The organism is Bacterioplanes sp. CLAM21 (genome assembly GCF_059641015.1).
This window is the reverse complement of the sequence record NZ_CM184929.1, coordinates 4,177,501-4,235,171: the sequence shown is the minus strand read 5'-3', so window position 1 is coordinate 4,235,171 and position 57,671 is coordinate 4,177,501. Positions and strand designations below refer to the sequence as shown.

General features: G+C 50.2%; 48 protein-coding genes and 2 rRNA genes (2 of these 50 only partly in view). 22 read left to right on the top strand and 28 right to left on the bottom strand.

Features of this window, described 5'->3' with window-relative positions:
* The 5 genes from AC55FS_RS19490 to AC55FS_RS19470 form a co-directional block, all read right to left on the bottom strand.
* Window positions 1–9, bottom strand: partial view of a M48 family metallopeptidase gene (locus AC55FS_RS19490; protein WP_496933961.1) — the 5' portion only. It extends 1,032 nt beyond the left edge of the window; the window shows 9 of its 1,041 coding nt (coding positions 1–9); it begins with the start codon at window positions 7–9; the stop codon falls past the left edge of the window.
* A 7-nt stretch (window positions 10–16) separates the two neighbouring features.
* The gene (locus tag AC55FS_RS19485) at window positions 17–1,075 is read right to left on the bottom strand and encodes a YjgN family protein (protein WP_496933960.1); all 1,059 of its coding nucleotides are present in this window, start codon (window positions 1,073–1,075) and stop codon (window positions 17–19) included.
* Between the two features lie 640 nt (window positions 1,076–1,715).
* Window positions 1,716–2,195, bottom strand: coding sequence for a phosphatidylglycerophosphatase A family protein (locus AC55FS_RS19480; RefSeq protein WP_496933959.1), 480 nt, complete (start codon window positions 2,193–2,195; stop codon window positions 1,716–1,718).
* A gap of 198 nt (window positions 2,196–2,393) precedes the next feature.
* Window positions 2,394–3,197, bottom strand: a complete 804-nt coding sequence (locus tag AC55FS_RS19475) for a CZB domain-containing protein (RefSeq protein WP_496933958.1) — start codon at window positions 3,195–3,197, stop codon at window positions 2,394–2,396.
* 62 nt (window positions 3,198–3,259) lie between these two features.
* A complete protein-coding gene (locus AC55FS_RS19470; RefSeq protein WP_496933957.1) occupies window positions 3,260–5,455 on the bottom strand; it encodes a primosomal protein N' in 2,196 nt (731 codons plus the stop codon).
* Window positions 5,456–5,594: 139 nt separating this feature from the next.
* Between AC55FS_RS19470 and rpmE the strand changes: the two genes are divergently transcribed.
* Window positions 5,595–5,804 (top strand): 50S ribosomal protein L31, encoded by a 210-nt coding sequence (gene rpmE / locus AC55FS_RS19465; protein WP_496933956.1) that lies wholly within the window; start codon window positions 5,595–5,597, stop codon window positions 5,802–5,804.
* A gap of 282 nt (window positions 5,805–6,086) precedes the next feature.
* Complete coding sequence (locus tag AC55FS_RS19460; RefSeq protein WP_496933955.1) at window positions 6,087–6,608, top strand: hypothetical protein; 522 nt, start codon at window positions 6,087–6,089, stop codon at window positions 6,606–6,608.
* Between the two features lie 131 nt (window positions 6,609–6,739).
* Here AC55FS_RS19460 and AC55FS_RS19455 read toward each other — a convergent pair whose 3' ends face one another.
* From AC55FS_RS19455 to AC55FS_RS19440, 4 genes are all read right to left on the bottom strand, one after another.
* Entirely contained in the window at window positions 6,740–7,381 is a 642-nt protein-coding gene (locus AC55FS_RS19455; protein WP_496935994.1) for an MBL fold metallo-hydrolase, read from the bottom strand.
* A 74-nt stretch (window positions 7,382–7,455) separates the two neighbouring features.
* Window positions 7,456–8,880: a hypothetical protein gene (locus AC55FS_RS19450; protein WP_496933954.1), complete on the bottom strand. Its 1,425-nt coding sequence runs from the start codon at window positions 8,878–8,880 to the stop codon at window positions 7,456–7,458.
* Window positions 8,881–8,938: 58 nt separating this feature from the next.
* Complete coding sequence (locus AC55FS_RS19445) at window positions 8,939–9,514, bottom strand: LPP20 family lipoprotein (RefSeq protein WP_496933953.1); 576 nt, start codon at window positions 9,512–9,514, stop codon at window positions 8,939–8,941.
* A gap of 168 nt (window positions 9,515–9,682) precedes the next feature.
* Window positions 9,683–10,165 carry an FKBP-type peptidyl-prolyl cis-trans isomerase gene (locus AC55FS_RS19440; RefSeq protein ID WP_496933952.1) on the bottom strand — a complete coding sequence of 161 codons (483 nt, stop codon included), beginning with the start codon at window positions 10,163–10,165 and terminating at the stop codon, window positions 9,683–9,685.
* Window positions 10,166–10,282: 117 nt separating this feature from the next.
* Between AC55FS_RS19440 and hslV the strand changes: the two genes are divergently transcribed.
* Together hslV and hslU are read left to right on the top strand one after the other, a co-directional pair.
* Window positions 10,283–10,834, top strand: a complete 552-nt coding sequence (gene hslV, locus AC55FS_RS19435; protein WP_496933951.1) for an ATP-dependent protease subunit HslV — start codon at window positions 10,283–10,285, stop codon at window positions 10,832–10,834.
* Window positions 10,831–12,171 carry an ATP-dependent protease ATPase subunit HslU gene (gene hslU, locus AC55FS_RS19430; RefSeq protein ID WP_496933950.1) on the top strand — a complete coding sequence of 447 codons (1,341 nt, stop codon included), beginning with the start codon at window positions 10,831–10,833 and terminating at the stop codon, window positions 12,169–12,171. The genes hslV and hslU overlap by 4 nt, the downstream gene beginning before the upstream one ends.
* Window positions 12,172–12,224: 53 nt before the next feature.
* On the opposite strand, the gene AC55FS_RS19425 is transcribed toward hslU, so the two are convergent.
* On the bottom strand, window positions 12,225–13,859 hold the full coding sequence (locus AC55FS_RS19425; RefSeq protein ID WP_496933949.1) for a methyl-accepting chemotaxis protein: 1,635 nt from the start codon (window positions 13,857–13,859) through the stop codon (window positions 12,225–12,227).
* A 114-nt stretch (window positions 13,860–13,973) separates the two neighbouring features.
* Between AC55FS_RS19425 and AC55FS_RS19420 the strand changes: the two genes are divergently transcribed.
* The 3 genes from AC55FS_RS19420 to rlmB are packed head-to-tail and all read left to right on the top strand — an operon-like array spanning window position 13,974 to window position 17,623.
* Window positions 13,974–14,345: a gamma-butyrobetaine hydroxylase family protein gene (locus tag AC55FS_RS19420; protein WP_496933948.1), complete on the top strand. Its 372-nt coding sequence runs from the start codon at window positions 13,974–13,976 to the stop codon at window positions 14,343–14,345.
* A 23-nt stretch (window positions 14,346–14,368) separates the two neighbouring features.
* Window positions 14,369–16,873, top strand: coding sequence for a ribonuclease R (rnr, locus tag AC55FS_RS19415; protein WP_496933947.1), 2,505 nt, complete (start codon window positions 14,369–14,371; stop codon window positions 16,871–16,873).
* A gap of 12 nt (window positions 16,874–16,885) precedes the next feature.
* On the top strand, window positions 16,886–17,623 hold the full coding sequence (gene rlmB / locus AC55FS_RS19410) for a 23S rRNA (guanosine(2251)-2'-O)-methyltransferase RlmB (RefSeq protein WP_496933946.1): 738 nt from the start codon (window positions 16,886–16,888) through the stop codon (window positions 17,621–17,623).
* A gap of 46 nt (window positions 17,624–17,669) precedes the next feature.
* Here the strand turns inward: rlmB and AC55FS_RS19405 are convergent, their stop codons facing one another.
* Complete coding sequence (locus AC55FS_RS19405; protein WP_496933945.1) at window positions 17,670–18,983, bottom strand: acetyl-CoA hydrolase/transferase family protein; 1,314 nt, start codon at window positions 18,981–18,983, stop codon at window positions 17,670–17,672.
* Window positions 18,984–19,217: 234 nt separating this feature from the next.
* Here AC55FS_RS19405 and AC55FS_RS19400 point away from each other — a divergent pair, with 234 nt between their 5' ends.
* Window positions 19,218–20,330: a mechanosensitive ion channel family protein gene (locus tag AC55FS_RS19400; protein WP_496933944.1), complete on the top strand. Its 1,113-nt coding sequence runs from the start codon at window positions 19,218–19,220 to the stop codon at window positions 20,328–20,330.
* Here AC55FS_RS19400 and AC55FS_RS19395 read toward each other — a convergent pair.
* A complete protein-coding gene (locus tag AC55FS_RS19395) occupies window positions 20,257–21,213 on the bottom strand; it encodes a LysR family transcriptional regulator (RefSeq protein ID WP_496933943.1) in 957 nt (318 codons plus the stop codon). The two genes, AC55FS_RS19400 and AC55FS_RS19395, sit on opposite strands and share 74 nt — an antisense overlap.
* 121 nt (window positions 21,214–21,334) lie before the next feature.
* Between AC55FS_RS19395 and AC55FS_RS19390 the strand changes: the two genes are divergently transcribed.
* The 3 genes from AC55FS_RS19390 (at window position 21,335) to AC55FS_RS19380 (ending at window position 25,481) form a co-directional block, all read left to right on the top strand.
* Window positions 21,335–22,756 carry an acetyl-CoA carboxylase biotin carboxylase subunit gene (locus AC55FS_RS19390; protein ID WP_496933942.1) on the top strand — a complete coding sequence of 474 codons (1,422 nt, stop codon included), beginning with the start codon at window positions 21,335–21,337 and terminating at the stop codon, window positions 22,754–22,756.
* Window positions 22,757–22,767: 11 nt separating this feature from the next.
* Window positions 22,768–24,576 (top strand): sodium-extruding oxaloacetate decarboxylase subunit alpha, encoded by a 1,809-nt coding sequence (gene oadA, locus AC55FS_RS19385; RefSeq protein WP_496933941.1) that lies wholly within the window; start codon window positions 22,768–22,770, stop codon window positions 24,574–24,576.
* 224 nt (window positions 24,577–24,800) lie between these two features.
* Window positions 24,801–25,481 (top strand): carbonic anhydrase, encoded by a 681-nt coding sequence (locus AC55FS_RS19380; protein ID WP_496933940.1) that lies wholly within the window; start codon window positions 24,801–24,803, stop codon window positions 25,479–25,481.
* A 2-nt stretch (window positions 25,482–25,483) separates the two neighbouring features.
* Here AC55FS_RS19380 and AC55FS_RS19375 read toward each other — a convergent pair whose 3' ends face one another.
* From AC55FS_RS19375 to AC55FS_RS19365, 3 genes are all read right to left on the bottom strand, one after another.
* Entirely contained in the window at window positions 25,484–25,957 is a 474-nt protein-coding gene (locus AC55FS_RS19375) for a GNAT family N-acetyltransferase (RefSeq protein ID WP_496933939.1), read from the bottom strand.
* A 1,768-nt stretch (window positions 25,958–27,725) separates the two neighbouring features.
* The gene (locus tag AC55FS_RS19370) at window positions 27,726–28,898 is read right to left on the bottom strand and encodes a kynureninase (protein WP_496933938.1); all 1,173 of its coding nucleotides are present in this window, start codon (window positions 28,896–28,898) and stop codon (window positions 27,726–27,728) included.
* A 41-nt stretch (window positions 28,899–28,939) separates the two neighbouring features.
* Window positions 28,940–29,716 carry a tryptophan 2,3-dioxygenase gene (locus AC55FS_RS19365; protein WP_496933937.1) on the bottom strand — a complete coding sequence of 259 codons (777 nt, stop codon included), beginning with the start codon at window positions 29,714–29,716 and terminating at the stop codon, window positions 28,940–28,942.
* 271 nt (window positions 29,717–29,987) lie between these two features.
* On the opposite strand from AC55FS_RS19365, the gene AC55FS_RS19360 reads away from it, so the two are divergent.
* Both AC55FS_RS19360 and AC55FS_RS19355 read left to right on the top strand, forming a co-directional pair.
* Window positions 29,988–30,422, top strand: a complete 435-nt coding sequence (locus AC55FS_RS19360) for a GNAT family N-acetyltransferase (protein WP_496933936.1) — start codon at window positions 29,988–29,990, stop codon at window positions 30,420–30,422.
* Window positions 30,423–30,909: 487 nt separating this feature from the next.
* On the top strand, window positions 30,910–31,482 hold the full coding sequence (locus tag AC55FS_RS19355) for a VOC family protein (RefSeq protein WP_496933935.1): 573 nt from the start codon (window positions 30,910–30,912) through the stop codon (window positions 31,480–31,482).
* A gap of 158 nt (window positions 31,483–31,640) precedes the next feature.
* Here the strand turns inward: AC55FS_RS19355 and AC55FS_RS19350 are convergent, their stop codons facing one another.
* Window positions 31,641–32,573 carry a hypothetical protein gene (locus AC55FS_RS19350; protein WP_496933934.1) on the bottom strand — a complete coding sequence of 311 codons (933 nt, stop codon included), beginning with the start codon at window positions 32,571–32,573 and terminating at the stop codon, window positions 31,641–31,643.
* Window positions 32,574–32,770: 197 nt separating this feature from the next.
* Window positions 32,771–34,375 (bottom strand): RNA repair transcriptional activator RtcR, encoded by a 1,605-nt coding sequence (gene rtcR, locus AC55FS_RS19345; RefSeq protein WP_496933933.1) that lies wholly within the window; start codon window positions 34,373–34,375, stop codon window positions 32,771–32,773.
* Window positions 34,376–35,014: 639 nt separating this feature from the next.
* On the opposite strand from rtcR, the gene AC55FS_RS19340 reads away from it, so the two are divergent.
* The gene (locus AC55FS_RS19340; RefSeq protein WP_496933932.1) at window positions 35,015–35,713 is read left to right on the top strand and encodes a helix-turn-helix transcriptional regulator; all 699 of its coding nucleotides are present in this window, start codon (window positions 35,015–35,017) and stop codon (window positions 35,711–35,713) included.
* A gap of 112 nt (window positions 35,714–35,825) precedes the next feature.
* Here AC55FS_RS19340 and AC55FS_RS19335 read toward each other — a convergent pair whose 3' ends face one another.
* Window positions 35,826–36,404 (bottom strand): DM9 repeat-containing protein, encoded by a 579-nt coding sequence (locus AC55FS_RS19335; protein WP_496933931.1) that lies wholly within the window; start codon window positions 36,402–36,404, stop codon window positions 35,826–35,828.
* A 273-nt stretch (window positions 36,405–36,677) separates the two neighbouring features.
* On the opposite strand from AC55FS_RS19335, the gene AC55FS_RS19330 reads away from it, so the two are divergent.
* The gene (locus AC55FS_RS19330) at window positions 36,678–38,714 is read left to right on the top strand and encodes a hypothetical protein (protein WP_496933930.1); all 2,037 of its coding nucleotides are present in this window, start codon (window positions 36,678–36,680) and stop codon (window positions 38,712–38,714) included.
* A gap of 36 nt (window positions 38,715–38,750) precedes the next feature.
* Here the strand turns inward: AC55FS_RS19330 and AC55FS_RS19325 are convergent, their stop codons facing one another.
* The 7 genes from AC55FS_RS19325 to AC55FS_RS19295 form a co-directional block, all read right to left on the bottom strand.
* On the bottom strand, window positions 38,751–39,098 hold the full coding sequence (locus AC55FS_RS19325) for a hypothetical protein (protein ID WP_496933929.1): 348 nt from the start codon (window positions 39,096–39,098) through the stop codon (window positions 38,751–38,753).
* A gap of 111 nt (window positions 39,099–39,209) precedes the next feature.
* Complete coding sequence (locus AC55FS_RS19320; protein ID WP_496933928.1) at window positions 39,210–39,467, bottom strand: hypothetical protein; 258 nt, start codon at window positions 39,465–39,467, stop codon at window positions 39,210–39,212.
* A 13-nt stretch (window positions 39,468–39,480) separates the two neighbouring features.
* Window positions 39,481–39,987: a L,D-transpeptidase family protein gene (locus AC55FS_RS19315; protein ID WP_496933927.1), complete on the bottom strand. Its 507-nt coding sequence runs from the start codon at window positions 39,985–39,987 to the stop codon at window positions 39,481–39,483.
* Between the two features lie 192 nt (window positions 39,988–40,179).
* Window positions 40,180–40,566: a tautomerase family protein gene (locus AC55FS_RS19310; protein ID WP_496933926.1), complete on the bottom strand. Its 387-nt coding sequence runs from the start codon at window positions 40,564–40,566 to the stop codon at window positions 40,180–40,182.
* A complete protein-coding gene (locus AC55FS_RS19305; protein WP_496933925.1) occupies window positions 40,563–41,126 on the bottom strand; it encodes a cysteine hydrolase family protein in 564 nt (187 codons plus the stop codon). The genes AC55FS_RS19310 and AC55FS_RS19305 overlap by 4 nt, the downstream gene beginning before the upstream one ends.
* A 49-nt stretch (window positions 41,127–41,175) precedes the next feature.
* Window positions 41,176–41,805: a trimeric intracellular cation channel family protein gene (locus tag AC55FS_RS19300; RefSeq protein ID WP_496933924.1), complete on the bottom strand. Its 630-nt coding sequence runs from the start codon at window positions 41,803–41,805 to the stop codon at window positions 41,176–41,178.
* Between the two features lie 2 nt (window positions 41,806–41,807).
* Entirely contained in the window at window positions 41,808–43,172 is a 1,365-nt protein-coding gene (locus AC55FS_RS19295; protein WP_496933923.1) for a leucyl aminopeptidase family protein, read from the bottom strand.
* Between the two features lie 157 nt (window positions 43,173–43,329).
* Here AC55FS_RS19295 and AC55FS_RS19290 point away from each other — a divergent pair, with 157 nt between their 5' ends.
* Window positions 43,330–44,955: an alkaline phosphatase D family protein gene (locus tag AC55FS_RS19290; RefSeq protein ID WP_496933922.1), complete on the top strand. Its 1,626-nt coding sequence runs from the start codon at window positions 43,330–43,332 to the stop codon at window positions 44,953–44,955.
* 69 nt (window positions 44,956–45,024) lie between these two features.
* On the opposite strand, the gene AC55FS_RS19285 is transcribed toward AC55FS_RS19290, so the two are convergent.
* The 3 genes from AC55FS_RS19285 to ilvC all read right to left on the bottom strand — a co-directional run bounded on the left by AC55FS_RS19285 (window position 45,025) and on the right by ilvC (window position 49,503).
* A complete protein-coding gene (locus AC55FS_RS19285) occupies window positions 45,025–46,830 on the bottom strand; it encodes an acyl-CoA dehydrogenase C-terminal domain-containing protein (RefSeq protein ID WP_496933921.1) in 1,806 nt (601 codons plus the stop codon).
* Between the two features lie 233 nt (window positions 46,831–47,063).
* On the bottom strand, window positions 47,064–47,840 hold the full coding sequence (locus tag AC55FS_RS19280) for a substrate-binding periplasmic protein (RefSeq protein WP_496933920.1): 777 nt from the start codon (window positions 47,838–47,840) through the stop codon (window positions 47,064–47,066).
* A gap of 178 nt (window positions 47,841–48,018) precedes the next feature.
* Entirely contained in the window at window positions 48,019–49,503 is a 1,485-nt protein-coding gene (gene ilvC / locus AC55FS_RS19275) for a ketol-acid reductoisomerase (protein WP_496933919.1), read from the bottom strand.
* 172 nt (window positions 49,504–49,675) lie between these two features.
* Here ilvC and ilvY point away from each other — a divergent pair, with 172 nt between their 5' ends.
* The 6 genes from ilvY to AC55FS_RS19245 all read left to right on the top strand — a co-directional run.
* Window positions 49,676–50,551 (top strand): HTH-type transcriptional activator IlvY, encoded by an 876-nt coding sequence (gene ilvY / locus AC55FS_RS19270; RefSeq protein ID WP_496933918.1) that lies wholly within the window; start codon window positions 49,676–49,678, stop codon window positions 50,549–50,551.
* A gap of 41 nt (window positions 50,552–50,592) precedes the next feature.
* Complete coding sequence (gene pssA, locus AC55FS_RS19265; protein ID WP_496933917.1) at window positions 50,593–51,402, top strand: CDP-diacylglycerol--serine O-phosphatidyltransferase; 810 nt, start codon at window positions 50,593–50,595, stop codon at window positions 51,400–51,402.
* Between the two features lie 53 nt (window positions 51,403–51,455).
* Window positions 51,456–52,454 carry a protein-methionine-sulfoxide reductase catalytic subunit MsrP gene (msrP, locus tag AC55FS_RS19260; RefSeq protein WP_496933916.1) on the top strand — a complete coding sequence of 333 codons (999 nt, stop codon included), beginning with the start codon at window positions 51,456–51,458 and terminating at the stop codon, window positions 52,452–52,454.
* Window positions 52,454–53,071 (top strand): protein-methionine-sulfoxide reductase heme-binding subunit MsrQ, encoded by a 618-nt coding sequence (gene msrQ / locus AC55FS_RS19255; protein WP_496933915.1) that lies wholly within the window; start codon window positions 52,454–52,456, stop codon window positions 53,069–53,071. Before msrP ends, msrQ begins: the two co-directional genes overlap by 1 nt.
* 608 nt (window positions 53,072–53,679) lie before the next feature.
* A 16S ribosomal RNA gene (locus AC55FS_RS19250) occupies window positions 53,680–55,218 on the top strand.
* Between the two features lie 234 nt (window positions 55,219–55,452).
* A 23S ribosomal RNA gene (locus AC55FS_RS19245) occupies window positions 55,453–57,671 on the top strand; it runs 669 nt beyond the window's last position.
* The 16S and 23S rRNA genes sit together here, the layout of an rRNA operon.

Here is a 57,671-nt window from a genome sequence, read left to right as displayed (position 1 = left end):
TGGCACCATATTTGGGTTATCCGACGATCGACAAGTCACTATCAAACAAACCTGCGGCTTCTTCACCAAAGGCTGAGTATTCGTCCGCTACTGTATTCTGCAGAGTGTCTATTGCGGGTGTGAATAAAACGCGGGTATGGGCACACAAGTAGCGGAATTTCCGTATCCGTGTGATGGGAAACGCAAGGCCTAAGGTAATGATTAATAGCAACAGGTTGCTGGCCAGCAGCCATGAGTAACTCACGACCTCAATGTTAGAACGGAACTTAGCCAGGTCGTTAATGCGCAAGTTGTCCATCAAATGGTTACGTACAATCGCGGCATAAACACCGGCGACAAAGGCCATACCTAAATAGGCAAATGGGATAATCAATGCAGCCCCACTTTTAATAAAGTCTGGCATATCTTGTTCCAGAGCGCCTATGCCAACTGCTGCTGCGGACAGCACGGAGATGGCAAGTATGAGTATTAACGCACTACCTATGGTGCAAAAAGCAGCGAAATAAAAACGGCCAGTACTTAGGTCGACCTTCATAGGCTTACCACCATAAGTGATATTTTTATGTATGAATTCGCTAATCAGTTTGTGAATCCATGGTGCTGTTAAATACAAAGTAAACATGGCAACCATGGGCAAGAGTATGAAGTGAATAAACAGGTCGCCATAGCCGCCGGTAAAGGAGAAGCGTACGTTGCGATAGGAAGTCATGCGCAAGGTGAACTTCATGCCTTGGCCGATGGCCCAGGGCAAAACAAAGATATAGCCAATAAAGAACAGGGCCAACAGCGGCGGGAAGAAGCTGGCAATAAGGTACAAGCCACCAAACACGACGATGGCCAAAATTCGTCCGCGTAAAATCTGCAGCGGTTTAGCTAAATAGCTCAAACGATGACCATCGATTTGGGTATGCCCATACAAGTACTGGTTGTTCCGTACCTTAGCCCAGGCGCTATAGATGCCTAAGGTGACGATGCTTAATAACAGGTTTACAAACCACAGTTTGAAATAGCCTGCTTTGCTGCCTGTAAACTCAACAGCACAGTCTTTGTACGTTGCTTCTGCGAGGTCGGTCATATCGACGTCCTTGTGAAAGGGAAGGCCGGCGTTTATAGCGAAGTTGCTTTGTACCTGCAAACCTTGGGGCTGAATAAAAAAGCGACATTCTGTCAGCAAGCGAGTAAATAGCGGCAAAAGGTCGGCTTATCGTCAGCCTATCAACAATGATATCCACAGAATCTGTGGGTATCTCATTATTTCATCCCCAGCCAGATTGGCCTGAAGGTGAGTATTATTTTCCTGCTGAGTGCTTGACAACTTATCTCAATGTTCTTTTGCTCTTTTTGAGTCCTCATCTGCTGAAGCTTGATATCAAAGGGTTTTTTAACAATTTTTTATGCTGAGCGAAAAGTGTGCAAAGGTCGCAACATCCCTATCAATCATGCTCTCGATGACATGTGCTCAAAATACTAACAGAAATATCCACAGCATCTGGGTATAACCTGCTATTGACAGCTGTTGTTATTCACAAGTGTGAAATAAGTCTGTAAGTCAGTTGCCCACGTTCGGTGACTTGGCTGAAAGCGGCAATAAAGAGACGCAAAAGAGGTTGGCAAGTAGAGAGGGGGCTAACAACAGAGGCGGCAAGTAGAGGGGCTGTAAGAGACGGCCTTTATGAGAGGGCGCGACACGGGCGATTCCATGCCGGCGCTATGATTCAGACAATCCAAGCGGTGATTTGTACTACGGCCAATGCCATCAGGCCGGCAACAATGTCATCGATCATAATGCCAAAGCCACCATGCACTTGTTTGTCGAGCCAACGAATGGGCCAGGGTTTGATGATGTCGAACAAACGAAATAGGGCTACTCCATAGACTAACCAGCCGATGCCAGCAGGCAGCCACAGCAGGGTTAACCACAGACCAATCCATTCATCCCAGACGATGCCACCATGGTCATGCACCCCAAGATCGCGCGATGTTTGCTCACACAACACTACCCCTAAGGCAAATCCGGCGAGCAATACGCCAATATAGGGCAAGGTAGGAACACCTTGTAAAAGCATCCACCACACAGGCACTGCGGCCAGGGTACCAAAGGTGCCCGGTGCTTTGGGCGCCAGCCCCGAGCCGAGGCCAAATGCCAGGCAGTGAATGGGGTTGCGCATATTGGGTTTTGGGGCAGAGGTGTTCATAAACAATCCACAAACAGAGCGAGTGGATCATACGTGTGGTCCTCAAATGCGGCAATGGCAGGCACCCTAGGGCCTATGAATGCGAGTGATGGCTGTGCCGCTACATAAGCACCTAATAATGCTGCTCAGGTAAAACGGGTCCGAGTCCCTTGGGTTGTGGCTGAATATTTGCGCTTTTCTAGAGCAATGTTCAGGTCGTCACTGCGTGGTTAATACCGTATTGACCGATCCTAGCAAGCGTTGTGGCGCTAATAGCAATACGTTACGGGCCTGACCATCCAGCTCAATGTTATTTAGCCAACCGTCCGAATAGCTAGGCAGCCAGTCACACTGCAGATCAGCAGCCATATCGGTGGCAAATACTTCACCTATGTTATCAACCTGCAAACCCATCACGCTGTTGTTATGAGCTTGCAGCAGCACAATACTGGGGCGACTGCTCTCCAGTATGGTTTGGCGGGCATCGCTAAATAAGGCACGCAACCGCACCAGCGTAGTTTGGCGGTGATTTTCCAGAGACTGTAATGCCAGCTGCTTTTGTCCCTGGTCGGCTTGTTTCAATAACTCATCGGCCAATGCATGAATGCGTTGGTGCGGCCCATCAAACTTCTCCATCACGTGATTGAGATCGTCATTATCCGACTCAAACTGGTCGTACCACTGACCAAAAGCACACTGATGAGGATCACGCGCTTTGGTAAAAGCGACACCTGTAGTCAGGCTATGTTCCAGTGCTTGCAGCCAGTCGATATGATCTTGCTCACGCTGCTCCAGCAGTTCATACAGCTGCTGATATTCGCGCTGCAATGACGGCTGCTGCAACAACTCAGAAAGGCTGAGCAGAGGGCACGACTGCTGTTCGTATTCCACCACTTCCCGCAACTGGCCATCACCACTGGCCACTCGGGTCACCTGAATGCTATTGACCGCGGCAATAAATCGCACTGTGGTTAACGGCACGGCAAAATGCTGATCGCTGTAGCTAAAGCTGAGGTAATCCATGCCAAGCTCCATGGCGGCTGAGTTACGGTCTGTGCAGTATAGGAGCCAGTCGGGTGAGTTGCTTACAGGGTGTCGATCGGGTCGATGTCGAGATGCCAGCGCACACTGCGCGGCAAACGTTGTTGCTGTAAAAAATATTGCAGTTGATGCAGCACCTGGTGCAAGGCTTGGCGATCGCCTGCATGCAATTGCAGCTGTTGGCGAAAGCGTCCGGCACGGCGTTCCATAATGGCGGCAAAGGGGCCCACTAAGCTAACACGCACCTCACTGTGCTGCGCCTGCCAGCGTTGAATATGCTGCCTGGCGCTAGTTAATAACTGTTCAGCTTGCTGTTTATGCTCGCTTTCTGCGCGCAGCAGCGCCAGATGAGAATAGGGTGGAAGCTGGCGTTGCTGGCGTTCCTGCAGTAGTGATAAGGCCAGTGCGTGGTAGCCGTGGTCGAGCAGCAAGTTTAATTGTGGATGATCGGCATACAGGGTTTGAATCCAGACTTCGCCCGGCATTTCGGCTCGTCCGGCTCGGCCCGCGACTTGCAATATCAACTGTGCACTGTGTTCCATGCCACGAAAATCGGCGCTAAACAAACCGGCATCGGCGTCTAACACCACCACTAGCGTGACATCGGGAAAGTGATGGCCCTTGGCCAGCATTTGGGTGCCGACCAATATGCACGGGCCGTCGTCGTGAATTTGATCGTATAAGGCGTCAAAGGCCTGTTTGCCCCTGATGGTATCGCGGTCGACCCGGCGCACCGGCCAATGGGGAAATATTTGCAACAGTTGTTGCTCAACCTTCTCGGTGCCTTGTCCAAGTGCTTCTAGCTGCGAATACTGGCAGTTTGGACAATGTTCCGGCACCGCTTGCTGGTGATCGCAATGATGACAGTGCAGGTGGCGCGGCCAATGATGTAAGGTCAGTCGCGCATCACAGCGGCGGCATTCTGCCATCCAGCCACACTGCCGGCACGCCAGTAATGGCGCGTAACCGCGGCGGTTGAGAAAAACCAACACTTGCTGTCCTGCACTGAGAGTTTCTTGCATGCGTTGCAGCACTGGCTCGGCGAAACCTGCGCTGAGGGGTTGGTGCAATATGCTATGCAGCTTCATGCCCGGAGCTTTAGCATTGCCGGCGCGCTGGCTTAATTTCAGGTGCTGGTATTTAGCCGTTAAGGCATTGTGTAGGCTTTCCAGCGACGGTGTGGCTGAGCCGAGTAACACCGGAATATTACGCTTGTGAGCACGTACGATGGCAAAGTCTCTGGCTGAATAGCGCAGTCCATCTTGCTGCTTAAACGAGGCATCATGCTCTTCATCAATAATAATGGCGCCTAAATCCGGCAACGGTGAAAAAACGGCTGAGCGAGTGCCAATCACAATCCGCGCCGCGCCCTCTTTGGCGGCGCGCCAGCCCTGCAGTCGCTCTCGATCGTTTAGGCCAGAGTGCATGGCCACCACAGGGACATCAAAGCGCTGGCGAAAGCGTTTTAGGGTTTGTGGTGTTAAGCCAATTTCAGGCACTAACACCAGCACCTGGCGCTGCTGCTCTAGCAGATGTGCGATCCACTGCAAATACACTTCGGTTTTGCCAGAGCCGGTGACGCCCTCCAGCAAGCTGACACTAAAGCCCTGATCGGGCAGTTGTGTGAGTGCCTGCCGTTGCTGCTCATTTAATGCCAAGGGTGATTGCGGATTGGCATTGGCTGCGGCTACTGGCAGGCGTTGCTGGCTGCTGATCAGCCCGCGCTGTTCCAAACTCTGTAACTGCGCCAAGCTAAACCCTTGCTGGGTTAGCTCGCTGTGTGGCCAAAGCGGTTGCTGGTGAAATAACTGCCACAGTGCCTGCTGGCGTTTACCACGCAGTGGTTCAGCTTCAGATGAGTGATCGGTTCGTTGCCAGTGACGCTCATCAACGTCGCTAAGGGAGCTGCCACGGCGCAGCATGGCCGGTAACATCAGGTCGAGCACTTCACCCTGAGCATGGTGATAGTAGTGGGCCAGCCACTGGCTAAGTGCCATCGATTCAGCATCAACAACGGGCTCATCATCCAAACGGTGCAGTAACGGCTTGAGCTTATTGGGTGGTACCGAGGAGCTTTCGCGGGTGCCCAGCACTATGCCGGTCAGTAGCTGGTTGGCAAAATTGACGCGGACCCGCTGTCCAGCTTGATACAGCTGCTGTGGCTCATCTGTGACAGGCAGGTAGTCAAAGCTGCGTTGCAGTGGTACAGGTAATGCGACATCGACGACAAAAAACGGCATGAAAGGCTTGCTGCTGAATTAGGCTCTGGTATTATGCGCGTCCTTATTGCCCACGCAAGGGCAGTATTTTTTAGGCCAGTAGCGCGGTGCTGAACCAAAGTCGGCTCAGTGGCGGCGTGAAGAACTTTTGAGGTGCACTATGAAAGACGGTATTCATCCGGAGTACGCAGAACTGGTAGCAACTTGCTCTTGCGGTAACGTTGTTAACACCCAGTCTACCAAGCCAGGCACTATGACACTGGACGTGTGCTCTGCTTGTCACCCTTTCTACACTGGTAAGCAGAAAGTGGTAGACACTGGTGGTCGTATCGACCGCTTCAAAAAGCGTTTTGGCAGCTTCAAGAAGTAAGCCAACGCTCAAGAAACCCGCTACGGCGGGTTTTTTTATGCCTGTCATTTCTGTATCGGTGCCAACATTAAGTGTTCGGCAGGATTGTGCAAGATCATTGCAGCATGATTCCATGGCTACTTAGTATGTAAAGTACTAGGATAAAGATGCAGTGGGCGATCCATTGCTGTTGTGACCCACGGCGCATGACATTAAACATGGGCTGAAAGCCATATTAAGGCGACAACGGCGGTGTTGGTGAGCTGATAGCGGCGCGAAGCATACCAGTAGAAGGGGCAAGCAGTGTCGGAAGAAAGCGAACAACTCACAGAAGAGCAGCGTATCGCACGACTAGAGCGGCACGTATCAACCAATCGCGTCACTTTGCTGGTGGTGGTGTTGATCGGTGTTGTACTACTGTCCGTCGCCATTACCGTCGGAGTGGTGAAGCTTCTCGAGCCTGATGCTGAGTATATTCACCAGCGTGACTTTGTTGCGTTGCAAAAACAAGTGGAGGCGCTGGCCAAGGCCGCCGACAGTTACCAAAAAGGCATGGCTGATGCCAAGCGGGTGATGGACTCCAGCAATGCCAGCGCATTTAAGCAGATATTGATGGAACAAGAGCGCAGCTATCAAACCCACCTACTGGCGTTGAAAGATGGAATGCGTGATTTGGCGCGCATGGTACCGGGTTCTCGCACCTGGCTGGATATCTATAACGAGCAAATGGACGAAGCACTGTCGCAAAGTCGTGATCGCCACAAGTATTTGCAGTCGTTGCAGACCGACCGTTTACCCAAAGCCCAGTCCCTTGAGCTGAATTAGTTTTCCACTAAGTCGACGGCCTCACTATTAACTGAGCCCTTTTGAGTAACGGCCATCGCTGGTTTGGCTAACCTCTATGATCCGCCACAAAAGGATTATGTTGGCGCTCATGGCCAACGCCAGGGTTCTGATTAACCTCGATGATCCGCCACAAAAGGGTTGTGTTGGCGCTCGTGGCCAAAGGTCGAATTGGGACCATGACCACAAATAAAGGTCACGTCATCTCCTAATGGAAATAGCCGCTGGCGAATCGACGCGATGAGCTGTTCATGATTGCCCTGGGGGAAGTCAGTACGGCCAATGGAACCGTTAAAGATAACGTCACCAACTAACGCTAATTTGTCGTCGGCGCTGTAAAACACCACATGGCCCGGTGTATGACCCGGCGTGTGCAGCACCTGAAGGCGCACCTTACCCACCATCACCTCATCACCCTGTTGCAGCCATTGGTCAGGCTCAAATATGTCTACGGCTGGAAAACCAAACATGGCGGATTGCTGTGGCAGTGCCTGAATCCAGAAACGATCGCCTTCGTGTGGGCCTATGATGGGCAGCTGCAGCCGCTGCGCCAGCTCATGGGTGCCGCCGGCATGGTCAATATGGGCGTGAGTTAGCAGTATCTTAACGGTGGTTACCTGAAGTTGCTGCAGTTGTTCGATGATGCGATCAACCTCGCCACCCGGATCCACCACCGCGGCTTGCTGGGTTTCGCTGCACACCAGAATGGTGCAATTTTGGGCAAAGGCAGTAACGGGCAAAATGTGGGCTTGCAGCGGCATAGCGGCTCCGGTTTAGGGGTAACCGCGCCAGAGTAGCGATTGTCGCTGCCGCTGCAAAGAGGCAATGCTCAAGGTTGGAATAATTTCGGCTTTACCTTGGCCAAGTGTGGCATGGTCATGCCCAAATTGGCGTTGATGTAAGTCGGGTCGGCAATCAGGTAATCACGTCCTTGAAACTGCACTTTATCACCCGCCAATTGGGTCGATGGTGCCACCGCTGTTGCTACATGGCCGGGGTAATCGGTAATGATGACGGGCAAGCCAAGTACACTGCTGACCAGGTGGGCAAACAGGGCGGCTCTGTCTTCACAGTCTGAATAGGGGTAGTGCAGGGTTTCCAATGGGAATAAATAGTTTTCTTCACCAAATTGCTGGCCATCGGTTTGATATTCAAAACCGCTCTGTACTATGTGTAACAGACGGTTTAACGCTTGCTGTTCATTGAGGTCCGTTAACAGCGGCCGCAATCCGGCAACAAACGACCGTTGAGTCAAAGGGGGTAACCCTACGTCAAAATAGCGCGTGAGCTCGAGCTGGGGCACTGTATTTAAAAAGTCGACATGGGCTTTGGAATAATCGACCGTGAGTTGAATGTCTTTACCATCAAGTGTGAGCTGCAATTGACGTTGCATTATGTCGCCATCCAACTGCAGCTGATTAAGGCCATCAAATTGAATCGCGCGGGTTCCCTCGGCATGCTGCCCACCATAGGTGGTTAGGCGGCCACCCGGCTTGGGCTGGTTAAGGGCGTAATATTTATTGCCGTCGAGTTTAAAAAAGGTTTCGCCGAAAATTGCCTCAGAACTGGCGATCAGCACATAGGCTTGTTGCTGGTTGTAGGCAATTCTGGCATCAAAGCCATTTTCCAGCAGTAAAAACCAATTAAGTAAAACCTGGCTGTTGCGATCGCCAGTGCCTTGCTCGCTGAGTTGTTTTAACAGCATAACCATGGCCCAGTCGTTTAATTGCAACTGCTGCTGATAATGCTGTAAGTCTTTTTGGCTGTCCTGCCAGTTAAGCTGTGCCAACGATTGCCAATGTTGGGCGATATGATCACCGCTCAAACGCTGGGCAAAGGGCCGCTGAAATCCCGCTGGTAAGGCAATGTTGAGTTGCTCACCAAAAAAATTAACGCTAGTTCGTTCAGTGTCGCTGGCTGGTAATGCCGCAATCGGTGTTGCAACGGGTACAGTCGCTGGCGGTTTTACTTCCACCTTCGGCTGTGTGGCTGGTGGCGTCCGCTCTGGGGCCGGCTTGGCGACAGGCAAATCATCCGGTTTGGGGGCGTTATCGGGCGCTTGTTGCTGGTCCGTGTCTAGGGTTTGCCAAGGGCGCTGCAAAAATCCGATAAAGGCTTTATCTTGCTCAGATAAATACTGCTTAAAGGCTTTTTGGGTCGAAGCTTTCCAGCGCTCATATTCCGTATCGGCAGAGAAGGCTGGAGTAGAAAACAGGCACAGGCACAGCGCCGAGCCTAGCAGACGGCAGGACATAAAATCATTCCATGACGGCAAATATGAAAACGCCGGCAATCGCCGGCGTTGAGATCAGTTAGCGCAGTTTGGCCATTTCTTGAGCCATTTCTTCAAATGACTTTTCTGCCTGGAATTTCTGCCACAAGGCGCGCTCATTGTTCATTGAGGTTTTCAGGGCTTCCTTCGCCAAGGTATTAACGGTGTCGCTGTCTAGGCCAACCAATACCACCATACCGCCGCTAGGCGTTGGCATTTGACGGAAGATTTTTGAGCCGATCAGGCTTTCTTTAGTAATCTGCTTAGTCACAGAGGTATTGACCTGATCCACGGTTTCGCTGTCGGCTGCACCGGTGGTTTCAGCAAACTGCTTGATCATGTTTTGCACTTCAACACGCATAACCTGAGCCAGTTCAACGCGAGCCGCTGTGGCTGCCATCTGCTTCATAAAGTTAGGGCCAGCAGCTGATTTGTCAGCGTAACCTACGGCAGACAGGTCCAGGCCTTCAACCGGACCACCACATACCCAAGCAGGTGCTTCTTGGTTGGAACCGTCAGCGTATACGCAATCGGCCAGATCTGGACGAGTGTCATTCGATGAGCAGCCAACCAGAGCAGCGGTGACGGCGGCAGCCAATAAAGCGCGATATGTCATGGGATTTCTCTCCTTGAAGGGGACGCCTGTCGCAGGCAGAGGTTTGATTCGGCAGCATAATGAAAGGAATAGGCTTTTTCCACTGTTAGCATCGGGCCATCTAAACGATTAATGCAACTGGGTGTTCCATTCAGGCCGCCAGTGACTGCTTGGCGGCCTTGGCGCTGATTAATGCTGGTGACCGCCAATTCCATGGGCATGGCGGTGATCTATCTCGTCTTGTGTAGCCTGGCGAACGGCTAACACTTCAACTTCAAAACACAGATTACGGCCAGCCAGAGGGTGGCTTATGTCGACATCGGCCATAAAGCGACCGACTTTCTTTACCGTTACCTGACGCATGCCTTGATCGGTTTGTATCACGCCAATCATGCCTGGGCGCCAGCGCTTGGAGCCTTGCAGGTGTTTCACCGGGACACGTTGCAGCACCGGCTCTTGGGCTGGGCCATAGGCTTGTTCGGCACTGAGTTCAACCTTGAAGCGATCACCGGCCTGATGTCCTGCCACGGATTCTTCAAAGGCCGCCAGCATATTGCCATGGCCTTGCAAGTACAGCAGTGGTTGGCCGTCGCGGGTCGATTCAATGGCGTTGCCAGCGTCATCGCTGAGATCGTAGTGCAGTTGCACAACGGTGTTTTGAGTGATTTGCATGAATACTCCTGATGCTCGCCCGTGGGCGTTGAACCGGCTTTGCCGGTGTTTCCCTTGATATTCTACCGCTTGGCCCAATATTGCAGAACACACGCAACACACCATCAGGATGTAAGCATGACCACTATTGTTTCCGTTCGTCGTGGCGACGAAGTCGTTATCGGTGGCGATGGCCAGGTGTCATTGGGCAATACCGTAATGAAAGGCAATGCCCGCAAAGTTCGCCGTCTGTACAACGACCAAGTGATTGCCGGCTTTGCTGGCGGTACGGCGGACGCCTTTACCCTGTTCGAGAAATTCGAGGCACAACTGCAAAAGCATCATGGGCAGTTAACTCGAGCAGCGGTAGAGCTGGCTAAAGAATGGCGCTCCGATCGCGCATTGCGTCGTTTAGAGGCTATTTTAGCCGTGGCTGATCACACAGCCTCATTGATTATTACTGGTAATGGCGACGTAGTGCAGCCAGAAGACGATTTGATTGGCGTCGGTTCAGGTGGCAACTATGCCTTGGCCGCTGCGCGCGCACTGCTGGAAAACAGTGATTTATCTGCACGCGATATTGTTGAAAAAAGTCTCAATATTGCCGGCGAAATTTGTGTCTTTACTAACACGAATTTAACCATTGAACATCTGAAAAACGACAGCCAAACCAGTGGAGAGCGCGCATGAGCCAGATGACCCCACGAGAAATAGTTCACGCCCTCGACCGCCACATTATTGGCCAGGACGATGCCAAACGCGCCGTCGCCATTGCCTTGCGTAACCGCTGGCGTCGCATGCAACTGAGCAGCGATTTACGCGACGAAGTGACACCAAAAAACATCTTAATGATCGGTCCTACTGGTGTTGGTAAAACGGAAATTGCCCGTCGTTTGGCCAAACTGGCTAACGCGCCTTTTATTAAGGTTGAAGCGACCAAGTTCACCGAAGTGGGTTATGTCGGTAAAGATGTCGAGTCCATTATTCGTGACCTGACCGAAACGGGTCTGAAAATGCTGCGTGAGCAGGAAATGGAAAAGGTCTCTTACCGTGCAGAAGAAGCCGCCGAAGAGCGCATTTTAGATGTGCTGTTGCCTCCTGCGCGGCAAAGCAGCTGGGACACCACGACTGAACCGAAAGAACAGGACAGTGGTACTCGGCAAATTTTCCGAAAAAAACTGCGTCAAGGTGAGCTCGACGATAAAGAAATCGAAATCGACGTGTCGCAGATGAACCAGGTCGGCGTTGAGATCATGGCACCTCCTGGCATGGAAGAAATGACCAGCCAGTTGCAGAATATGTTTTCTAACCTGGGTGGTGATAAAAAGACCAAGCGTAGCCTGAAAATTAAAGACGCACTGAAGCTGCTGCGTGACGAAGAAGCTTCCAAGATGCTCAATATGGAAGAGTTGAAAGAGCGTGCCGTTGAGCTGGTTGAGCAAAATGGCATTGTCTTTATCGATGAAATCGACAAAGTTGCTAAGCGCCAGGAAAGCGGTTCTGGTGGTGATGTGTCCCGCGAAGGTGTGCAGCGTGATTTGTTGCCACTGATCGAAGGCTGCACCGTGAGCACCAAATACGGCATGGTGAAAACAGACCACATTTTGTTTGTGGCGTCAGGTGCTTTCCATTTATCTAAGCCCTCGGATCTGATTCCTGAATTACAAGGCCGCTTGCCGATTCGGGTTGAACTCAGTGCGTTAACACCGCAGGACTTTAAACGCATTCTGACCGAGCCTAATGCGTCTTTGACGGTGCAATACAAAGCACTGATGGCGACCGAAGGTCTGCAAATCGACTTTACCGACGATGCCATTGATCGTCTGGCGCACATTGCTTTTGACGTCAATGAAAGCACGGAAAACATTGGTGCTCGTCGCTTGCACACTATGCTGGAGCGACTGTTAGAAAGCATTTCTTTTGATGCCACCGATTTAACTGATGCCATCACGATTGATGCCGCGTACGTAGAAGATAAGCTGGGTAAGTTGGCCATCGACCAAGATCTGAGTCAGTTTATTCTGTAACCGTTCTGCCCCCTGCCCGGGGGCAATCACTTCGTTCTGACTGAACGTTAAGATTAAATGGTAAAGCGCTTCAGCAGCTGACTGAGCGTTTGACTTTGTTGCGCCAGGGTTTCAGAACTCTGCCCCGAGCGAGCCATATGCTCGGCAATATGGCCCGATGAATCGGCGATGGTTGCCAGGTTCTGGGTGATTTCTGCGGCGACACTGCTTTGCTGTTCCACCGCACTGGCGATATTAATGTTCATTTCCATAATGGTGCTGACGGCATCAGTAATGCTGCGAATTCGCTCCGCCGCTTGCTCCGCCAGCTCAGCCGTTTCACTGGAGGTGCTGGCATTGTCACTCATGGCGCTAACGGCCGTTGCAGCTTGCTGTTGCAGCCGGCCAATCATATCGTCGATTTCTTCGGTGGAGGCCTGAGTTCTTGACGCCAGTGTTCGCACTTCATCGGCTACCACGGCAAATCCACGTCCCTGCTCACCGGCGCGGGCGGCTTCAATGGCGGCATTCAGGGCCAGTAGGTTGGTTTGCTCGGCAATGCCACGAATCACGCTTAATACCGAACCAATAGACTCAGTTTCGCTGCGCAGACCATCCACCACTTGTTGTGATTGATTGATGCTGCTGGCCAGCTGGTCAATACGCTCTTTGGTTTGCATAACCGTGTGTACCCCGGCTTTGGCATTATCATCGGCTTGGCGGGCAGCATCGGCTGCTTGTTCGGCATTCTGTGCAACACCGCTGATGGTTTGCGTCATTTCGGTTGCGCCAGTTGCGGCTTGCTCACTTTGCAGCCGTTGCTCTTCGGTTAACGCGCGGGTATCGCTGCTGCTGCTGGTAATATGACGACTGCAGTCTTCAACCTGCTGGGTCGCCTGCTGAATACTGTTCATGACCTGTTGCAGTTGTTCCATAAAGCGGTTAAAGGATTGAGCTATGTGGGTAATTTCATCGTTGCCAAGGCCAGGCAAACGGTGGGTTAGGTCGGCATCGCGGCTGGCCAGGTTGGTCATCGCCTCGTCCAGAGTTGATAACGGCCCGCAAATACTGCGAATAATCAACAACAGCAAAATCACCGCAGCTAGCAACAATAGGCCCGTCATAAGCAACTGATGCTGCATATCACTGGCAAACTGCTGCTGGATATTGTCCATATAAATGCCAGTGCCTATGATCCAATCCCAAGGCGAAAAGTGTTTCACATAGCTGAGCTTATCGACTGGCTCATCACTGCCTTTTTTAGGCCATTGGTACTCCACCAGTCCGCCCTCGGTTGCGGACTTGGCGACTTTGACGATTTCACGATAGAGGAACAAGCCATTGGGATCTTTTACCTGGCCAACGTTTTGTCCCTCTAGGGTAGGTTTTACGCCATGCATGACCACCACGGGCTTGGAGTCGTTAATCCAAAAGTAGCCATCCTTGCCATACAGCAGCTTGCGCACGGCCTCTTTGGCCCGCTGTTGCGCTTCATCTTTACTCATCCCTTGCTGCTGTAAACTATGAAAATGGTTGACTTGGCTGTAGGCTGCCTGCACCAATTGCTGCAACGCCAATTGCTTTTGCTTCACAATCACGCCATGTTCTGTTCGTAACATCTCAATCGTCAGTATGATCAAGGCCAACGCTGTGACGGCCATCATCAGCCATAAGCGGTTTTGAATACTGATCCGACGCAAGGACTTCATAGGTAGACCTCTGAAATAGTACACTGGCAAGGCAAGAACTGATTTCTGCCCCGAGTGGGGTAGGCGAGCTTGCTGACTCAGTTTAGACCAACCCTTGCGAGGGATAGGAAGCATATGATTCCAGCCAAGATTACCGTGCAGAAAAACAGCCGAACCCTACAGCTGGGCTATGCTGATGGCGATTACCAGCTCAGCTTCGAGTTATTACGGGTATTGTCTCCATCGGCTGAGGTGCGCGGTCATGGCACCGGTAACGGCGTATTGCAATATGGCAAAAAAGACGTGACCTTGCTGCGTATCGAACCAGCCGGCAACTATGCCCTAAAACTGGTATTTGATGATGGCCATGATTCTGGCTTGTATGACTGGAACTATTTACGCCACTTGTGCCTGAACCAGGACGAGCTTTGGCAAGATTACCTGCAGCAGTTGCAAGCTGCAGGCAAGGAGCGCAGCTCCAACGTGATTCAATTTAAAGCGCTATAAAGCGCGACTACAGGAGTGTCCGATTGACGGATTCCAAACACGGAAATTTTACCGATCCTAATGCCGCCGCCGAGGCGGAAAAATACGATAACCCAGTAGCCAGCCGAGAAGCCTTGCTGGCCTTGCTGGAGCGCAGTGACCGGCCAATGAGCCACGCCGATGTGTGTGAGGCACTGCAGGAAACCGACGAAGAGCGCATTGAAGCGCTGCGTCGCCGCTTGATTGCCATGTCCCGCGATGGGCAGCTGATCAGCAATCGTCGCAATCAGTTTATGCCGATGAACAAAGCCAACTTGGTACAGGGCCTGGTCATGGGACACCGTGACGGCTATGGCTTTGTCTTGCGTGACGGTGCCGATGATGTGTATTTGTCTAATCGACAAATGGGCAAGGTGTTTCATGGCGACCGTGTCGCTGTGCAGATTCTAGGTCACGATCGTCGTGGCCGGCCAGAAGGCAAAATTGTTGAAGTACTGGAACGCAATACCTTACAGGTCGTTGGACGTTACTTTGATCAAAGCGGTGTTGGCGTCGTTCAACCCGACAATAAACGCGTGAGCCATGAAGTCCTGGTGCCGCCCCATGCTCGTCAGGGTGCCAGTCACGGCCAGTTTGTGGTGGTGCAGATTACCGAACAGCCAAAACCTGGCGGTTTGCCGATGGGTGAGGTCATCGAAGTCTTAGGTGATCACCTAGCACCAGGTATGGAAATTGACGTCGCCATTCGCAGCCACAATATTCCCAGCGAATGGCCTGAGGCGGTTAGCCATGAAGCTAAGCGTTTGCCTGATCAGGTGGCCGGCGCCGATAAAGAGCAACGTATTGATTTACGCCATTTGCCGTTTGTCACTATTGACGGTGAAGACGCCAAAGATTTTGACGACGCTGTGTATTGCGAGGTCAATAAAAAAACCGGTGGCTGGCGTTTGTATGTCGCCATTGCCGACGTATCCCATTATGTACGTTGTGACAGTGCACTCGACCGTGAAGCGCATTTACGCGGCAACTCAGTGTATTTCCCTGAGTTTGTTGTGCCCATGCTGCCGGAAAAGTTATCCAACGGTTTGTGCTCGCTAAACCCTGAAGTCGATCGCCTAGTGATGGTGTGTGAAATCACCATTTCTAAAAACGGTCGTTTATCGGGCTATAAATTCATGGAAGGCGTGATTCACAGCCATGCGCGGCTGACCTATAACAAGGTCTGGCAAATGCTACAGCGGCCGTTAACTGAAGACGGCAAAGCCTGGCGCAAGCACTATCGTGCTTTGGTTCCGCATATTGAAAATCTGTATAGCCTGTTTAAGTTACTGCGAGATATGCGCGAGCAACGCGGGGCGATGGATTTTGACTCGGTGGAAACCCGCATTGTGTTTGATGCCGAGCGCAAGATTCAGCAAATCGTGCCGACCAGTCGCAATGATGCTCATATGCTGATTGAAGAGTGCATGTTGGCGGCCAACGTCTGTGCCGCCGACTTTTTCCAGCGCTATGACTTGCCCGCCTTGTATCGTGTGCATAAAGGGCCAAGCGAAGAAAAACTGGAAAATCTGCATGCCTTTTTAGGTGAGCTAGGTTTATCGATGCCCCACGGTAAAGACCCGTCGCCGAAAGACTATCAGGCGCTGTTACAGCAAATTCAGCAACGCCCCGATTCGCATTTGATTCAGACGGTCATGCTGCGCTCGCTTAGTCAGGCGCAATACGATCCGGAAAACGAAGGCCATTTTGGCTTGGCGTTTAAGGCTTATACCCACTTTACGTCGCCCATTCGTCGTTATCCCGACTTGCTGGTGCACCGAGGTATTCGCCATATCATTCGCTCCGATAAAGAATGCCGCCATGTAAGACGTGTGGCCGATGCTAAAGCGATCGCCCGCAAGCAGATTTACCCATATGACCTGGCTGCCATGGTGCAATTGGGTGAGCACTGCTCGATGACCGAGCGCCGTGCCGACGATGCCACTCGTGATGTGGTCGACTTCCTCAAATGTGAATACATACGTGAGCATATTGGCGAGGAATTTGAAGGTGTTATTTCGGCAGTGACCGGCTTTGGTTTGTTTGTTGAACTCAAAGACGTGTATGTCGAAGGTTTAGTGCACGTTAGCTCGTTGCAAAACGATTATTACCAGTTTGATCCGGTCAAACATCGTTTAACCGGTGAACGCACCCGGCGCAGTTTCCGCCTTGGTGATAGCGTTTGGGTTCGGGTAGTGGCTGTTAATTTGGATGATCGCAAAGTCGACTTTGAATTGACAACAGCGCCACAAAACAAAGGTCGCCAAAATCTGGATATGCCAACGCCACCGCGCATGCCAAGAAGGCGCCAGCAAGGACAAGCCACGGCTGAAGCCTTAACCCCAGGGCGGAAAAAAGCAACGGCGACGAAAGACGACGACAAGTCGAAGAAAAAAACCAAAAAGAAGCCCAGCAAACGGCAAAAGCTGAACGCTAAAAAATCCACTGATAAAACCGCTGGTAAAAAACCGGGCAAGAAAAAGTCCGCTAAAAAAGCCAAGAAAAAGTAGAGTAGTGACAACATGAAGTTAGAAGCGGTTTATGGTTTGCATGCCGTAACCACCTTGCTGCAACGCTCGGCCTCTCAAGTGTCCGAGCTTTGGGTGCAAAAAGGTCGAGTCGATCAGCGCATGCAGCGTGTGCTGGAACTGGCACAAGAGCAGGGTATTGAAATCCGCGAAGCCGACAAAGGCTTGATGAACCAAAAAGCTGACGGCAATCATCAGGGCATTATCGCTTTTCGCCAGCCTTTGCATGGCCATAGTGAAAAGCAGTTGCCGGAGTTGCTCGACGCTATTGAAGGCAATGCTTTTATTTTGATTCTGGATGGCGTTACCGATCCTCATAATCTTGGTGCTTGCCTTCGTACTGCCGATGCCGCCGGTGTTGATCTGGTGATTGCACCAAAAGATAAATCGGCACCGCTGAATGCTACTGTGGCTAAAGTGGCGTGCGGCGCGGCGGAAGTGGTGCCTTATGTGCAGGTGACCAACTTGGCGCGCACCATGAAAGATTTGCAAGAGCGCGGCATCTGGATTGGCGGCACCGCCGGTGAAGCGCAAACCACGCTATATCAGCAGGACTTATCCGGCCCTCTGGCGCTGGTCATGGGAGCGGAAGGGGCAGGTATGCGCCGCTTAACCCGTGAGCATTGCGATTTTCTGATCAATATCCCCATGGCGGGAGAGGTCAGTTCGGTCAACGTCTCTGTGGCTACCGGCATTTGCTTATTTGAAGCCGTGCGCCAGCGTCGCAGCTGACCGAAAAAAAGCCAATCAGCACAGCCTTCTGCTGTGCTGTTTTAGGCTACAGCAAGTCCATGGCTCTGGCCTGCTCATACAAGGTATCGCGAAAGGCCGGATGAGCAATGCTAATCAGCGCCTTAGCTCGTTGCGGTATCGATAACCCTTTTAAATTGACGCAGCCATATTCTGTCACCACAAAATGGGTATCCATGCGGGTATCGGTTACCGCGCCGCCTTGCAGGCTGGGTACGATACGGCTGATGCTACCGCCTTTGGCGGTGGAGTTGAGGGCAATAAAAGAGCGCCCACCTTTTGAGCGAAATGCACCACGCACAAAATCCAGCTGCCCACCCGTGCCAGAGAAGGTGTGGCCACCGAGTTGCTCGGCATTAATTTGCCCGGTTAAATCCACTTCGATGGCAGCGTTGACCGACACCATATTGTGATTTTTTTGAATAATCATTGGATTATTCACCCACGACGCCGGATAACCAACAATGGATGGGTTGTCGTCCATAAAGTCGTACATGGCCTGATCGCCCAGCGCCAGCGTGAACACATGTTTATGCTGCATCCATTTTTTACGCCGGCCGTTTAATACGCCTTTGTTAATCAGCTCGACCATGGCTGGGCTAAACAACTCCGAATGCAGCCCCATATCCTTGTGCTGATGCAACATACCGAGCACCGAGTTAGGCACTCCACCGACGCCCATCTGCAAGGTATCGCCGTCATCAATTCGCTCGGTAATCAACCGGGCGATGGCTAGGTCGGTATCGCTGGCGGTATGCGGCTGAATTTCAACCAGCGGTGTGTGATGCTCGACGATGGCATCGATTTCCGAGATATGTACCGAGCATTCGCCAAAGGTGCGCGGCATATGGCGATTAACTTCTACCACCACGGTGTTGGCTTTGCGGATCACGCTGGCGCCATAGTCGGCATTGGTACCAAGGCTAAAGTAGCCGTGTTTATCCATTGGCGAGACGGTAACCATAAAACAATCTGGCTCGATGAATTCGGTCAGCAGGCGGCCAACCTCGTGAAACGATGAGGGTACAAACTCCATCATCGAGCGGCGGCTGAGCTTGCTCAGAGCCTGGCGGTCATGGCCGCTCATAAACAGTGGTCGTGGACAGACCTTGTCGGCCAGCTCTGGTACCAGCAAGCTATCCGTCAGCGCTTGGGTGCCATGCATATAGTAGAGCTGCAGATGGCTCAGTTGCTCGGCGCGCAAAGCGTCGGCTACGCCAGCCATAAGGGCGGGCGGCATAGCGACACTCATGCCGAGAATCAGGTTATTGCCAGACTGCAAACAGCCTGCGGCTTGCTGCGCTGTGGTGAGCTTTTGCTGATAAAGACCTTCAATGTCCATAACGGGTCGACCTGGTAACAATGACGTTTGCGAACCATAGCAGTCTGGCTTGAAACTTCGATGACAGCGGGCAAGATTTGACTGCAAAGCGGGGCCGATTGCATTGATGTCATAACAGCGTCGACATTGTCACTCTGATCACCAGCGGAATTGTGTCCTATGGCACAAGCATTGCCATTGCTGAAGGCGCGGTGCACAGCAATAATGGGCCCGAATTTGAATAAGGAGTCGCACGTGGATTGGTGGCAGGATTTACTCAATCAGAACTATGACTGGTTTTGGGATGTAGGCATCGCCTTGACCCTGACCTTGGTACTGGCCTTTGCTTGGCGGGTCGTGCGTCGTCAGATGCTGGTGCTGGCGGCCAAAACACGCAATCGCTGGGACGACGTGGTGGTGGAATCCATCGGTGTACCGATCAATTGGGCCATTATAGCCATTGGCGCGACTTGGACGGCAGACATCAGCGCGCGTCATTTTTCCTCTGAAATCGTCACCAGCATTCCCATTGTGCGCCAGTTATCGCTGCTGATCTTGGTTGCCTGGGCTATTTGGCGCTTGATTAACCGTATAGAAAGCCGGCAATTGGATAACGGTGCCGATCCAACCACAGTACTGATGGTCGGCAAGGTGGCCAAGCTGGCGGTGGCGTTTTTAATTGTGTTGCCGGTATTTCAGATGCTGGGCATCTCCATCTCTGGCATCCTGGCCTTTGGTGGTGTCGGTGGCTTGGTGGTGGGTATGGCGGCCAAGGATCTGCTGGCTAACTTCTTTGGCTCCATCATCATCTATATGGATCGTCCGTTTAAAGTCGGCGATTGGGTGCGCTCGCCTGATCGCAGTATTGAAGGCACGGTAGAGCACATAGGTTTTCGTGTGACTCGCATTCGTACCTTTGATAAGCGACCGTTATACGTTCCCAATTCGGTGTTTACCAATATCGTGGTGGAAAACCCCTCGCGCATGTTGAATCGCCGTATTTATGAAACCATCGGTGTGCGCTACCAGGATGCTCGCAAGGTACAGCCCATCATTGATGATGTGCGCCAGATGCTGGAGCAGCATGCCGATATCGATCAGGATTGTACCATCATTGTGAACTTCAATAGTTTTGGTGCTTCCAGTCTGGATTTCTTTATTTACACCTTTACCAAAACCACCGCCTGGGTCGAATATCACGGCATCAAGCAGGATGTGTTGTTAAAGGTGATGGAGATTATTCACGCCCACGGTGCCGATTGCGCCTTCCCAACCCGAACCTTGCACCTGGAATCTATGCCGGAGGCTCTGCCAGGGCTGCAAAGTAGTGTTCAATCGTCGCCAACTGCGACTGCACAAACTCAATAAAGGCACGGCTGAGCGGGCTGGGCTGCTTGGCTTGGGGATACACCAAACACCAAGAGCGACGCAGGGGGAAGTCATCGACGGCCACCTGCTGCAACAAGCCCAGCCGCAACTCGGCCAAAATGCCCATTTGGGGCAATATCGCCACCCCCATACCGGCCATAACGGCATGTTTCACGGCATCGTTGGAACCCAACTCCATCACCGCCTGCAAACTGATGCGCTGCTGCTGGCAGTGCTGCTCCAACGCCAGACGCGTGCCTGAGCCGGGCTCACGCAGCAGCAGTGGATACTGCATAAACTGCTTCAGCGTCACGGTTCCTGCTCTTGTCAGTGGGTGTTGGGCTGGTGCCACGGCCAGCAGTTGGTTGTCGAGAAACGGCAACGAGGTCAGTGGTCTTTCGCTTGGCACCAATCCCATAATGACGATGTCATCGCGGTTGTCAGCCAGTCGTTCTAAGGCTTGCTGGCGGTTGACCACATCAACACGGGCCTGAATTGCAGGATGCTGTTGCAAAAATAACTGCAGCAGATGCGGCACCACATACTGAGCGGTGCTAACTGCCGCAATGCGTAAATCACCGGCTAACTGTCCCTTCAGTGCATGCAACGCAGCTTGCATGGTTGTTAACTGCTCAAAGATCTGAGTGATATGGCTAGCGACCACCTCACCTGCGGGAGTGCAGTACAAACGCCGGCCGACGTATTCAAACAGCGTATGCTCTAGCGCCTGCTCTAATTGTCGAATTTGGGCGCTGACCGCTGGCTGAGTGAGCCCCAGCATGGCTGCGGCTTTGCTATAGCCTCCTTGCTCATACACCGCCTTAAATACTTGCAGTTGGCGCAGGCTTAAGCGACTGATGAGCTTTTGCACAGATAATGGCATGAAGGTGTGATTCCTTATTCATCTATAAGTCTTAGCTTATGGATGATCAAAAAAATATCAATTATGGCTGATGGTTTGCCTGGGCTAGGCTGAGGTCACGTTCCGCATTGGAGGCGCAACCGTGTCCCAGTTAAAGAAAGTATTGATTGCCAACCGCGGCGAAATAGCCGTGCGCATCGTACGCGCTTGTGCCGAGATGGGCATTCGCTCGGTCGCCATTTACACCGAACCTGATCGCTACGCATTGCATGTTAAACGTGCCGACGAAGCTCATTCATTGGGTGAAGATCCCATCGCAGGTTACCTGGACCCTGCAGCCATTGTGAATTTGGCGGCGCAAACCGGCTGCGATGCAATTCATCCGGGTTATGGTTTTTTGTCGGAGAATGCGCGCTTTGCGTATTTGTGTGAGCAAAAGGGCATTAAATTTATTGGCCCTAAATCGTCCGTTATCGAGCGCATGGGCGATAAAACAGCCGCGCGCGATAGCATGCGAGCAGCGGGGGTGCCGGTGACTCCAGGCTCTGATGGCAATGTGGCTTCTGTTGCAGAGGCGAAAGACGTCGCGGCACAGATTGGCTATCCGGTAATGATTAAGGCCACATCGGGTGGCGGCGGTCGCGGTATTCGTCGGGTGGATAACGAAAAAGAGTTGGAGCAGCAGTTTCCACGGGTTATTTCTGAAGCCACCAAGGCCTTTGGCAGCGCCGACGTATTTTTAGAAAAATGCATCATTAACCCGCGCCATATCGAAGTGCAGATACTCGCCGATAGCCAGGGCAGTGTGGTGCATCTGTACGAACGTGATTGCTCCATTCAGCGGCGTAATCAAAAGCTCATTGAAATTGCCCCCAGTCCACAATTAACCCCAGAGCAGCGCGACTATATTGGTGGTTTGGCAGTGAAGGCGGCGGAAGCCGTTGGTTACGAAAATGCCGGTACGGTGGAGTTTTTGCTGACGGGCAACGAAGTGTATTTCATGGAAATGAATACCCGTGTGCAGGTGGAGCACACCATTACCGAGCAAATTACCGGTGTTGATATTGTGCGTGAACAGCTGCGCATTGCTGCAGGTCTGCCGCTTAGTTATCGCCAGCAAGACATTCAGTATCGCGGTTATGCTCTGCAATTTCGCATTAATGCCGAAGATCCTCAAAATGATTTTTTGCCCAGTTTTGGTCGCATTTCTCACTACTACGCCCCCGGTGGACCTGGCGTACGGGTGGATACAGCGATTTATACTGGCTATGAAATTCCACCCTATTACGACTCCATGTGTTTAAAACTGGTGGTGTGGGCGCTGACCTGGGAAGAAGCCGTCGCCCGCGGTGAAAGGGCGTTGGATGATATGCGTTTGCAAGGTATTCGCACTACCGCGCCGTATTATCGCCAGATATTGGCAGACAGCGATTTTCGTAGTGGCCAGTTTGATACCAGTTTTGTTCCTAGCCATCCCGAACTATTGAAATATTCCAATAAACGTCAACCCGGTGATATCGCACTGGCCATTGCCGCAGCGGTCGCGGCTCACGCCGGTTGGTAATCAGGAGAGAGATGATGAGTGTGAATAACAAACCGATTGAAGTCACAGATTTAATTTTGCGTGACGCGCATCAGTCACTGATTGCCACCCGCATGCGCACGGAAGATATGCTGCCAATATGCGAAAAGCTTGATCGTGTTGGTTACTGGTCCTTGGAGGCTTGGGGCGGCGCTACCTTTGATGCTTGTGTGCGTTTTTTAAAGGAAGATCCGTGGCAGCGCTTGCGTCAATTGCGTGCGGCACTACCAAATACGCGTTTGCAAATGTTATTGCGCGGCCAAAACTTATTGGGCTATCGCCATTATGCTGACGATGTGGTGAAAGCCTTTGTGCAAAAATCGGCCGAAAACGGCATTGATGTATTTCGGGTGTTTGATGCACTGAATGACCTGCGTAATCTTGAAGTGGCTATGCAGGCCGTGAAAGATTCCGGTAAACATGCCCAGGGCACCATTTGCTACACCACCAGCCCAGTGCATAACACCCAAATGTACATTCAGCAGGCCAAAGACCTGCGTGATATGGGCGCCGATTCCATTGCCATTAAAGACATGGCCGGTCTGTTAACGCCGTTTGCCTCCTATGACATTGTTAAAGCCATTAAAGGCGCGGTCGATTTGCCCCTGGTGATTCACAGTCATGCCACCGCAGGTTTGGGCGGCTTATGCCAGATGAAAGCAGTGGAAGCCGGAGCTGATCGAATTGATACCGCTATTTCTTCCTTTGCTGGCGGTACCAGTCATGCTTCTACGGAATCTTTGGTCGCGGCGTTTCGCGATACGCCCTTTGATACCGGTTTGGATTTACAGCTGTTAAGCGAGATTGCCGACTATTTTCGTGAAGTACGCAAAAAATATCAGCAGTTTGAAAGTGAATTCACCCGCGAAGATGTCTCGGTACAGATTAATCAGGTGCCGGGCGGAATGATGTCGAACTTGGCCAATCAATTAAAAGAGCAAAATGCTCTTGATCGCATTCGCGAAGTGTTTGACGAGATTCCACGGGTGCGCCAAGACCTAGGTTATCCGCCGCTGGTAACACCGACCTCACAAATCGTTGGTACACAGGCGGTATACAATGTGCTCTCTGGTGAGCGCTATAAAACCATTACCAATGAGGTAAAACGCTATCTGAAAGGCGGCTATGGCAAACCGCCGGCTGAGGTAGATAAAGCGCTGCAGAAAAAAGCCATTGGCAATGAACCCTATTCCGATGCTCGCCCGGCCGACGCCCTCAGCCCCGAACTGGATAAACTGCGCGCCGAAATCGGCAGCTTGGCCAGCTGTGAAGAGGATGTCTTAACCTTTGCCATGTTCCCGGATTTAGGCCGGGAATTTTTGCAACAGCGTGCTGATGGCACTTTGCAACCTGAGCCGCTGGAGCCTGCAGTGACGACTGGTAGCCGTCCGGTGGATGCCATATCGACCGAGTTTTTGGTGGATGTGCATGGCGAGCAGTATGAAATTGCCATCACCGGTGCCGGCACCACCCAAAGCGGTAAACGCAAACTGTATTTGTCGCTGGACGGCATGCCCGAAGAGGTCGTGGTCGAATCGTTGAATGAATACGTGGCCGAAGGTAATAGTGGTCGTAAACGGGCCTCTGAGCCTGGCCATGTGACGGCAGCCATGCCGGGCAATATCGTTGATGTATTGGTGGCAGTGGGCGATAGCGTCAGTGCTGGTCAGGCGGTATTGATTACCGAAGCGATGAAAATGGAAACCGAAGTGCACGCCAATATCGACGGCAAGGTAGCGGCTGTGTATGTCGACAAAGGCGATCGGGTCACGCCCGGCGAAGTCTTGATCGAGATCGTTTAACGCCTTTGTTTAGCTCGGTGCGTCGCTGGCCAACGAGGCTAGCGCCGAACCCTGGACCTTGTAACAACGGCTGATATGAGTGCCGCTGACCCCTCGCAAAGGGTGGCAAACCGGAACTGGCCAGCAGCTGTGAATAAATGTCATAGCTGTTGGTCAGTTTAGCGTTGGGGCCTACACTGTTTTTCACGTATTCTGCACAGATTGCCAAATAAGAGGACAGTGATTTGGAACGGGTTATTCGCGGTGTTATGCACTTTCGCAGTGATGTCTATCCGCAAAATAAAGATCTATTTGGCTCCTTGGCATCGGGTCAAAATCCGAATGTGCTGTTTATTACCTGCTCAGACTCGCGCATTGACCCCAATTTGCTGACAGGTTCAGCGCCCGGGCGTTTATTTATTTGCCGCAATGCGGGCAATATCATCCCGCCGCACAGCAATGAGACCGGTGGTATGACCGCCTCCATTGAATACGCAGTGGCAGTATTAGGGGTGCAGCACATCATTATTTGCGGCCATACCGATTGCGGTGCGGTCAAAGGTGCGTTGGACATGGCCTCGGTAGAAGGTTTGCCCCATGTTAAAGAATGGTTAAGCCACACACGCTCAGCGATGGAAATTGTGCGTGAGCGTCATCAGCTGCCCGCGGGTCATCGCATCGACGATTGCCATTTAGACGAAGCCATCGAAGAAAATGTGCTGCAGCAGGTGCAACATATCAAAACCCATCCGATTGTTGCCGCCAAATTGGCGACACAAAAAGTGCATTTGCATGGCTGGGTATATCATATTGACTCAGGTGAAATTCGCTGCTGCGGCCATAACAGCAGCGATTTTCAAAGCTTTGATGAATATTACGCCGAAGCCCTTAAGCAGCTTGCCGAAGAAGATCAGAAGTCGGAGTGATATCACTCCGGCTCTAACACCATTTGTATAAATGATGGCTTAAAGCCCATTTTTTCATAGGCGCGAATAGCGGCGGCATTGTCAGCGTATACGTCCAGGCAAAATTCACGAATGCCGCGTGTGCGAGCCCATTCAATCAACTGCTGCATCAGCTGTTGATTGATGCCTTGTCCACGCATGGATTCAACCACGTACATAAAACCCAGGTAGCCCTGTTGCTGATGGCGCATGGCCGGCTTGGCCGGATCAATGCGCACATAACCGCAGGCGACTATCTGTTGCTGTGTACTTTCGTGCTGCTCGCACACCATAAGATGGCTATTGTCGCCACTGATGAGTGCTGGCAAGTCGTAATAATAAACATCGCTGTCTTTAATTTGCCGATTAAACGGGCGCTCAGCGTCGATAATGGCCTGTTCCAATGCCAGCAGTGTTGGCAAATCGTCTAGGGTCGCGGGGCGGAATGTTAACTTCATAACAGCTCTATGGTGGTATGGATGGCGTTAGCCTAATGCTAAAAGGGCCATGGAGTGAAGTGTGGGCCTGGAATGCACTGGTGCGGTGGTGTGGTGAATATGTTTTTTTAGGTCGGTGGGTTACGTTCGTTTTAGTACCAAGACCCTGATTCGCCGCGCTGCGCAGGGGCTTATCAGTTAAGGGGTGACCGCACCCCTTAACAATCCCGCTCTCGGCCAACAAGGCGTTTCCCGGCGCTATTTTTGCCAGCGGGTTGCACGCAAACAGGGCGAGTCCTGCGCCCCGTTTGCTGAATCAGCGTCCTTGCTGATTCGCCTGGCCGGCAGCAAATATCACCGGCGCCTTGTTAGGCCGACTGGGCGTAGTTTGTAATGTGGTTTTTAAGGGGAGTATCGACGCCGCTCGATGGGGGCTTGTGGTTGTTATGACTATTTTTCTGTGGGAGCCTCCATCGCTAAGTCTGGTGGGTGCTACAACCGTTGAAAGCAGGGTGTGACACCGAGCTATAGCCAATGAAGTGCACGCGAACCAATTTAACGGCATCCTCTTCACCTAGCAGTATATCTTCTAGGTGGACTGAAGCTTGCCACGCTTTCCCGGCTGGCTTGCCTGTATTTCATCGTGGTGTTAGCGTAAACCCTCAGAGTGCGGAGGGTCTTTGAACGCCATAATTTTAACAATGGCATGTTGGAAGAAGCCCGATTTTCATAGCTAATGAGATGGGATTGGGGCTCGCTGAAGCCAACACAAAAATTAAAATGTAATGTTGAACCCTCATGTTAAGAATACGAAATATACTGCCAGTATTGAAAAGCGAAGAAGATGTCGTCCTTGCTTCTTTTGTAATCCTGCTGGAGTCTGATAAAGGTGTGCAGCAATTTTGGGCTGAGGCTCGTAAGTGCCGAACGCAGAGGCCCAAATAGACTGGTCGGATGATCTAAGTGCCTTACTTTCGGAATTTCTTTTGGTGGATCAGGCATGCAACTATATTAATCACGCGATTTTTGGCACATTCTTAGGAGAGGAAGTTGAGTATCCTATCAACCTCGCTGTGGCCACTTAACAAGGTACCGCAATCGACTCTATCTCGCCTGGATGGCTTACGCTCCGTACCAGCTGCCCAAGCCTTGGTAATATGTACTCAGAGAATAATCAGCAATGATCGTAAAAAATGCGTTTAAACCTCCTGTTGTTCTAAGTTTGTATAGCAATTTAACTTTCTTCATATTTTCAATACTGAGCTTGGTGCTAGGTTGGAATTTCGGTGCGATAATCGGCGTTAGTTGTGGATTTTTTGGGCTTCTTTTGCTTATGCTTTCAATTAAGAAAGACCACATAAGGCAAGGGGTAAAATTAAAGGACTACACTAGGCAGTTGAGCCAAAATTTTCATTGTCTTGAATGCGATAGCCATTTAGGCGAGCACCTTGAGCATGGTAGAGTTGAAGGTACTCCAATCTTATATCATTGTAAGAAATGTGAGATTATTTGGTTTACTGGTAAACATTACGACAGTACATAACAAGTTAATCGAAAGGACGCAAAACGTTTGACTTGTTCGCCTTTGTCGCAAATTCTAGCCAAGAATTTTTTAGCTTATTAGTAAGACGTTAGGGGAGAAGGTTGCCCTTGAAAAGCAAGCAACGTCTATTGCTGGAGTGTAGGTGCATGATGTTGTTTCTCCTCCGTTTAACGGATATCGAAGTTAAACTGGCAAGTTTGTCGGTTTTATTTGGTTAGTATACCGCCATGTCGACTTTCGGTACGCTTAACTGACAATACGATGCAAGGCCTCTACGGCTTGCGACAACTGCTGTGCGCTAACATAAGGCGCTGGGCCTAGCCGTAGACTGTCACCGCGACTGTCGGTCCAAATGTTTTTTGTGCGCAGTTGCTCCACCCATTGAGCGGCATTGGGTGTATTTATCACTAAAAACCCGCCGAGGTTTTCCAAAGGCTCGTGCGGCAATCTTATTGAGTCTGGCCAGTGATAATTGGTTAATTGTTCACGTAAGTAGGTTAATTGACCAAGGTTGATGGCGCGCAAAGTGTCTGTGTCGAGTTTTTGCTCATCAAAGAACTGCCATACCTTTGCCGCACGGTAGTGGCTGGTGGGGTCGTAGGTTGAGCCTTCAAACGCCCACCGCCCGGAGCCGTAAGCAACTGTGCCTTGAGGCGATTGATTCAGTGTTGCAAACTCGGCATACCATCCGGTAACCAGCGGCCGCCAATCACATTGAGCAGGAACTCGAAGAAAGCAATTGCCTTCACCCAGTTGACAGTATTTGTAACCACCACCAACGACGAAGGTGTCGTTGTGCAGCGTGTCGACGAATGTAAAAGGGATGACATTCACCAGGTGATAAGCGTCCAGCAGTAGCGGTAGCTGGGCCGTTGCACACTGCTGTGATAAGGTATTTAAGTGCGGAACTTGCTGGCCGGTTTTAAATAACACCATTGAACATAGAATCGCAGCGGTGTTTGACGATCGAGCCTGCCATAGGCGTTCTGCTAAGGTGGCGACAGGTTCAGTAGGTACACACACAACATGAATTTGGGTTTCATTTAAACGCGCTAATAAACGCCGCAGTGAGTGAAACTCACCATCGGTGGTGATCAATTCTGGCCGCTCTAATAATGGCAGTGCAGATAACCAGCGCACCAGCAGCTCTTGTGTATTTTGGCCCAGCACATAGTCGCCACCGACATCCCCTAAGCGTTGCGCAAACCCTTGCCTAACCAGTTCTGCCTGAGTGAAGGCAAGCTCCCACTTATCGTCAACATGTGCGGCGGCATCCTGCCAAGCTTGCATTTGACCTTGCAGTGCTACATCTGGCCAGGCCTGATGAGAATGCCCAGTCAGTAGTATGCGATCTTGCACCGAAAATTGCTGATAATGCGGTTGCAACCGAGCCACGGCTGCGTGCCAATCAAAGGTCATAAAGCCATCTCTGTGTCGTTAATTATCTGGCCAGCAAAAAGTCAAAACTGCGACCGAACCGCCCATAAATCAGGGAATATCGGCTGAAATAGGGTGCTTTGCAGATAGCCGACCCCCTCACTACCACCGGTACCCATTTTGCTGCCTATGGTTCGGCGCACCATTTGTACGTGCCGGTAGCGCCATTCTTGCAGGCCTTCATCGAGGTCGACCAACAGTTCTAACACCATTGCCAGCTCGGGTACGCTTTGGTACACCTCGAGCAATACCGCCTGTACCTGCTGGCTGCTTGATGTAGCTTGATCGTTCACTTCCAGCAGATCCGCCGGGATCGTGAATCCTCGTTGGGCTAGCAACATCAAAATGTGCTGCCAAACGCTCGGTTGTTGCAGGCGAGTGCTCAATAATTGCCAGCCACTGCTGCCTTCTGGCTGGTGATCGAGCGGGGCACGACGTTTAAAGCCCAGCACAAACTCTAAGGCTCGGAACTGATAGCTCTGAAAACCGCTAGAGCTGGCCAAGAATGATCGAAAACTGGCGAACTCCAGTGGCGTCATGGTTTCCAGGATGTCGACCTGACCCACTAAGGTTTTAAGAATCTTTAAACACCGTTTTAGAGTTTTTGCAGCCAGTGTCGTATCGCCTTGATCAATACGACGGTTAAACTCATCGATCTCATGCAACAACTGCTTAAACCAAAGCTCGTACGTTTGGTGTATCACAATAAACAGCATCTCATCGTGTTCAGTGGGCTCAGATTCAGGCGCTTGTAGGGCTAATAACTCGTCGATTTTCAGATAAGAGGTATAGGTCAGCATGGTTATTGTTCTTGTTTGTCGTGTTAGCAGCATAGTACCGTGTTTGGTTACCATTTCGAGTCTTTTGACTTGATTTTTTGTATGTCACGAGATAGTGCTTAATTCCTTCTACTTAGAAGTGGTTGTGTAAGCAACATATCTGTATAAAGATGAGAAGGGGCTGGGAGGTAGAACGTCGATTGGTACTGAGTTACGACTTGGTGTTTGTCAGTTAATTAATTACATGTAGTAAAGAGTCATACTGAAAACTTTAGTTATTTAGGGAACTTCGTTGGATATTATTGAAAGATATTATCGTGAATCTGATAGGGAATGGTTATGGGATCTATATGAAAGCTCTCTAAAGCCCTATATCGAAGAGCAATGGGGGTGGGATGAGGATTATCAAACGAATGGTTTTTTTAATAAGCTCCCAATCAATCAGTTCAAAATTGTATCCCTAGGTGGTAGCGATGTGGCAGCCTATCTTCTTCTGGAAGAAATTGACCATGTTTACGTTAAGATGATGCTTGTTGCTGAAGGCTTTCGAAATATTGGAGTTGGTCGTCATCTTATGTCAAATATCTGTGCGAATGCTGCCGATCTTGGCTTGCCTGTAAGATTGAGCGTGATCAATTGTAATCCAGCAATATCCTTGTATAAACGGTTAGGTTTTGTTGCCACGTCGGTAGATGATGGCAGTACCTATATGTCATATGGAGAATGATGCTCTCACAAGTTATCGGACTCCAGCATCGACTGCTTGGAAACACAAGTAATGAAGTACTGTCAGCCAGTAAAGCCCAGAATCTAGCAAACGAATTAAAGGCTAAATAGCTTGGTTTAATGTTGATTCAGGTCTTGGACTGTTGAGGCCTTGCTGTTCCATCAAGTAACTGTGAATGACTCTTGTTAAAGTCACATGGCAAAAAAGTAAACAACATCCATATGATCAGTTTGCTTCACGGTACTCGGAAAGTCAGCTAAAGCCAATCGTTTAACTTGACTGTGTTTATATACAGTAGTATTTTGAGCGATAAGGCTGCTAACTTTTCTGGCAGATTGCAAAGGCTGCAGTGCCTGATTGGTGGGGCAGTACCTCTATCATCTAGTCGGCATCGTTACGGTCTTATTGGCCAGATTATGAGCAGGCTTCACTGAAGGCTCTCCTATAAAACAGGCAGGCTCTGTAATCATCCATTCGGCATCACGATATGATACTCAATCTTGACCACATTGCTTTACTCTCATCCAATTTGTCGTCTGTGATAGCGACGTTGCCATCATGGATTCGTCTTGATGAACCAGAGCGACATCCATCTGAAGGCACTTTAGAGCAGTATGCTCATCTACCCGGTGAACATGCTCCTTCACTATTGATCCTCGAGCCCATCAGCGACGGGCCATATAGCAGAGCAATGGCTAAGCGCGGGTCTGGACTTCACCACTTTGGCTTTGTAACTGACGCCCTTGATGATGCTATTGATTACTTTGCATCACACGGCCTTCTGCTTCACCCGATATCACGTTATACATACACAAAAAATGTTGCCTGGATGTGTCGCCCAGGTGTGCCGTTCCAGATAGAAATCTATACCCTGCCAGAGGTGACTCAAGCAAAGGGCAAAGCCATTCGTATGGAGATCCCATGCCAAGCAGATGGAGATCTATCTTTAGTTGATTGGCTTCCAGGTATAGACATTTATATGACCCAGGCTTCTGAGGTTACCGTTTCGCTGGATGACATGCATCTCACCATCAACCTAGCTACTGAACAAGGCGCTTAACTAGGCACCTTTGGGTCCAGTTAGCTTAAGGATAAGTTGTGTTTTTCATAACTGCTTATCCTGATGGATGATAAGCAGTTAAAAAGTTTTATCTACAGCCTCTTCTCTAGCTAAGAAATCATGAACACCGACAAAGTTGCGATGTTCATGGTCTGTCGCTAGTACGAGAATGACTCTCCTAGAGAAGTTGTTAGAGAGTTGAATCCAGATCCTTTGAACTTGTTTTTATACTGGGTTATAAGACCATTCATTGCTCTTTCTGCAGTATACCTGTTTGTGTACTCAACCACTGGATTGTTAATGCTACGAATGTTATCAATGACTAAGTAAGTATAACTTGGGAATCTGCAGCTGCTCATGGTTTCACTTGTGCTGCTTATCAACGAGACAGGGTTGTTGCCGTGGCAATGCTTCTGTTCAAAAACCCTGATTCTTGATTTAATATAGCTATCCGTTTCAGAGCCGACTGATACTAGCTGGTTCTTCATGCTGGATTGAACATGATTGATGTAATCTATATTTCCACTCAGGTCGCCATTTTTAACTTTTTCAGCAAGAACAGCGACTCGTAAGGAAACAGCTAGTGAATATGTTTGTACTAGCTTCGTTCTATACTCTTTGTAGTAAGAGTTATTGAATAGTTCGTGATTGACAAGCCGAGTGGATACCAAGTTTAGGGTGTCTTGCTTTCTTCGCTTTTCTGAATTATTTAGATTGTCGAAACTCGCTCGGTAGTCAGCTAGCAAGTCCTTTAATGTATTAAGATCGCTTTTGTACTCTGCAATCTTGTTTTTAGTCGAATCGTCTCTAACGATATTTCTAATCTCGTCTAGAGATTTCTTGCTTAGGTTGACTTCGCTATTGAGTTTGGAGTTTCCACCACCAAATAACGCATCTGAGAACACTGACTTTAGTTTTCCTTTTATGGCAGACTTTGCCGCATCGATTACTAGTGTTGTGACAAAGGCCGAAACTGCCTGCGGCTGTTCCAGCTTGATATGATTCTTTTCTTCATTGTCGACCGATTGTGCAATTGAATAAGGCGACAGTAAGGCAGCAGCAATGAAAATTGGCAGTGTTTTTTTAATCATTTGATAGATCCGTTATCAGTGAATAGGTAGGTGGTATTCTGTTTCCTAAGAATAATATTATCAATAGTTAAAGCTTGACGGATGCCCTTATTTGTTTCTTTTGTCTAGCAATTAAGTGCTAGCATTCTTGTTGATATCTTGGAGTCTGTATTGGCTGATAAACTGCAAATACATAGAATTTTCTACTATTGGTGCGGTTAATCGGTTTTGGTAATAACACTAAAGCTTAATCCATATTTGTTTAGATAGGTCTTGATTCTGTGGGAATCATTAGCCGATGACTTTTTCTGGCGACTGGCGTTAAATAACTTTCGGCCTGCCTCGGCCATGGTTTGGCATTGCCGACATACCGAAATTACATTGCTCAGTTGCAGCTGTTCAAACAAATCCAGCGACTGCAGCTGCTCTGCGCTGAGTATGTCACTCAAGTCAACATTTGAAGGTGAAGCGTTGGATGTGTTATGCCAGCGCTGTTGCAGTCGTTCGATCTCGGTATTGACTATATTTTCATCAATGGTGCCGTGATGGTTTAGGGTGGCCATACGTACCACGCTGGCGTTAAGATCACGAAAGTTAGCGGCCCAGCTGGCTTGCTCGCTTAGGGCGAATTTCATATATCGTCGTTTGGCTCGGGCATTAAAACGAATCACTTTATGCTGAGTCTGATTGAATTTATGCAGTTCAAAGTCGAGGTTGGCCTCAATATCTTGGCGGCGTTCTGCTAGGCCGGGCAGTGTCCACTGCCATAAATTAATACGGGCAAGTAAATCTTCACGAAAGCGGCCAGCGGCGACTTCTTGTTGCAAGTTTTTGTTCGTGCCGGCAATTAGCTGAAACTGACTGACTACTTCTTGATCACTGCCTAATGGGTAAAAGCTATGCGTTTCGATGGCATGCAGCAACATGGCTTGCTCATCAATACCTAGTTCACCAATTTCATCTAAAAACAAAATGCCATTATCGGCCTGGCGCAAAAAACCACTGCGATCGTTGGCGGCACCAGTAAAAGCACCACGTTTGTGGCCAAATAGCGCTGACATGGCACCATCCCCGACTAGGGTAGCGCAGTTAACGGCAACAAAGCTGCCGCTAGTTAGTTCGTTGTGCACTCTAAGCTCATAAATCTTACGTGCCAAGTGGGTTTTACCAGCACCGGTTGGGCCATTGAGCAAAATGGGAGCATCGGAGAGCTGAGCTACCTGCTCAATTTCAGCAATCATGGCATTAAAGGCGGAGTTACGAGTGTTAATGCCTTCCTTCAGAAAGTCCTGTGCGGCCTGGGCCTGTTCACGAAAGCGCTGTGCTAGCAGATCGTACTTACCCAGCTCCAGGTCAATGATTTGAATGCGCCCCAGTGCTTTGTCTTCATGCTCCGGTGCTGGTGAGGTTTGAACCAATCGGGCAGGGAAGAGGCGTGCTTCGGCCAATAAAAACAGGCAGATTTGGTGAATGTGCGTGCCTGTAGTGATATGAAGGAAATAATCTTCCTTATCGCTATTAAAACGGTAATGTTGGGCAAACTGCTGTAGCCAGCGATAGCTTTCAGCTAAGTCCCAGGGGTCTGCAATAGGGGCCTCAATCAGGACTACGTCGGTTTCGGGCGACACCTGCTTGATATCTTCTTCTGTTCGCTGTGCCATGCGCTGATAGTCAGGCGGATAAAAGAGCTCTAGCCTGTGAACCGGAAAGTCTGTCTGCTTGACCAATCCTAAGGTCGGGCGCCACAGTTGCCAGCGTTTACTGCCGCGACCTTTGCCATCTTTAACCACCCCCAGGGTACCAATCACCACATTGCGCTTCATATTCTAATGAATAACTGGTATCAAAAAAGATAGTTTAGCTTTACCGGGTTTCTATATGCAAATATTGGAGCGTATACCGCACTACTTTATTGCGAAAAATGGGTTAGTGAACCAACAACAAATCACATGGTTATTATTGGCGATACGCAACCGATCAGACGCTGATCAATCAAATACAAGCACGAGTATAAATATTTCCAGCAAGCTGATAAACGAAACTATCTCCAAGTTGCTGCACTTTTCGAGTCGATGGTCGCCATTAGATGAACTGTAATGGATGGTGCGCTAGGCAGGAGTTGTTTTTCGGTCAAGCGAGTATTGGGAATATATTAGGCTGACCATGTTGGGTCATGTTCTATTTTCTTGAGGTGTTACACGCCGACATCGATATTGCCACGTATTATGTGGGCTACTCGTAAGGATTAGGTCAAATTGGTTAGGGGAAAGTTTTCAATAATAAGAGAGATATTTTCCTAGTAAGAAAATATTAGGGAGGGCGATTGTTTTGGTTTCTGGATTTGATTTAAAAATCTTTCTCAGCAATATCCGTTGCCCTTTATGAGGGAAGGGGGTCTGAATAGGTAGGTACCCTCTTTCACGTATATATGGTGTCGATGTAGCGGAGGGGCTATGAGGAATATGGGTCTATCGGATGGACTGGCACAATTAGAAGCAATCGATTCACGTAAAAAGTTAACAACTTGGTTAACAGGGCAACTTCACCAGCTTAACTGTAGCCACTTTTTGCTAGCGAACTTGTCCAATCCGTCTGCTGGGCATATTACCAATTTCCCTGCAGAGTGGATGCAGCGCTTTTTGGAAAAAAACTATGTTCAGGTTGATGCGCCAGCCCGTCACTGCATTGTTAATCAAAAACCAATTGCCTGGCAGGATGCTATTCGGGTGGCGGGGACTCAACCCATTGCCAAGCGCATCGTTGATGAAGCAGCAAGTTTTGGCCTTAACAATGGTATATCCATACCCGTGTTAATGCCCCAGCGTCGTGGAGTTTTGAGCGTATGCTTTGATGGACCGGAGCATGAGTTTGCACGCTTTGTTAATGAATCCATGTTAACGCTGGTAGGTATTGCCCATTTGGCTTATGCCAGATTCGAGGTACTGGCCTTGCTAGGAGGGCAGAGTGCTCCAACACTTTCTTCCCGTCAAAGAGAGTGTCTTGAGTTTATGAGTCGGGGCTATACCAATAAAGAGATCGGCTCGTATATGGGTCTGTCGCACTATACCGTTGCCGATGTCGTAGCAGACATACTAGTCGAATTGGAGGCTTCCAATCGCACGGAGGCCTCTACTTTTGGTATACGCTTAGGCGTTATTTAGAGATAGCCATGAAATAGTGATCTCTAAATCGTACTTTAATGATCGCTTAAAAATTTAAATTAGAAGTTAAAATGGTGTCGCCGTTTTGCACGGTGACACCGGTTGGCTCTCGTTAGTCTACGTAACGCAGAACATCAACATACAGTGGGCCTTGGTTGCGAGGGTCGGCTGCGTATTCATGGCCGCCATGTGGATAGAAACAAATTTCACCACGGATAAATTTACCGACGGTATAGTCGCCGCTGCGGTTATCATAGACGCGACAGATATAGGTGGCGTTACCGCTATCTTTACCCGCCATGACTTCATTGTTGAAAACACTGATTGGGCTGGTAACACGGTCCCAGCGATAATGCGTAGAACCGTCTTTTACTTTCAAAATTTCATAAGAGTCTTGTCGATACTCTTTGCCGTACCAAGGTACCCAGCAATGAGTGCCATTGATTAGCTTTCCTACTGTTCCTGCGTTATCACGACACACATGTACACTGTAACCATTTTCGATACCGCCATAAACAGTCTCAGAGGAAACAGCACCATAACCTGAATGGTAGGGCACCCATGCACACTTACCAGCCATAGGTGAATCAGGAAGATTTAGCTCCTGACAGGAAATAGGGCCGGATGCTGCCGCTAATGAGGATAGTGATGCCAGCAATGTTCCCAGCGCTAAACAACTAAACAGTTTCATGATGTTCTCCTTTATTAATGGAATTGTTTGTTGCGCGGGCAGTGTATGAAGATGAAAAATTTGCAGTACCCTCAGATGAGGGTTGACTCAACAACTTAATTGTTTGAGTAAACTGAAACGCTAGTGAAGGAACTTGTCTGATCGTGATAGGGAACCAACCTTTCTAACTAATAGGAATGGTAATGTGATAAGCATCAACATTGCTCGGTATTCAATTTGGCTCAACAGCCTAATCAGGCTAGGCTACGACGTTTTTCGATAAATGGATGTTTTATGGAATTCACCAACAATATTCGGCTAACACGTTGTTGCTCTTTGCTAACGGGATTGTCTTTATCAGTCTTGTTGTCCTGGTCATCGCAAACCTTGGCCGGTGCCCAAGTCCAATGTGACGTTAACAAGCGTTTGCAAACTGTTCTGCAGCAGACCCGAAAAGGCTATTTAGAAGATCAAAGTCTTTACACTGGTGGTTTTCACTTTAAGCAGATGGACTCGGTTAGAGAATCAATACTGATGTATTTGGCTATGACAAACAGGTTAGGCCATGCTGCGGTGCTGCTGGACAGCGAGCTAGGAACAAAGCTACCTAAATATGAGGCGATCAACGACGGCTATATTCGCACACTGCGACCGGAGCCATGGGAGGTCCCCTATGGCAGCTCAGCAACCGAAGTCATTGATTACGCCAGCCGAGTCGTATTGGGGCTAGAGCCTGCCTATAAACACTTGCAGGAATATCAGGCGCCGTTTGCCACCCACTTTTATCAAGCCGCTTTTGATTTGGATTTACTGACCACACCGGCGGAACCAGCGGATTGGTGGTTGCCCTCCAAAGACCATGAGTTTAAGGCAAGCGGGCTTAAGGCGGTTACTCGCCAAGCCGCACGCAGTAACGATTTATTGGACTGGCTGCAATTTACTGCAGCGTCTTCGGCTTTACCTCATATGCAAATCTGGGCGGTTACTAAGGCAGAGCAAGCAGATAGCATAAATAACTTGGCACAACATGCTTGGAGCAAGTGGCAAGAAACGGGGTCTTACGCTTGGTTAGCGGCATTAAGTGAGGTATTGCTGCCTTCCGATGCACTTGCAGGCAATGTTTTGGCAGAGTTTTCTAGGATGCACGCTCAGGTTGAGGCGTGTGAGGCGACGGATGCTGAGCTGGTGGCCTATGCATCCATGCTGTTGCCCGTCACTCGCTTAAGCTATGGCCATGATATTGATCGTCTACAGTGGTTAACTGTGCTGCCGGATGATCGTTTTGTCCGGGAAAAGCGTCGTGCGCAAGGCCGCTATGCGGATTTATTGCTGATGAAAGAGGGCTTGCAGCAAAGAGATACGTTTGTTACTGACCTCAACCCTCAGTTGGAGCAATCTAAAGTGGTTGAGCTGAGCCAAGGTGTGTCTGTCGCGGTTCGATCAGAAAAAAGCTCACATGCTGTTAGCTCCGGGCGTTTTACGAGTTTCTTGCCGGTTGCAGAGTTGGAGAAAATTTCAGCTCACCCGGATTTACAACATGACTATCGACAACAGCTAAACCGAGTGATCTTTCTGCGGAAATGGGTTGCCGATGACTATGGTAACGACGCCGCCTTGATGGCATTGGCTAAAACAGATCCGACGATAGATGCAGACATTCAGAATATTCTGGCGGAAAATAATCGTAACCAACGTCGTTTATTGCTCTTACAGCTAGTAATGCAGTCTCCGGCCATGACCTACTGGATAGACCTGGACTTATATCAGCCCCGTGAATTTGATGAGCGTGGTCTGAGTGGGTTTGATTATATTAATACTATGGATAGTGCTTGGTGGTGTCGTAACAATACTCAACAGATAGCGCAAAGAGTAATAGAAGACGAAATTCGGCCGTTGGGGTTATTAGGTTTCAATCCCTTCACTTCCGGCGGGTGGTCGGGGGCTGACTTTTACCAGCCGGGACAGAAGAGGGCATATCACCGGGGAGACGACTTCCTTGTAACGAGCAAAACACTGCATAAGAAAGTACTAAACGACTATCAAAAGAATCACGAGTTAATCCCCTTCTTGCAACACCCTGAATGGAAGGTTTTTGAATCCTTGCCGCCGGCACCGGTCTACTTTCGTCAGAAACTGCAGGAATTGGAAAGAGCTGGTGTGGTCGATGATCAGGCAGGACGCGAACTGTGGGGGCTGGTAAAACGAGCGGCTCGCTATACCTGTCGAACCTTTGAGCCCTACCGCCGTGATGGCCGTGATAATGATATTGAGCGAGCGACAGAAGGAACCTATCAATTCGCTAAACAGCGCCTGAATACCTATAGCAAATAGACTTTCTCGTGCAGTACAAGGGTGAGCATTGCCTTGTTATGGTGTGCTTTGGCAGGGAATATCAAAGTTGACATGGTAGTGCTCATCGTGGCGAACCCAGGAGCGTTTTTTTGAAAACTGAATATGTTGCTGAAGGTACGCACCCTGTTCAGTTTCAAATAGCCTAGGCTGAAGCTTAGGGTCAAAAATAACCCGCCATATATCATGGCCCTGAGCCTTCGCTTGCTGGTGTAACGCTACCAGATGCGCAGCCAGAGCATCATAATCGATGCGCAGGCCATCATAGCGCCCACGATCATCAAACTCGATATTGTAACCAAACTTATTTAACGGGTGGGTAGGCAAGTGAACGGATCGACCATCACCATCCACCACCGGTGTCATAAAATCCACTGACAGGCCATTGCGGTGGGTTTTATGGGGTTTAAATTCCCCGCCTTGCTGAAAACCCGTTTCTGCGTATTTGAATCGCTTATTGGGATTGCTCTTATTTAACTATTGGTATGCACCGACGACTATGTTGTAAACGTCTGAATGAACGTAGGTGCGCCCAGCGATGCGAGCAATCTGGCTATACCCTTCGAAGTTATCGCCTTCTGCTGGCAGCATTATCCCTTGCTCTAATCTGCCGTTATGGTTTTTGCCATAACAGGTGCTGGTGTTATCTGCTTGACTGCTGTTCGCCAGCATCATCAGGCCGATGTGCAGTACTTGATTGAACAGTTTTCTTGTTGCCGGTTTTAGTTTTGTCATTGTTTTTGTCAAGTTACCAGTCAATCTGGATTTCGGTCCCTGAGCTGACCAATGACATAAACTCGTCCATGTCGCTGTTGCTAAGGGCAATACAGCCATTGGTCCAATCAAACTGTTGCATCACTGGGGCGAGCCATCCAAAGCCATTGCGCTGGCCATGAATCATAATAAAACCGCCTGGCGAAACGCCCATTTGGCGAGCGTTTTCCGTATCTAACTTATTTGGATAACTAATATGCATGGCGCGATAAAAGGACGAGTCTTCTTTCTTGTAGTCGAGAGTGTAACGCCCTTCTGGAGTACGTTGGTCACCTTCTTGTTGTTTGTGACCTTGAGGACTGCCACCCAGTGCGATGTCATACTGCTTAACTACGTTGTCACCTTGCATCAGGTATAAAAGCCGTTCTGATTTATCGACCCTAACCAGATCAACCTCGGCCACAGCCACAGGCGTGAGCACCAGTGTGGCGAGCATCCAATGGCGTAGATATCGCAGGGTGATTCGAGTACATAGCATCATAAAGTTGAGATAAGGTGCTTACCATGGAAGGCACATCTTACTGTGGAGCCACGATGGACCCAATAGGCGATCAGCAACCAGTGCGCCGTTTATTTGCAATCCATGTGGACAAGGGTTGCGACCTAGAGGAGCTACTAGAAAGACTTAGCCTTGGTTCGAATAGGCTAAGCCGTTGACGCTAGTGATAGTGTTTTAGACTTTAACCGAATAGGATAAATCCTTGGCTTCATCCCCTGTCATGCCGCGAAATCCCCAGCAGTAGTCGGGCTGTTCCTTGATAGTGATTTCAATGTCGATAGGAGCAATGCCAATATTACTTTCTATTCTTGCGAATAGGGTTTTTATAAGCGTCTTTATGGTCTCTGGCTTACGGCCCGCCATCATATTAATTTCAATAACAGTGTAGGCTTGGCTGCGATCAGCTGGGTAAAAAAAGCTGTCTTCACCCAGGCCAATAAATCGTTGTGCGCGTTTGTCTTCAGGCAAGCCTAATACCTCACACATACACGCATGAATGGTATCCGACAGTGCTTGTTTAATCGGTGTAAGTTGAGAGTCTATTCCATAAACAACAATCATTCTGCTCGCTCCAAATGGGTCGTCACTTGTGCCAAATATTGCTCAGTAGTGATAGCCGTTATGTTTCTGCCAAAGCTGGTGAGGTTGGGGAGTGTGATATTTTCATGCTGCCGAATCAGCTCAGCACTGGCATGTTCTTTATCATGTGTGGTATGAGCATCGGCCAGCAAGGTAATGTCGTAGCCCAATGCCGCAGCACTTCGAATACTGGTATCAATACAAAATTCACTGGCGTAGCCGCACACAATCAGATGTTTGATCTGCTGCTTCTTAAGTAATTCATCCAGCTCAGTGTTTAAAAATGAGTCCGGTGTTTGCTTGCCAATACGATGATCTTGAGGTGTTACCAACAGCTCACCTTGCAGCGACCAACCTTCGCTGCCATATGCAATGACACTGTCCGGTTTTTCATGTTGAACAAAGATGACGGTTACGCCTGTGTTGCGGGCCCAGTCCGTAACCCGGTTTATCCGGCTAATGACTTGCTCCCGTTCAAAGGGTTGCGGTTGTGGATCAAACAACACGGTTTGTACATCAATAACCAGCACGGCGGTGTTCATAGATCTTCCTTGCTCTTCAATATGAGACGGTTAATCGACTCGGGTAAGACTACTTTTGACGATAGTGGGGCAGTACCAGATTCCAGCGAATGGCGCTAAGGCGCATAACAAAAATTAAGATAAAGGTTACCGCAGCAGCAGCACCGGCACTGGCTTTTAGTTGTAGCAATAAAATCATTAATAACGAGCCGCACCACGCGGCGGTGGCATACAGCTCACCACGAAAGATCATCGGCTCATCATTGCATAAAATATCGCGTAATATACCACCCGCAACCGCCGTCAGGGTGCCCATAAAAGAGGCGACCAACCAGCTAACCCCTTCGGTCAGTGCCGCCTGAGTACCGGCAATGGCGTACAGCGCCAGTGCGGCGGCATCCGGTACCACGTACCAACGATGGGATATTCGTACCCAGCGGGCCAAATAAAAGGTCGCGACGGCACCGAGCCAAGCCATGATCAAATAATAATGATCAACAATCCAGAAAACTGGCCTGTCCAGCAATACGTCTCGCAGTGTGCCGCCACCGAGGGCGGCACAAAACGCGATGATCAAAATACCAAATAAATCGACCTGCTTGCCACGCGCATCTAATACCGCTGCCGACCCTGAAAAGATCGCAGCCAGCATGGTGGACCAATACAGCACATCTTGCGTGCTGATCAGGTCGATGGCCATGGTTAATCCTGGAAGCGGTTATGTAGGTACTCAAATACGGCGCGAATACCCATAGCTTCGCCCCCGGTGGGACGGCCCGGTAGTTTACGATTATTCCACGCCATAATGTCAAAGTGCACCCAAGGTACATCGGCAACAAAGTTTTGCAGATAGAGTGCGGCGGTGATAGCACCACCAAACGGTGTGGCGGCACAATTTACTAAGTCAGCGACGTCACTCTTTAGAAATTCTTTGTATGGCTGGTGCAATGGCAAAGACCACACTGGGTCACTAACGCGTTCGCCACTTTGCATTAAATCACCAGCCAAGGATAACTGGTTGGTGAAAAAGCCGGGCAACTCGGTGCCCAGAGCGACACGACAAGCACCCGTTAGGGTCGCAAAGTCGACAATGAGGTCTGGTGTTTCGGCAGCGGCTTCGGTCAGTGCGTCGCACAGTACCAGTCGGCCCTCGGCATCGGTATTGTCGATTTCCACCGACAAGCCTTGACGGGTATTAATGATATCCCCAGGACGGAAGGCGTTACCACTAACAGCATTTTCAACCGCCGGAATTAATACCCGCAATCGTACTGGTAAGTGTCGCGCCATTATAAGCTGTGCCAAGCCAAGTACCTGAGCGGCACCGCCCATGTCTTTTTTCATTAGCCGCATGGCGTTGCCGGGTTTTAAGTTCAAACCACCGCTGTCAAAACACACGCCTTTGCCAACCAAGGTCACTTTTGGATGCTCAGGATTTCCCCAGGTTAGCTGCAACAAGCGCGGTTCATGCACACTGGCACGGCCGACGGCGTGAATCATGGGATAATTTTGCTGTTTTAATTCGTCGCCAGTCCACTGGCTGAAAACAGCATTAAAACGCTCTGCCAGGTGTTGAGTTACGCTAGCCAGGTCCTCAGGCATCATGTCGGATGCTGGTGTATTCACCAAGTCACGAGTCAGGCTAACAGCCTCGATCAGATCTTTTGCTTCACGTACTACATCAGCATCATCAATATTTAATTGCGCACTTTGGCCATCGCTTTTACGGTAGCGATCATAGCGATAAGCACCGCAGCCCCAAGCGAAAGCAATAGCAACTAAGCGATCTGGATCGCGAACGTTGTCTACTTGGTAGTCACCCGTTGGCAAAATGGTCGGTAAATCACCACAGGCAAACATATCCTGCAAGTCGTTCACCACCGCTATCGCTCGCTCCAAAGCGCCGTCAGCAGCAGGGATCAGTGCGGCCCCTTTGCCTGAAAATGCGACATTCTTCAGCCATTGGCGGGTCGCCTCTGGTTGCTCTGCTAACCAGTGTTCATATTGCTGGGGTTCAAAAATACTGAGCGGGGTTCCGCCACTTTGATGAGCAATTGCGCAAGCCATAATCTGTTTTACCAAAATTCTAAGACCAGATGATTATAGAGGAGGCGCCCACGCGCGGCCATTCGACCATTGCCTTCAAACTGTCATGGCAATGCAACCCTGTTGTCATTGGTTGCACAAAAAATAGCCATGCTTGTTTGCCAATGGGAGTGTGGTTATGCCTTTAACCCGGCGCGAGTTCTTGATCGACAGTGTCAGTGCGGCAGCCTTGCCAGGTTTGGGGCGCAACCAGCAGAGCAACTGGGTCTTTCAACATGGGGTGGCCAGCGGCGATGCACTGACGGATAGAGTGATTCTTTGGACGCGAATTACTCCGCAAAATGGTGAGCACAGCTTGTCCTATCGTTGGCAGCTCTATGTGGACCCTCAGTGTCGTCAGCCGCTACAGCAGGGTTTTGGCTTTACCCATGCCGAGCGCGACTTTACCGTAAAAATCGACGTCAACGGGCTGCAACCAGGCCAAAGCTATTATTATCGATTTGATAGCCAAGGGCAGCAGTCTGATATTGGCCGAACCCGTACTCTGCCACAAGCTGGCGTATCGCATCTGCGCTTGGCTTTTACCTCGTGTTCGAATTATGCCCAAGGGTATTTTAATGTTTACAAAGAACTGGCGGCCCGCAGCGATCTGGATGCCATATTACACCTGGGCGATTACATCTATGAATATCAAAATATTGAAGCCAGTTTGACCACTGGCCGAGTGCATTGCCCGGCCCAAGAAACTGTGTCGTTACAGGACTATCGTCAGCGCCATGCCTGTTATAAAAGCGATGCCGATTTGCAGGCCGTGCACCGACAACATGTTTTTTTAGTGATCTGGGATGATCATGAAGTCGCCAATAATGCTTGGCGTGGTGGAGCTGAAAGTCATGGTGCGACAAGCTCCTGGGCGCAGCGATTATCAGCGGCGGTTCAGGCCTATCTGGAATGGATGCCGGTGCGGGAAAGTGCCGATCAGAGCATGTCGTTGTATCGTGATTTTCGCTTTGGCGATTTATTGCAGCTGAATTTACTCGATACTCGATTGGCTGGAAGAGATCAGCCAGCGCAAGAGTTAACAGAGCGCGATCAGCCTCAGCGCACCTTGCTGGGCAACGAGCAAGAGCAGTGGCTTGAGCAATCACTGCAAACGGCACAGCAGCAGGGTGTGGTATGGAAGCTATTAGGTCAGCAGGTGATGATGGCGCAGTTAGGAACCAATGAACGACCGTTTAATTATGATCAGTGGGATGGTTATCCGGCCGCACGAGAGCGCTTTTTTGATTTGCTGGAATACCAGGCCATTGACAATGTGGTGGTGCTGACGGGGGATATTCATTCCAGTTGGGCGCTAGAGTTGCACCGCGATCCGTTTGCCAAACAAAGTCAGCCACTGGCACTTGAACTGGTAACGCCAGCTGTGTCGTCAGAAGCCATTGGCAATCAGACCCGGGCAGATTTAGCGGCATCTTCGCTGCAGATGTTGCTGCCACATCTGAAATTTGTCGATTTGTATTATCGCGGCTATGTCCTGCTGGATCTGACTGCAGAGCGTATGCAGGCGGAATGGTGGGTGGTTGATAATGTCAGCTCACCGCGCTATCGAACTGAGTGCTTGCATGCGTTGCAAATTCAGGTGGGCCAAGCAAGGTTTACCAAGGCCACAACACTGACCGAACCTAAGTCTCAAGCACCACAACCCGCGCCTCGCTATGAAAGCGAATTTGCGTTTTTACGTCGTTGGCAATCTGAAGAATTTCCAGCGGTTAGTACGCGCTTGGCCTCGAGTACTCAGGGTTAACCGCATAAGAGATGCATTGCGGCTGTGATGACTCGTACTTATGTGCACTAGCACCACAGCCGTCCTAGCTTAGAGCTTAAAATGCTCTTCCGGCATTTGCATTAATGTCTTAGGCGACTTGACCATCATCTTGGCGTGACCTTTGGCCCGTGGCAGTAGACGGTCAAAATAAAACTCGGCGGTATGAATTTTGGCTCGATAAAAACTCATATCGCCATTGGCTTGTTTTAAGCCGCTGTAAGCGCTGTCGGCCATGCGTGCCCAGAAATACGCCATCATGACATAGCCTGAAAACATTAAATAATCGACTGACGCCGCACCCACCATATCGCGGTCTTTGCGCGCCATATAGGCAATGCGCAACGTACCCAGACGCCAGCGCAGCAGATAGCGTTTAAGCTGTTTCATCATGGGTTTCATTTCGCTGTGGTTTTGGTGTTCTTTAATGAAGTCTTTCACCACTGCATGAAATTCGTTAAAGGATTTGAGTTTACCCAGCAGGACTTTGCGGCCTAAAAGATCCAGTGCTTGCACACCGGTGGTGCCTTCATACAGTTTGGCGATTTGGGTATCGCGAATAATTTGCTCCATGCCCCATTCTTTAATAAAGCCATGGCCACCGTACACCTGCACACCGTGGTTAGCCGCTTCGTAGCCTAGCTCAGTTAAAAACGCCTTTAGCACAGGGGTTAAAAAACCCAGCTTGTCGTCAATGCGATCGTATTCGGCCTGGTCGTCACGGCTATGAGCGGCCATCATCTGATCTGCCAATTTGGCGGCGTAATACAGCATCGCGCGTCCGCCTTCGGCGATGGCCTTTTGTGTCAGCAGCATGCGGCGTACATCTGGATGCACGATCAGTGAATCTGCGACTTGGTCTGGTTGCTTGGTGCCGCTTAATGAACGCATCGAACGGCGCTCTTTGGCGTAGGGCAGGGCACCCTGGAATGACAACTCGGCCGCGCCTACCCCCTGAATCGAAGTCCCAATACGGGCGGTGTTCATGAAGGTAAACATGCACATTAGCCCCTTATTTTCAGGGCCTATTAAAAAACCTCGGGCACCATCAAAATTCATAACACAAGTCGATGAACCATGAATGCCCATTTTTTCTTCAATCGAGCCGCACACCACGGGGTTGCGATCGCCTAACGAGCCGTCTTCATTAACATTGAACTTGGGAACAATAAACAGCGAAATACCCTTAGTGCCTTTAGGTGCATCCGGCAGGCGTGCCAATACGATGTGCACAATTTGCTCAGTGAGATCATGCTCGCCAGAAGAGATAAATATTTTGGTGCCGGTAATGGCGTAGCTGCCATCGCCATTGGGTATGGCTTTGGTTTTAACTTGGCCTAAGTCAGTGCCACATTGAGGCTCGGTTAAACACATAGTGCCCGTCCAGCGACCTTCGGCTAAAGGCACCAGATAGGTTTGCTTTTGCTGTTCGTTGCCGTGCATATAGATAGTGTTCATGGCACCCAAAGACAGCCCTGGGTACATGCCCCATACCCAGTTGGCGGTGCCAATCATTTCGGACTTCACTACCCCCAGCGATAGTGGCAGGCCCTGGCCACCGTATTCCACCGGTGCCGACATGCCTTGCCAGCCACCTTCAACATATTGCCCATAAGCTTCGCGAAAGCCTGTTGGTGTGGTGACTTCACCGTTGTTAAATACACAGCCGTCATCGCCTGATTGATAGAGCGGCGACAATACTTCTTCGCTGAAACGAGCGGCTTCGGCCAAAATGGCATCCACCATCTCAGGGCTGGTCTCGTCGCCGCCTGGAATGCTTTGGTAGTGACGTTGAAAATCAAACACGTCGTTCATTAAGAACTGAATATCTTTGATAGGCGCTTTGTACTGAATCATGATGCAACACTCTTATCGTTATGGCGTGGCAGCTCCTAACTGCCGGCGAGGGGCCGAATACTGATGGCCAACGATATCAGTGTGGCAAGCTAACCTGGCCCGGCCATTGGCTAGCGAGCCATTGCAGCGCGGGCGGCTGAGTCAGCAAGGTATCGTGGGAAAAGGGAAAACTTCCACAGGTCGTGCAGAGAATCAAATAACGCGGTTTGAGAGTTCAGTTGATGTATACGCTGTTATGGCAGCGATGTCAGAGGATCAAGGCCATGTTGCTTTACAATCTTGTCCATGGTGCCGTCGGCCCGAATATTTTGCAGGCCTCGCTCAAACAGTTGGCTGAAGCGTTCACTGTCAGGATTTTTCTTCGAGAACATTAAATACAAATCGGTTACCTGTAACGCCTCAGGCAATATGGCCAGTTTCTTTTGTTCTGGTTTGCTAAAGTTCTTTTTCACCATTTCTCGCCCAACGGTTAAGTTGATAGGGAAGACGTCGATTTCTTTGTTGAGCAGTAACCGAAAATTGTCTTCATCACTCGGGCTTCGGCGCAGACGAAACAAATTATCCTTTTCGTATTGAGTAAACTTGGGGCTGTAATGGTAGCCAAGAGTGGCCCCTATCTTAGGTGCTTGGTGATAGTCGGTCGACCAGACTTGTTGCCATGTTACCGGGTTATCGACGTGATAATAAAAGGCCACTACCTGGCGTGCGACGGGGCTTGGGGTGAAAATAAACTGCTGTTCACGTTCAGGATTTTTTGCCCAAACCGGTGTGGCATGGTGTACGCCGCGTCGGGTTAGGTTAAAGCTGCGATTCCAGGGGAAATATAAAAACTCGACCTCTAAACCGACACTGGCATAGGCTGTTCTGATGATATCGCTGACCACGCCTTCTTTGTTTAAGTCTTCAGATACATAAGGTGGCCATTCACCGCTGGCGATGCTGACGGTCTCTGCTTGGATGTTTGCAGCGGCGAACAACAGCACAAAAAGCAAACTGAACAGTCTGAGCATTGCAGAGTACCCCGGGAGCAGAGCTTATCTCGTCGTCTTTGCCTTCAGACTAGTACAAAAAAACCGGCCAATAGGCCGGTTATAAAGGAGTTGCAGGTAAGGGGGCAACTACTGCTCTTGCGAGCAGGGATTATAAGTATGGAAAGGCTACCGCTAGCTGACGCGGTGGCCGTTATAATTAGGCTTCAACGATACGTTTCATATCGGTCATATAGCCGCGCAGCTCCTGGCCAATCCACTCCACAGGGTGGTTACGGATCGCTTCGTTCACTTCGATCAGGTGCTGGTTGTCGACCGAGTTGGACTTAACGTTCAAGCCTTTACCAATCACGTCAGTGCTGAAGTGTGGCATGAACTTTTCACGCAGTAGGGGTACCGCAGCGTGGGCAAACAAGTAGCAACCGTATTCCGCGGTATCGGAAATTACCACGTTCATTTCGTACAGCTTTTTGCGCGCAATGGTGTTGGCGATCAGTGGTGTTTCATGCAGTGATTCGTAATAAGCCGACTCTTCTACGATGCCTGACTCCACCATGGTTTCAAACGCCAGCTCTACGCCCGCTTTGATCATGGCTACCAGCAAAATGCCGTGGTCGAAGTACTCTTGCTCATCGATGTCTACATCAGAAGCGGGAGCTTTTTCGAAACCCGTTTCGGCGGTTTCAGCGCGCCATTTCAGCAAGTTGGCATCGCCATTCGCCCAGTCTTCCATCATGGTGCGAGAGAACTCACCGGTCATGATGTCGTCTTGATGCTTGCGGAACAGTGGACGCATCAGTACTTTCAGTTCTTCAGCCATATCGAAGGCAACGATTTTGGCTGGGTTGGACAGGCGATCCATCATGTTGGTGATACCGCCGTGCTTCAATGCTTCGGTAACGGTTTCCCAGCCGTATTGAATCAGCTTGGCGGCATAACCTTCGTCCATGCCGTCTTCGATCATTTTCTCGAAGCCCAAAATAGCACCGGTCTGCAGCATGCCACACAGAATGGTTTGCTCGCCCATCAGGTCGGACTTCACTTCGGCAACAAACGATGACTCCAGTACGCCAGCACGATCGCCGCCGGTAGCTGACGCCCAGGCCTTAGCGATGTCCATGCCTTCGCCTTTCGGGTCATTTTCCGGATGCACGGCAATCAGTGTTGGAACACCAAAGCCACGCTTGTACTCTTCGCGAACTTCAGAGCCAGGGCACTTAGGTGCAACCATAACAACGGTCAGGTCATCACGTACCTGCATGCCCTCTTCAACAATGTTAAAACCATGGGAGTAACCCAGGCAGGCGCCGTCTTTCATCAGTGGCATAACGGCAGAAACAACGCTGGAATGCTGCTTGTCAGGGGTCAGGTTGCAGACCACGTCGGCGGTAGGAATAAGTTCTTCATAGGTGCCCACGGTAAAGCCGTTTTCTGTGGCATTTTTCCACGACTGGCGTTGCTCTGTGATGGCAGATTCACGCAACGCATAGGAAACGTCTAAGCCCGAGTCACGCATGTTCATGCCTTGGTTCAAACCTTGGGCACCACAACCGACGATGACTACTTTTTTGCCTTTCAGGAACTCGCAGCCGTTGGCGAATTCGTCACGGTTCATAAAACGACAGCGACCCAGTTGATCGAGCTGCTCACGCAAGTTCAGCGTATTAAAATAGTTGTTACCCATAACAGCCATTCCTCATGCATGTATAACGAAGCGCTCGGGATACACCCCGTGTGGCGTCTTCGTGGGATTTAAATTGAAGTCGACAGCCATGGTAGGCCAAAGGCGACATTGCGTAAAATGCTATTATTGCCACGACCTGTTGCGTTTTATGCAACGACATTGCAGAGCTAACATGGACTACAAAGATCTTCAGGCCTTCTTGGCCATCAGTACTACCTTGCATTTGGGCCAGGCTGCCAGGCAGCTGCATATGAGTGCTTCGACCTTGAGCCGGCGCTTGGCGCGCATGGAAGAGGAAGCCGGTGCTCGTCTGATTGATCGCGACAGCGCGCCGTTGCAACTGACCCATGCCGGTATGTTGTTTCGCCAGCATGCCGAGCAAACCATAGAAAGTTTCCAGCAATTGCGCTCTGCGGTATCGACTCAAGTCAGTGATTTGAGTGGCAGTCTGACCTTGTTTTGCACCGTGACGGCCAGCTACAGCTTTTTGGTCGATTTGCTGACACGTTTTCGTGAGCGTTACCCCAATGTTGAACTGCGCATTCATACCGGTGATGCCGCCGATGCCATTGCTCGGGTGCAAAACCGCGCCGCCGATGTTGCTATTGCCGCTAGGCCTGATGTGTTGCCCGAGCAGTTGAGTTTTAAAACCATGGCACCGTCGCCGTTACTCTTTATTGCCCCACGTGGTCTGGCCACCGTGCCACAACTGGCGCAGACAGAAATTGACTGGTCGCAAGTGCCGATGGTGTTGTCAGAAAGTGGCTTAGGGCGCACCCGCGTGGATCGTTGGTTTGCCGCTCGCAATATTCGCCCGCACATCTATGCTCAGGTCGCTGGCAACGAAGCCATTGTCAGTATGGTGGCGCTGGGGGTTGGTGTGGGCGTGGTGCCAGAGCTGGTATTGCGCAACAGTCCTATGGCTTCAAGGGTACGGGTGTTGAGCGTTGAGCCTGAACTCGAACCCTTTGCCGTCGGCTTGTGCGCCGCTACCGATCAGCTGCAGCAACCGTTACTGCAAGCACTGTGGAAGACAGCCCGGCTTTGATGACGCATAATGCGAGCGTTTTATTTGGCGAAAGATTGCATATGACTGAACACGAACAGCAACCCGGGCAGGATGCTCCATGCCAAGCCCACGACCACACAGAGCAGGACGTGCCAGCGGCTAAGCCGGCGAAATGGCCAGGCCGTAAAGGCATATACCTGCTGCCGAATTTGTTTACCACCGGAGCACTGTTCTCTGGTTTCTACGCCGTTGTGGCCAGTATGAATGGCCACTTTGAAAATGCCGCCATTGCGATTTTCATATCCATGATTCTCGATGCACTAGATGGCCGAGTAGCGCGTATGACCAATACCCAAAGCGATTTTGGCGCTGAGTACGACAGCCTGGCTGATATGGTCAGCTTTGGCGTGGCACCCGCGTTAGTCGCTTTCAGTTGGGCGCTACAGGATCTGGGTAAGATTGGTTGGGTCGCCGCGTTTGTCTACGTTGCCGGCGCGGCATTGAGGCTGGCGCGGTTTAATACCCAGTTGGCGGTAGCCGATAAAAACTTCTTCACCGGTTTGGCCAGCCCTGCCGCGGCTGCCATTGTTGCGGGTACCGTTTGGGCCTTTAGTGAATCTGGTACCTCAGGCCAAGACCTGGCCTGGGTAATGGCCGTTATTGTGCCGGTGGCCGGTTTGCTGATGGTCAGTAACTTCCGCTACCACAGCTTTAAAGGCCTGGATCTACGAGGCAATGTGCCTTTTGTGGCATTGCTGGCGGTGGTACTGGTCTTTGTCGTGGTTTCCATCGATCCGGCTAAGGTACTGCTGGGTGCTTTTATGGCTTATGCGCTGTCTGGGCCGGGTTACGACGGCTGGCAATTTTTGCAATCACGCCGTAAGAAATGAATCATTAGTAGCGACTGTGTCTAACATTCCAGTGTTTGTTAGGTGCCGTCGCTATGTTGATACGCAAAGATCGCTTTTCCTCTCCGCCGTCCTCTGAAATTACTCCCTATGATGTTTATATGCGTCGCCGTCACTTTATGCAGGCGGGGGCCTTATCTTTATTGGCGGCAGCCAATCCAGCCAACGCACTGATCGATGCCGACCAGGGGCGTGATCCCGACTCTCCTGCCTGGTTGGCAAAGCAGGTGGCTGGCGCCAAGCCTTTTAGCGGTGAACAGCAGCAAGACCTGACACCTTATGAGAACGTCACCGGTTACAACAACTTTTATGAATTTGGCACCGACAAAGGCGACCCGGCGCGTTACGCACACAAGCTCAATACCGATCCTTGGTCGGTGACCATCTCTGGTGAGTGTGACAACACCGGAACCTTTGCTTTAGAAGACCTGCTCAACAAGGTTCAACTAGAAGAACGCATTTATCGTCTGCGCTGTGTTGAAGCTTGGTCCATGGTCATCCCTTGGATTGGTTTCCCTTTGGCGCAGCTGATCAAACAATGCCAGCCTAACTCGCGGGCAAAATATGTGGCTTTCGAAACCTTACAGCGGCCAAAAGAAATGCCGGGTCAGCGTTCCGTGTTCTCCACCATTGACTGGCCTTATATCGAAGGTTTGCGCATAGATGAGGCCATGAATGATCTGACCCTGATGGCAGTCGGCTTGTATGGGGAGATGCTGCCTAACCAGAATGGTGCACCGATTCGCCTAGTCGTGCCGTGGAAATATGGCTTTAAGAGCATTAAATCCATTGTCCGTATTCACTTCAGTGAAACCATGCCGGCCACCACCTGGAACCTGTTAGCGCCGAATGAATACGGCTTCTATGCCAACGTTAATCCACAGGTAGATCATCCGCGTTGGAGCCAGGCCAGTGAACGTCGCCTACCGTCGTCGCTGTTCAGCCCCAGCCGCATCGCCACTCAAATGTTTAATGGCTATCAGCAGCAGGTCGCACATTTGTACAAGGGCATGGATTTGGAAAGGTACTACTAATGCCAGTTCTTGCTCGTCGATTGTTGTTGTTTGTGGTGGCCTTATTGCCTGCCCTGTATCTACTGCAGGCTGTCATTAGGGTGCAGCAGGGAGAGTGGAACCTGTTAGGCCCGGAGCCGGGCAGAGCGATCGTGTTCTTCACCGGTACCTGGGCCTTTAACTTTATGTTGTTGACGCTCAGTGTTAGTCCATTGGTGAAACAGCTCGGCTGGCGCTGGTTGATGTTGCATCGGCGTATGTTGGGCTTGTTCACTTTCTTTTATGCCAGTCTGCATTTGCTCGCTTACTGTGCTCTGTTGCTGGAGTGGCGTTGGCAAGATGTGCTGGCTGAAATCATCGAACGCCCTTATCTGACGCTGGGTATGTTAGCTTGGCTGATATTGCTGCCGTTGGCGCTGACATCCACGAAGGGATGGCAGCGCCGACTAAAGCGGCGCTGGAAGACTCTGCATAAGTGGAGCTATCCCGCCGCCGCTTTGATGGCGGTGCACTATCTGCTGCAGATTCGTTCGTCTTGGTTTGAGCCCGTTCTTTATACGATTTTGGTACTAGTCTTGTTAGGACTTCGTCGTTGGTCTTTACTACAACCTTCGAAGGAGAAACTGTCTGCCCAATGAAATTCTTTTCACAAAGCAGTTGACGGCGCCAAGCAACTCCCTATAATGCGCCGCTCCTGATCGCTGTGACGCGGCAGGTGGGCAAGAAGCCCCTGTTTTTTCAATGACTTAGAGAGTTCTATTCGATCTCGCTAAGCACTGAAAAATATCGAAACAAGGCATTGACCTTTTGGTTTTTGAGTGTAGTATACGCCGCCTTGATTCGAGACCAGCTAGCTCGGTGAGCTCTTTGGTCGGTTAAGTAACTCGTTGATTTCACTAGAAAATATTTGAAATTAACGGTTGCCAAGCCAGAAAGGCGCTGTATAATGCGCCGCTCGATCTGAGAAGCTTTCTTCCAGATCAGTCAGCGACAAGCTTCGAAAGAAACTTAAAAAATCGCTTGACATTAAAGGCTGCTTCATTAAAATACGCAGCCCGCTTTGATCGAAAGATCTGGCAACGTTCTTTAAAAATCAGCATTAAGTAATTCGTGTGGGTGCTTACTGAGATGCTCTGGAGACAAAGCATTATCAAGTAAGAACTCGTCGAAAATTCATTTAAGAATTTAAGTCAGTTTTATTCTTGAGCAAGATTTAGATTGAATATTCCTTCAATCGAAACTTTTTAAACTGAAGAGTTTGATCATGGCTCAGATTGAACGCTGGCGGCAGGCTTAACACATGCAAGTCGAGCGGTAACAGAGATAGCTTGCTATCTGCTGACGAGCGGCGGACGGGTGAGTAACGCGTAGGAAACTGCCTGGTAGTGGGGGACAACAGTTGGAAACGACTGCTAATACCGCATACGCCCTACGGGGGAAAGCAGGGGATCTTCGGACCTTGCGCTATCAGATGTGCCTGCGTCGGATTAGCTAGTTGGTGGGGTAATGGCCTACCAAGGCGACGATCCGTAGCTGGTCTGAGAGGATGATCAGCCACACTGGGACTGAGACACGGCCCAGACTCCTACGGGAGGCAGCAGTGGGGAATATTGGACAATGGGCGCAAGCCTGATCCAGCCATGCCGCGTGTGTGAAGAAGGCTCTAGGGTTGTAAAGCACTTTCAGTCGGGAGGAAAGCTTGATGGTTAATACCCCTCAAGTGTGACGTTACCGACAGAAGAAGCACCGGCTAACTCCGTGCCAGCAGCCGCGGTAATACGGAGGGTGCAAGCGTTAATCGGAATTACTGGGCGTAAAGCGCGCGTAGGTGGCTTGTTAAGTTGGATGTGAAAGCCCCGGGCTCAACCTGGGAACTGCATTCAAAACTGGCAGGCTAGAGTACAGTAGAGGGTAGTGGAATTTCAGGTGTAGCGGTGAAATGCGTAGAGATCTGAAGGAACATCAGTGGCGAAGGCGACTGCCTGGACTGATACTGACACTGAGGTGCGAAAGCGTGGGGAGCAAACAGGATTAGATACCCTGGTAGTCCACGCCGTAAACGATGTCTACTAGTTGTCGGGGGACTTGATCCTTTGGTAACGAAGCTAACGCGATAAGTAGACCGCCTGGGGAGTACGGCCGCAAGGTTAAAACTCAAATGAATTGACGGGGGCCCGCACAAGCGGTGGAGCATGTGGTTTAATTCGAAGCAACGCGAAGAACCTTACCTACTCTTGACATCCTGCGAACTTGGTAGAGATACCTTGGTGCCTTCGGGAGCGCAGTGACAGGTGCTGCATGGCTGTCGTCAGCTCGTGTTGTGAAATGTTGGGTTAAGTCCCGTAACGAGCGCAACCCTTGTCCTTAGTTGCCATCATTTAGTTGGGGACTCTAAGGAGACTGCCGGTGACAAACCGGAGGAAGGCGGGGACGACGTCAAGTCATCATGGCCCTTACGAGTAGGGCTACACACGTGCTACAATGGCGTATACAGAGGGTTGCGAAGCCGCGAGGTGAAGCTAATCTCACAAAGTACGTCGTAGTCCGGATTGGAGTCTGCAACTCGACTCCATGAAGTCGGAATCGCTAGTAATCGTGAATCAGAATGTCACGGTGAATACGTTCCCGGGCCTTGTACACACCGCCCGTCACACCATGGGAGTGGGTTGCTCCAGAAGTAGCTAGCTTAACCTTCGGGAGAGCGGTTACCACGGAGTGATTCATGACTGGGGTGAAGTCGTAACAAGGTAGCCCTAGGGGAACCTGGGGCTGGATCACCTCCTTAAACGATGCTTCAGTCATCTCAGCTAAGTGCTCACACGAATTGCTTTAATGCTTTTAATACAAGACTTCGGTCCTGTATTGCTCTTTAAAAATTTGGATACATGAGAATGAGAATTCTCAAGCGAACCGGCGGTTGCTTGATTTGATTAATTACTACCCGTAATTAATCAGTAAGCCCAACCATAAAGTTTCACATTTCATAGCTTGTAAATGTTGAGACGGTTTGGGGTTATATGGTCAAGTGACTAAGCGTGCACGGTGGATGCCTTGGCATCTGGAGGCGATGAAAGACGTGGTAGCCTGCGATAAGTTTCGGGGAGGTGGCAAACAACCTTTGATCCGGAAATCTCTGAATGGGGAAACCCACCTGTCATAAGGCAGGTATCTGCAACTGAATACATAGGTTGTAGAGGCGAACCGGGAGAACTGAAACATCTAAGTACCCCGAGGAAAAGAAATCAACCGAGATTCCCTTAGTAGCGGCGAGCGAACGGGGACCAGCCCTTAAGCTGCTTTGTAGATAGTAGAACGCTCTGGAAAGTGCGGCCGTAGTGGGTGATAGCCCCGTATACGAAATCTTATCTGCAGTGAAATCGAGTAGGTCGGGACACGTGATATCCTGACTGAATATGGGGGGACCATCCTCCAAGGCTAAATACTCCCAGATGACCGATAGTGAACCAGTACCGTGAGGGAAAGGCGAAAAGAACCCCTGTGAGGGGAGTGAAATAGATCCTGAAACCGTGTACGTACAAGCAGTGGGAGCCGACTTTGTTCGGTGACTGCGTACCTTTTGTATAATGGGTCAGCGACTTAATGTTAGTGGCAAGGTTAAGCTTATAGCGGAGCCGTAGGGAAACCGAGTGTTAACTGCGCGTCCAGTCGCTAGCATTAGACCCGAAACCGGGCGATCTATCCATGAGCAGGTTGAAGGTTGAGTAACATCAACTGGAGGACCGAACCCACTGTCGTTGAAAAGCCAGGGGATGACTTGTGGATCGGAGTGAAAGGCTAATCAAGCCCGGAGATAGCTGGTTCTCCTCGAAAACTATTTAGGTAGTGCCTCGGACGAATGCCACTGGGGGTAGAGCACTGTTAAGGCTAGGGGGTCATCCCGACTTACCAACCCTTTGCAAACTCCGAATACCAGTGAGTACTATCCGGGAGACACACGGCGGGTGCTAACGTCCGTCGTGAAAAGGGAAACAACCCAGACCGTCAGCTAAGGTCCCAAAGTTACAGTTAAGTGGGAAACGATGTGGGAAGGCTAAAACAGCTAGGAGGTTGGCTTAGAAGCAGCCACCCTTTAAAGAAAGCGTAATAGCTCACTAGTCGAGTCGGCCTGCGCGGAAGATATAACGGGGCTCAAACTGTACACCGAAGCTACGGATGCACTTTGTGCATGGTAGAGGAGCGTTCTGTAAGCCGTTGAAGGTCAAGGTGTGAACCAGGCTGGAGGTATCAGAAGTGCGAATGCTGACATGAGTAACGATAAGGGGTGTGAAAAACATCCCCGCCGGAAACCCAAGGGTTCCTGTCCAACGTTAATCGGGGCAGGGTTAGTCGGCCCCTAAGGCGAGGCTGAGAAGCGTAGTCGATGGGAAACAGGTTAATATTCCTGTACTTGTTTGTAGTGCGATGGGGGGACGGAGAAGGCTAGGCCAGCACGGCGTTGGTTGTCCGTGTTTAAGCTGGTAGGCAGAGAACTTAGGTAAATCCGGGTTCTTAATGCCGAGACGTGATGACGGTGACTCTACGGAGTCCGAAGTGGTCGATGCCATGCTTCCAGGAAAAGCCTCTAAGCTTCAGCTACAAAGAAACCGTACTCTAAACCGACACAGGTGGGTAGGTAGAGAATACCAAGGCGCTTGAGAGAACTCGGGTGAAGGAACTAGGCAAAATGGCACCGTAACTTCGGGAGAAGGTGCGCCGGTTTTGGTGAAGGACTTGCTCCGTAAGCTGAGACCGGTCGAAGATACCAGGTGGCTGCGACTGTTTATTAAAAACACAGCACTCTGCAAACACGAAAGTGGACGTATAGGGTGTGACGCCTGCCCGGTGCCGGAAGGTTAATTGATGGGGTTAGCATCTGCGAAGCTCTTGATCGAAGCCCCGGTAAACGGCGGCCGTAACTATAACGGTCCTAAGGTAGCGAAATTCCTTGTCGGGTAAGTTCCGACCTGCACGAATGGCGTAACGATGGCCACACTGTCTCCACCCGAGACTCAGTGAAATTGAATTCGCAGTTAAGATGCTGCGTTCCCGCGGCTAGACGGAAAGACCCCGTGAACCTTTACTACAGCTTCACAGTGAACTTTGAATTGGCTTGTGTAGGATAGCTGGGAGGCTTTGAAGCCAGGACGCCAGTCCTGGTGGAGCCAACCTTGAAATACCAGCCTGGTCAATTTGGGGTTCTAACTCAGGTCCATTATCTGGATCGAGGACACTGTGTGG

Excerpts from the sequence above, each read along its gene's own strand:
- ilvY (WP_496933918.1), top strand. The coding sequence starts at position 49,676 with ATGGACTACAAAGATCTTCAGGCCTTCTTGGCCATCAGTACTACCTTG.
- msrP (WP_496933916.1), top strand. The coding sequence starts at position 51,456 with ATGTTGATACGCAAAGATCGCTTTTCCTCTCCGCCGTCCTCTGAAATT.
- AC55FS_RS19320 (WP_496933928.1), bottom strand. The coding sequence starts at position 39,467 with ATGACAAAACTAAAACCGGCAACAAGAAAACTGTTCAATCAAGTACTG.
- AC55FS_RS19285 (WP_496933921.1), bottom strand. The coding sequence starts at position 46,830 with ATGATTCAGTACAAAGCGCCTATCAAAGATATTCAGTTCTTAATGAAC.
- AC55FS_RS19305 (WP_496933925.1), bottom strand. The coding sequence starts at position 41,126 with ATGAACACCGCCGTGCTGGTTATTGATGTACAAACCGTGTTGTTTGAT.
- AC55FS_RS19325 (WP_496933929.1), bottom strand. The coding sequence starts at position 39,098 with ATGACACCGGTGGTGGATGGTGATGGTCGATCCGTTCACTTGCCTACC.
- AC55FS_RS19355 (WP_496933935.1), top strand. The coding sequence starts at position 30,910 with ATGATACTCAATCTTGACCACATTGCTTTACTCTCATCCAATTTGTCG.
- msrQ (WP_496933915.1), top strand. The coding sequence starts at position 52,454 with ATGCCAGTTCTTGCTCGTCGATTGTTGTTGTTTGTGGTGGCCTTATTG.
- AC55FS_RS19445 (WP_496933953.1), bottom strand. The coding sequence starts at position 9,514 with ATGACATATCGCGCTTTATTGGCTGCCGCCGTCACCGCTGCTCTGGTT.
- AC55FS_RS19295 (WP_496933923.1), bottom strand. The coding sequence starts at position 43,172 with ATGGCTTGCGCAATTGCTCATCAAAGTGGCGGAACCCCGCTCAGTATT.
- AC55FS_RS19420 (WP_496933948.1), top strand. The coding sequence starts at position 13,974 with ATGATTCCAGCCAAGATTACCGTGCAGAAAAACAGCCGAACCCTACAG.
- AC55FS_RS19290 (WP_496933922.1), top strand. The coding sequence starts at position 43,330 with ATGCCTTTAACCCGGCGCGAGTTCTTGATCGACAGTGTCAGTGCGGCA.
- oadA (WP_496933941.1), top strand. The coding sequence starts at position 22,768 with ATGATGAGTGTGAATAACAAACCGATTGAAGTCACAGATTTAATTTTG.
- AC55FS_RS19370 (WP_496933938.1), bottom strand. The coding sequence starts at position 28,898 with ATGACCTTTGATTGGCACGCAGCCGTGGCTCGGTTGCAACCGCATTAT.
- AC55FS_RS19315 (WP_496933927.1), bottom strand. The coding sequence starts at position 39,987 with ATGATGCTATGTACTCGAATCACCCTGCGATATCTACGCCATTGGATG.
- AC55FS_RS19485 (WP_496933960.1), bottom strand. The coding sequence starts at position 1,075 with ATGACCGACCTCGCAGAAGCAACGTACAAAGACTGTGCTGTTGAGTTT.
- pssA (WP_496933917.1), top strand. The coding sequence starts at position 50,593 with ATGACTGAACACGAACAGCAACCCGGGCAGGATGCTCCATGCCAAGCC.
- AC55FS_RS19405 (WP_496933945.1), bottom strand. The coding sequence starts at position 18,983 with ATGGACATTGAAGGTCTTTATCAGCAAAAGCTCACCACAGCGCAGCAA.
- AC55FS_RS19300 (WP_496933924.1), bottom strand. The coding sequence starts at position 41,805 with ATGGCCATCGACCTGATCAGCACGCAAGATGTGCTGTATTGGTCCACC.
- AC55FS_RS19395 (WP_496933943.1), bottom strand. The coding sequence starts at position 21,213 with ATGCCATTATCTGTGCAAAAGCTCATCAGTCGCTTAAGCCTGCGCCAA.
- ilvC (WP_496933919.1), bottom strand. The coding sequence starts at position 49,503 with ATGGGTAACAACTATTTTAATACGCTGAACTTGCGTGAGCAGCTCGAT.
- AC55FS_RS19310 (WP_496933926.1), bottom strand. The coding sequence starts at position 40,566 with ATGATTGTTGTTTATGGAATAGACTCTCAACTTACACCGATTAAACAA.
- AC55FS_RS19450 (WP_496933954.1), bottom strand. The coding sequence starts at position 8,880 with ATGTCCTGCCGTCTGCTAGGCTCGGCGCTGTGCCTGTGCCTGTTTTCT.
- AC55FS_RS19470 (WP_496933957.1), bottom strand. The coding sequence starts at position 5,455 with ATGCCGTTTTTTGTCGTCGATGTCGCATTACCTGTACCACTGCAACGC.
- rpmE (WP_496933956.1), top strand. The coding sequence starts at position 5,595 with ATGAAAGACGGTATTCATCCGGAGTACGCAGAACTGGTAGCAACTTGC.
- AC55FS_RS19340 (WP_496933932.1), top strand. The coding sequence starts at position 35,015 with ATGGGTCTATCGGATGGACTGGCACAATTAGAAGCAATCGATTCACGT.
- AC55FS_RS19475 (WP_496933958.1), bottom strand. The coding sequence starts at position 3,197 with ATGGATTACCTCAGCTTTAGCTACAGCGATCAGCATTTTGCCGTGCCG.
- AC55FS_RS19440 (WP_496933952.1), bottom strand. The coding sequence starts at position 10,165 with ATGCAAATCACTCAAAACACCGTTGTGCAACTGCACTACGATCTCAGC.
- rtcR (WP_496933933.1), bottom strand. The coding sequence starts at position 34,375 with ATGAAGCGCAATGTGGTGATTGGTACCCTGGGGGTGGTTAAAGATGGC.
- AC55FS_RS19365 (WP_496933937.1), bottom strand. The coding sequence starts at position 29,716 with ATGCTGACCTATACCTCTTATCTGAAAATCGACGAGTTATTAGCCCTA.
- AC55FS_RS19350 (WP_496933934.1), bottom strand. The coding sequence starts at position 32,573 with ATGATTAAAAAAACACTGCCAATTTTCATTGCTGCTGCCTTACTGTCG.
- AC55FS_RS19480 (WP_496933959.1), bottom strand. The coding sequence starts at position 2,195 with ATGAACACCTCTGCCCCAAAACCCAATATGCGCAACCCCATTCACTGC.
- AC55FS_RS19280 (WP_496933920.1), bottom strand. The coding sequence starts at position 47,840 with ATGCTCAGACTGTTCAGTTTGCTTTTTGTGCTGTTGTTCGCCGCTGCA.
- AC55FS_RS19375 (WP_496933939.1), bottom strand. The coding sequence starts at position 25,957 with ATGAAGTTAACATTCCGCCCCGCGACCCTAGACGATTTGCCAACACTG.
- AC55FS_RS19330 (WP_496933930.1), top strand. The coding sequence starts at position 36,678 with ATGGAATTCACCAACAATATTCGGCTAACACGTTGTTGCTCTTTGCTA.
- rlmB (WP_496933946.1), top strand. The coding sequence starts at position 16,886 with ATGAAGTTAGAAGCGGTTTATGGTTTGCATGCCGTAACCACCTTGCTG.
- hslV (WP_496933951.1), top strand. The coding sequence starts at position 10,283 with ATGACCACTATTGTTTCCGTTCGTCGTGGCGACGAAGTCGTTATCGGT.
- AC55FS_RS19335 (WP_496933931.1), bottom strand. The coding sequence starts at position 36,404 with ATGAAACTGTTTAGTTGTTTAGCGCTGGGAACATTGCTGGCATCACTA.
- hslU (WP_496933950.1), top strand. The coding sequence starts at position 10,831 with ATGAGCCAGATGACCCCACGAGAAATAGTTCACGCCCTCGACCGCCAC.
- AC55FS_RS19425 (WP_496933949.1), bottom strand. The coding sequence starts at position 13,859 with ATGAAGTCCTTGCGTCGGATCAGTATTCAAAACCGCTTATGGCTGATG.